The following is a 57,671-nucleotide window of genomic DNA, read 5'->3' as shown; positions in this document are numbered from 1 at the left end:
CCGCTGGCTCTAGTGAGTTTTACCTTGGCTACGCCATTACTCGTCAAACTGCACTTTGTTTAGATGCAGGACATTTTCACCCAACAGAAGTTATTTCAGACAAAATTTCTGCGGTGATGCCTTACGTTGAACGCTTACTTCTCCATGTGAGTCGCCCTGTTCGTTGGGATAGCGACCACGTTATTTTACTTGATGATGAAACTCAGGCGATCGCAAATGAAATCATCAGACATAACTTACAAAACCGTGTTCATATCGGTCTCGATTTCTTTGATGCTTCTATTAACCGTATCGCTGCTTGGGTTATTGGTACACGTAATATGAAAAAAGCATTGTTACGAGCCTTACTCGAACCAACGCCAATGTTACGACAATTAGAAATTGATGGTGATTTCACAGCTCGCCTAGCCTTATTGGAAGAACAAAAAGCACTGCCTTGGCAAGCGGTTTGGGACGAATATTGTGAACGCCAAAATGTTCCTGTTGGTGATAAGTGGTTACAAGAAGTTCGTCATTATGAAAATAGTGTTTTATCAAAAAGATAAGGTGATCACCATGCAAAAAATTCTCACATCTTGTTTTGTGCAAGGCATGATCAAAGCGACCAGTGATATGTGGTTAAAAGGCTGGGATGAACGTAATGGCGGGAATGTCAGCTTACGTTTAACACCTGAGGAAGTTTTACCTTATCAAGGAGACTTTTATTCAACACCACGTTATATCGAAGTCACAGAACCCGTTAAAGAATTAGCAAATCAATATTTTATCGTGACAGGATCAGGTAAGTTTTTTCGCAACGTAGCACTAGATCCCGAAGATACCTTGGGATTAGTAAAAATTGATGAAGAAGGTCAGGGTTATCACATTATTTGGGGATTGATTAATGGTGGCGTTCCTACTTCTGAATTTGCAGCCCATTTTCAGTCACATATTACACGCTTAAAAGTTACTCAAGGGCAAAATCGCGTCATTATGCATTGCCATGCGACAAACTTAATTGCCCTTAGCTACGTACTACCGCTCGATAGTGCCACGATCACACGTCAACTTTGGGAAATGAGCACCGAATGTTTAGTTGTATTCCCAGATGGTATTGGCGTTTTCCCTTGGATGGTACCCGGAACAGATGGCATTGGGCTTGAAACAGCACGACAAATGGAAAAACATGGGCTGGTTTTATGGCCATTCCATGGCATTTTTGGCTCAGGCCCGACCCTTGATGATGCATTTGGCTTAATTGATACCGCTGAAAAATCAGCTGAAATTCTGGTTAAAGTGCTCTCTATGGGGGGAAAAAAGCAGACTATCTCTACCGAAAATCTCATTGCATTAGCTAAACGTTTTAATGTTTCTCCAATGCGCGAAGCACTGAAATAACACCTATTTCTTTGTGACAGAGTCGTTCCTTTGTCACAAAGAAAAACACAATAATAATGGTATGAGGAAAAACTCATGGGTAGTGGAATTATATTAGGCATTTTCTGGCACTTTGTCGGTGCCGCCTCCGCTGCATGTTTTTATGCTCCACTGAAAAAAGTTAAAAGATGGTCATGGGAAACCATGTGGTCTGTGGCTGGAATATTTTCTTGGATAATTTTACCTTGGACAATCAGCTACTTATTGCTCCCTGATTTTTGGTCATATTACGCGTCTTTTGGTAGTGAAATCCTATTACCTGTCTTTTTATTCGGTGCAATGTGGGGAGTGGGAAATATTGGTTACGGTCTGACAATGCGCTATTTGGGAATGTCGATGGGAATTGGTATAGCCATTGGGATCACATTAATTGTTGGCACATTAATGACACCAATTATTCAAGGTAAATTCGGCGAGCTTGTTGCTTCAACGGGAGGAAAACTGACTTTAGCTGGAGTAGCTATTGCCCTAATTGGTGTGGCTATAGTCTCTTATGCGGGACTTTTAAAAGAGCGTGCAACTGGTGTTCAAGCTGAAGAGTTTGATCTGAAAAAAGGCTTATTGTTAGCTGTGATGTGCGGTATTTTTTCTGCTGGTATGTCATTTGCGATGAGCGCAGCAGTTCCTATGCATGAAGTTGCATCACAATTAGGCGTTTCATCTCTTTATGTGGCTTTACCAAGCTATGTAGTGATTATGGGTGGCGGTGCATTAATTAACTTAGGTTACTGTTTTAGCCGCTTAATGTGTAAAAAAGATCTTTCTTTCAAACTTGATATTTCTGTCCCTAAAGCGCTCCTGATTAGTAATATCTTATTTGCCATCTTAGGTGGTGGTATGTGGTATTTCCAATTCTTCTTTTATGCGTGGGGACATGCCAATATCCCAACAGAATACGGCTTTATGAGCTGGATGCTACACATGAGTTTCTATGTTTTATGTGGTGGTATCGTCGGTTTAATATTAAAAGAGTGGAAAGATACTGGAAGAAAACCTGTACGCATTTTATCGCTGGGTTGTTTAGTGATCATTCTTGCTGCCAATATTGTGGGTTTAGGCATGGCTGCATAAATCCATTATCAGGGTTAATGTACATTAGCCCTGATATTTCCTGATAAAAATCTTATCTTAATCAAGAGGTGAACCATGATAAGAAAAGCCTTTGTGATGCAAGTTAATGCTAATTCTCATCAAGAGTATCAACAACGACATAACCCGATTTGGCAAGAACTTGAAGCAACGTTAAAAGCCCATGGTGCCCATAATTATTCCATCTTTCTTGATAAAAAAAGAAACCTACTTTTTGGTTATGTGCAAATTGAGTCAGAAGTGCAATGGAATGCTGTCGCTAATACAGAAATTTGCCAAAAATGGTGGAAATACATGTCAGATGTTATGCCATCCAATCCAGATAACAGCCCTATCAGTGATAATTTACACGAAGTATTCTTTCTTAAGTAACCTGTTCATTTTTGGGTGATATTTGAATAATATCGCCCATCTAATTTATTTCTTGTTATGAAAATTTTGCCGGTAATCTCTCGCAGTAATATTCATTTTTTTATGAAAGACAGATGAAAAATAATTACTATCTTCATAACCGCATTGTGCAGCAATATCACTAATTAATAAATCCGTTGTTCTTAATAACGTTGCAGCATGACATAAACGCAATTGTTGTAAATAACCGGTGACTGTCATTCCCGTATTTGATTTAAATAATCGGTATAATGAACGAGAGGCAACATGATGTTCCTGTGCAAATTCATTTAAAGAAAATGGCATTGATATGCTTTGATTTAGTCTTGTAATTAAAATATCAATCAAATGTACAGAACTTACCGGTGAATTATTGGGCTGATAGCGATAACGAGAAATCAGTAAGATAAATTGCAAGAAAAGTGATTCACATAAGTGAATTGAAATACTATCCGGCTTACGACACTCTTTATCTATTTGTTCGATAATAGGAATAAATTGAGACAAACAAGAAGGTGGCAATTTCCATTGGCGCATTTCTTTTATTTCTGTTACTAAAGGAAGATATTTTGATATTTCTTTATTAAACAGTAGCTTTTCAGGTTTATACAATATATTAACTAATTTTAACTGATTAACTGAATAATAACCGTGCCTATCATTCGCATTAATATAAAAAAAGTCACCACAAGTAATAGGGTAATCGTCCCCATTCCATGTGTGAATGCCATTTCCGGAGAAAACTATAACTAATTCATTAAAATCATGATCATGAATAACAAAACTCTCTTGCGATTTTCTTTTTTCTATTGTGATCGTATTCTCATCACAAATAAAATAATTATTACTTTTTAGGGATAAAATAGTGTTATTCATGAGCACTCCCAAATACTTAAAAAAACATCATTGCTAGATAGCATTTTATGTGCAATAACGTAACGCTCTGGGTGTGACATTGTACTCATTTTTAAAACAGGTAGAGAAATAGGCGCTATCATTAAAACCACAATTCAAGGCAATATCAGTAATACGTTCATCCGAAAAACGAATTTTATAATAAGCATCTGATAGCCTTAATTTCATTAGATAATTTTGAGGGGATAGCCCTAAATGATTTTTAATATGCCGATGGAGTGTTCGTAATGAAATATCGTACTTCTCAGCAAGAACAGCCCAATCAACAACTTCTAGATAATTCATATTTAACCAGCGTAATACTTGCATCATTTTTTGCTCATTACTTCCATCCGTTATAGTATTATATTTTCCTTCTTGTAACGTCACTAACAATTGAAAAAATAGACTTTCTTCTTCAGCAATGTCATTTCCTGTCACTTTACTTAATTTATCTATTATTTTTTGTGATTTTATAAAATTAGTTTTATTTAATAGCCAATGTGAACCTTTATCTTTATTATTTACAGGAAGAAATTGATTAATATTATTTAAATATTTAAACTCTGATATAGAGCGATATAGAACATTCGTTAAATTCAAACCTGAAACATTATCAAATAAATGGTAATCCTCAGATTTAATATAACAAACCGTTCCTGGACATAATGTATAAGGTCGGCCATTAAGGACATGTAATCCAATACCTTGCGTAACAATAAATATTTCACTGAAATCATGAGTATGTTCAGGAAATATCGGTTGTGGCATCCTAGGCTCTACAGCTATAGGTTGATTTGGTGCTGAAAAATAATCTTCACTGTATAATTTCATTTAGCCCCCTTAGCATAATTATTATTTACTTTCTCAAATAATTCTTTTATTAAGAAATACTTTTGAAAAATACGGTTGAAAAATAAAAATATAAAATAAAGTGGACTGCTAGGTAAAATAATAAGAACAACTAATTCTAAGCAGTAAAAATAAAAATCACCTTTAACATTCAGACAAGAAGCTTTTATTTTTGGCAAAAAATCAAAGAATAGCCTCATAAATTAATAAATTTGTGAAGTCACAGGCAATTAATAATGTATTAAATCTTATTTTCTCACTTAATTATTGCTCGATTTAACCGATATTCCCTCACCTATATAGATGAGGGAAATGATAACAATGTGGCTTAAACGATTAAATAATCAGAATAAGATAATATTCAAGATAAAATTAACCGTTATTTTTTATTTCCTAAAAACTGCCCAAATTCTTCAATACTCGGATAAGAAGATTGTGTGCCTTTTCCTGCAACACTTAAACCTGAAAACATCACCGCTTTATTTAATGCTTCTTCAATATTATTAGTGTGAACATAATAATGGGAAAAACAACCAATAAAAGCATCACCTGCTCCACTGGTATCTATCGCATCAACTTCAATAGCAGGAATGTATTTTTCAATGTCACCATTCATCCATAATGCGCCCTTTTCACCTAATGTGACAATGACATTCTTAAAGCCTTTTTGTAGTAAAGAACAAGCGGCTTCGCGAATTTCATCCATTGTGGTGATTGGCATACCTGTCAAAATTTCAAGCTCTGTTTCATTCGGAACAAAAAAATCACAACGGGCAGCAATATCAAGATCTAATGCTTTTGAAGCGGGTGCAGGGTTAAATAACACAGGAATATGGTGTTTGTTACCAAACTCAATGGCGTGATAGACCGTTTCAAGTGGGATTTCTAATTGCAGTACAATTATTTTGCATTTTTTCAGACTATCGGTCGCTCTATCAATATCTTCTGGCGACAAATGCTGATTAGCACCTTTAACAATTAAAATGCTATTTGACGATTGGGAAGTCACAAAAATAGGTGCAACACCACTTGTTGTACCTGGTACTTTTTCAACATAACGTGTATTGATGCCATAAGATCCTAAATTCATGATGGTGTTATCCGCGAAAATATCATCGCCGACTTTTGTTAACATCATCACTTTTGAATTTAATTTAGCAGCAGCAACCGCTTGATTTGCTCCTTTACCACCACAACCAATTTTAAATGCTGGCGCCTCAAGGGTTTCACCCTCTTTTGGCATCCTATCTATATAGGTGATCAAATCCACCATATTTGAACCAATCACTGCGATATCCATAGCGCCTCTTACTCTTATGTAAAATTTATAAATGTGAAAATAGTGACATTTTGATAGATGTATAACAGTATCATGTTATTTAAATATCATTTGTGATTGTTATCCCGTTAAAACAGCACTAATATGTTGCCAAACTAACATGAGTGATAAATAACAATCTTCTTATTAAGGAATATACAATGCGTCCATTAGCTAATTATATCGATCATACCCTTCTTGCTGCAGATACAACTGAAGCACAAATCAAGAAATTGTGTGCTGAAGCAGCTGAACACGGTTTCTTCTCTGTTTGTATTAACACTTCTTACATCCCTTTAGCAAGAACTTGCCTTGAAGGGAGCGATGTAAAAGTATGTTGTGTTATTGACTTCCCATTTGGTGCTGGTTTAACTGCAACAAAAGCATTTGAAGCCGCTGAAGCTATCCGCCAAGGCGCACAAGAAGTCGATATGGTTATAAACATCGGTATGTTAAAAAGCGGTCGTTTAGACTTCGTCAAACAAGATATTGAAGCTGTAAAAGCGGCTTGTGGTAACACAACACTGAAAGTTATTTTAGAAACTTGCTTATTAACTGACGACGAAGTACGTTTAGTTTGTGAAATGTGTCGTGAGATCCGCGTTGATTTTGTGAAAACATCAACAGGATACAGTACAATGGGCGCCACAGAACATCATGTTGCATTAATGCGTAAAACAGTAGGTGACGAAGTGGGCGTAAAAGCGTCTGGTGGTGTTCGCGATCGCCAAACAGCATTAAACATGATCAAAGCAGGTGCAACGCGTATCGGTGCTAGCGCAAGCGTCGCTATCGCAACAGATTCAGATGCGCCTGAATCAAACTACTAATTATTTAGCGTATATTTTCTTGGAGTACGCTATTCAATAACACAAGGATCCTTCGGTGATAGAGACCAAACAGCACGAACGTTTGCGCCGCCTCAGTGAATGTATAAAACGCTCAGGTCGCATACATCTTAAAGACGCCGCGAGGATCCTTGAAGTTTCTGAAATGACAATTAGGCGTGATCTTAGTTCTGACGCTGAAAATCCATTTCCAATGTCATTATTGGGTGGCTATATTGTTGCATTAGCCCAGCCTCATTTTGGATTAGTTTCAACATCATCCGATATTATTACACCGGATCAAACAGAAGAACTTCATATACCCAATCTTGCCGCCGGTATGGTCTCTGAAGGTGATGTCCTTTTTTTCGATAACGGACAATTAATTCCGACACTAATTGAACTTATTCCTGATAATCTGCATTTCACAGGGATCTGTTATTCTCATCGTGTATTTTTGGCATTAAGCCAGAAGAAAAATGCCACCGTATTACTCTGCGGAGGTGAATATCGCCCTAAAAGTGATTCATTCTACAATCCTACCCAACCTTCTTATCTTGATAGCATTAATCCTAAGAAAGCCTTTATTTCAGCTGAAGGTGTTCATCTCGATTTTGGCGTTACCTGCTATAACATCGACGATCTTTATATGAAGAAAAAAGCGATGGATAAATCTATTCGTAAAATTTTACTCACCAAATATCACTATTTTGATGAAACAGCGACAGGCAACATGGGCGATTTAGCTCAGTTTGATGTTGTTATCACTGATAGAAAATTAACAGATGATTACGAAGATTATTGCCGAAAAAGCTCAGTAAAAGTGATTTATTAATTAAAAGTAGAGAACTAACTAAAATAGATAATAAAGAAAAATCAACCTTAAATTAAATAAATTATATTTATTCTCTTTTATAAAAATAAAGAAAATTCACACCACTTTTTAATTGCTAATGCAAAAAAAAGTGGTTACTATGCCCGCGATTTATTATTTCTTATCCATTTCACTTAACTGCAAGGAGGTATCCCATGACAACTACAAATATGAATACTCTTTGCGGACAATCTCAGAAGTAATCTTTTTTCCTTCTTTTTGCTGTCCGCCAATCAATTTATTTTTTATCCTTTACATTATATGGATTGGTATATGGACAAGTGTGTTCATTATTTATCTGATAGCGTTTGTTATATCGCATCGGATAATACTTGGATTGAAAGCAAAGCAATCCAACAATTAGAAACAACGGCTCAACTTCCTGATATGACTTATGTCGCAGGTATGCCAGATCTACATCCTGGTCGTGGTTATCCTATCGGCGCAGCCTTTTTTTCTGTTAATCGTTTTTATCCTGCCTTAGTCGGAAATGATATCGGCTGTGGTATGACGCTCTTTCAAACGGAATTTAAAAACAGCAAACTTAACTTAGATAAAGCAGAAAAACAGTTGAGTGAAATGAGTGATATCGCACCTTCAGAATGGTTAGAAGCTCATCTACCAACTGAAATGCAAAACCACTCTTTTGCTGGCTCTTTAGGCTCTATTGGTGGTGGTAATCATTTTGCTGAATTCCAACAAATCGACCAAGTGATCAATGAAACGCTTTTTGCTGAAAGTGGTATCAATAAAAAACAGTTATTGCTATTAGTCCACAGTGGCTCAAGAGGTTTAGGACAATCTATCTTACGTGCCCATACAGAACAGTTTGGTCATAAAGGACTGGCTGCTAACACCGAAGATGCAAATGAATATTTGCAAGCTCACAATAAAGCACTTGATTATGCAAAGCTAAATCGCCGCCTTATTGGTGAAAGAATGATGCGCCAAATTCGTACTCAAGGTGAAGTTATTTCTGATGTTAATCATAATCTTGTAGAGCCTTGTGAGTTATATGGTCAACAAGGCTGGTTACATCGAAAAGGTGCAACACCAGCACATCACGATATGGTGGTTATTCCAGGATCACGCGGTGACTACAGTTATATTGTTAAGCCCATTGTGTCTGAATTAAGCCTTCATTCATTACCACATGGCGCAGGCAGAAAATGGATGCGTACAGAGTGTAAAGGGCGTTTATCACACCGTTTTACGCCCTTACAACTTTCACGAACTGCATTAGGTAGCCGTATTATTTGTGCCAACAAACAACTGATTTATGAAGAAGCACCACAATCTTATAAATCAATTGAAACCGTGATTGAAAGTATGGTCAGCATTGGATTAATCGAAGTTATTGCACGTTTAAAACCCGTGATCACCTATAAAACAAGTGGGGAGATGGCGTAATGTTATTACAATTCACCTCCGCACAAGGTCCTGAAGAGTGCTGTTTAGCCGTTGAAAAAGCCTTAAATTACTTTTTGAAATCAACGACAAAACAGCAAGTGAACGTTACTGTTCTTGAAAAAGAACCTTCACGTCATGGCTTAAAATCTGCGTTAGTTTCTCTTGAAGGTAGTGATGCACAAGCTATTGCACAACAGTGGGCAGGTTCAGTGCAATGGCAATGTACAAGCACGTTACGACCACGACATAAGCGTAAAAACTGGTTTATTGGTGTTGCTTGTTTTGAACAACCAGATGAAATTAGCGACACAGAAATTGTCTTTGAAACTATGCGTTCAAATGGCCCCGGTGGTCAGCATGTTAACAAAACAGAATCGGCGGTCAGAGCAACACATATTGCCACAGGTATTAGTGTAAAAGTGCAATCAGAACGTAGTCAGCACGCTAATAAAAAGCTCGCTAAGCAACTTATTGCATGGCATTTAGAAGCTTATATGATGAAGCAACACGCCTCATTAAATAGTCAACGCCATATTGCTCATCATCGAGTGATCAGAGGTGATGCTACACTCTGTTTTAGTGGTAATGACTTTGTGCTTATAAGCAAATAATGTTATTAATCTAACAAAAGCAAAGCCACGATTTTTTTATCGTGGCTTTTTTTAAGACAAAAAGACCCTACAATAAGATTTTTTAATTTAAAAAATCAATAAAGCGTATAGTGAATTTTAATAAATAAATCTTACAGTTAAGATATTTATTCTATTTAATTAATCTTATTTATTTTAATAACATCACACTTATTCAAATATAAACGTTATTAATACTGATTAATTAAATTTCTGCAGGTGTATTTCTCATTTTAACAGTGAACGTCACAACAGCAGAGGCGACTAATGCAATTATCATAAACATAAATGCACTATCATAACTGCCACCACTCGCTTTAATTAAGAAGCCCATAACGGGAGCAGAAACAACACCCGCCATTTGGCCACCGAAGTTAACAATTCCCGAAGCACGGCCCATGATTTTATTTGGGATAGTATCCATTAAAATACCCCAGAACATTGCCATGGCGAAGAACATAAATAATGCTGAAATACACTGATATACAACAGCCATATCCGCACTTTCAACGGTATAAGTCATATATAAGAAGCCTGCTGCAATCACTGCGGTAACCATATATAACCATTTACGCTGTGATTTACATTTATCAGAAACATAACCACCTAATAATGTCCCACCAGCACCAAATAAGAATGGAATAGCTGCCATTACCCCGGTTTTAGCCAAAGAGAATTCACGAACAGTAATTAAATAGCTTGGTAACCAAGTTGAAAATCCCCAAAAGGTAATATCAAACAGAAACCAAATCGCTGCCATTTGCCATAATACGGGCATTTTTAACACATCTTTAAAAGGTACGGCTTCAACAGGTTTATCCGTTAATGTACCATCTGCCGCTAATTCATCGAGATCTTGCTGAGTAATACTTGGGTGATCTTTGGGATTATCACGAGTAAAGAAGTAGATACCTGCGGCAATTAATAAGCCCGGAATACCTAAGACAATAAAGACCATGTGCCAGCCAAAAGCGCCGATAATGCTGGCTGCAACAATGACGGCTAATGCTGGCCCTAAAGTATTTACTGTTGATTGAATTGCAGTAGCACGACCACGCTCTTTAGATGGGAAATAAGTTGAGATCATTTTCCAAGAAGCGGATGGGAAACAGCCTTCACCAATACCAAATAAGAATCGCACTGCTAACATTAACGGTAATGTAAACACCATCCCCGTTAAACTGGTAAATACTGACCACCAAGCGATACCAATTGCCATAATTTTACGCGCACCAAAACGGTCAGCTAAGAAACCACCCGGTATTTGGAATGCAGCATAACCGACAAAGAATGCACTGATGATTAAGCCTTGTTGAGTGGTATCAAGATTAAGATCACGCCCAATAAAAGGTAACGAAACGCTCATCACCATTCTATCTAAGAATGAAAGTAACCATGCTAACCAAATCAAAGATAAAACGGTGTAACGAGCTTTCCATGTTTTCTTCTGTTGAAGATCTGGAATAATATTTGAACTCATTTTCCTGTTCCTCAGGTAAGGGGAAACCATCACGGTTGAAGAACAACCGTGATAAACAGAGATAAGATTTAACGTTTAAGAGCGCTATTGTGTTGTTATGCTCTTAAAACATGACCGCTACAGGCGTAACTTTCGACTCCATTAATTAAAGCAATACGCCCATTGACCATCACCAGATCAATCCCTTCTGGGTATTGGTTTGGTTCAACAAACGTGCCTTTATCAATAATGGTTTCAGGATCAAACATCACAATGTCTGCCGCATACCCTTCTTTAATTAAACCTCTGTCGGTTAATCGAAGGACTTCCGCTGGTTTACCGGTCATTTTGCGGATAGCTTGTTCCCAAGTAAGGCATTTTTCTTCTCTGACGTATTTCCCTAAAACACGAGGGAAAGCACCAAATACACGGGGATGAGGTTTCCCTGCGCCCATTAATCCATCAGTACAGACGTTTTGTTCAGGACGACATAAGAATTTGATAACGTGCTCTTCTGTACCGTAAAAATCCACCATTCCTACCGCATTTTCTTCTTCATATAGCAGGTCAAAGGTTGCGTTATAGGGATCTTTACCTCTCAATTTGCCTAGCTCGACAAGGCTAAGCCCAACAGCATCTTGGTTTTTTTCTGTTTTAGAGCTAGTGACATAAATATTTTCTAATCCTGCGAAATCAATAAAGTTATCCCAACCCGGAATGCCTTTTTCGATATCTTCAATCATCTTTTTACGCAGTTCAGGAGAAGCTAAGCGTTCTAATAATTTCTCTGTACCTCCTGCGTGAACCCAAGGCGGTAAAATCACCCCAAGCATGGTACTGCCTGCCACATACGGATATTGGTCAAAAGAGATACGAATACCCTCTTTTTGGGCTTGCTCTAACATACCGAGCATTTCATCGATTAATCCCCAGTTTTTCTTACCACACACTTTCATATGAGAGATATGCAACCAAACACCCGATGCTTTAGCGATATCAATAAGCTCTTGAGTAGACTGAATAATATCGTCAGCTTCACTACGCTGGTGAACCACAAAAATACCATTGTGCTTCGCGGTAACCTTGCAAAGTTCGATCATTTCTGCGGTATCGCCAAAGGCGCAAGGCATATAAATCAATCCTGTTGATAAACCAAATGCCCCAGCTTTTAATTCACGCTCTAAGATCTCGCACATTTTGGCGACATCTTCACGAGTAGAGGGATTACCTTCTAATCCCATTGCTTCCATTCTGATATTGCCATGAGGCACAAGGTAAGCGAGATTAGTTGCTGAGCCTCTAGCTTCCAACATCCCTAAGTAACCTTCAGTATTTTTAAAATGCCAATCAATACTGTCAGAATCTCCATCTAATCCTGCAATATTCTTACGCCATGCAGAAATATACTGTTCTGGCAATGGTGCTAACGCGACACCATCTTGCCCTAACAATTCCGTGGTGATCCCTTGACGGATCTTTGCCGATAATGCGGGATTAAGTAGTGCAGAAAGATCAGAGTGAGTATGCGTATCAATAAAACCAGGGCAGACTATCTTTCCAGTAGCATCAATTATTTGATCATTTGTTTTTGCATCACACTGACCGATTTTTATTATTTTGCCTTCATTAACCACGACATCAGCTTGAAATGCACTTGCCCCTGTTCCATCAATAACAGTGGCATTTTTAAATATTGTTTTCATTCTGTTATTTCTCCAAAGAGCATCTGGCTATTTCGCCAGATACTCTTCTAGTAAGGATTTATTTTAGTAAGAATTAAAGGTGATAAAGGCTGTTCATAATGCTGTAGTAACCGCTTGCTGCACCTTTTAGTTGTTCAATTTCGATATACTCATCAATGGTGTGCGCCAAATTTTCGCGAGATGGACCAAAACCAATAGTTTTAATGCCGGCTTCACCCGCGTAATGACTGCCATTAGTACAGAAAGAGTATTGTGTAACAGTAGGTTTAAAGCCCGACTCATGTAGCCCTGTTAAAACGCTTTGTACATAAGGATCACTCTCTTCTAATACCCAACCTGGGAAGAAACGTTCACCTTCAATAATGGCACCGGTGTAACATTTTTCAGTACCATAGGCATAAGAGACTTTAGCTTTAAAATCAGCATCTTGATTAGCCAGTTCGTCAATTGCTTTTTGTAATGGTGCGAGTACTTGTTCTTTAGTTTCACCCACTAACAAACGGCGATCATAAGTGGCTCGACAATATTCGGGTACAACCGAAGCACCAGGATAAGGTGAGGATTTTATATCCGTCAGTTCTAAGATCCCTTTTCCTAATATCGGATGAACTGGTGGCGTTAAGGCTCTGATCTTCTCGATCAATTTTGCCATTTTATAAACAGAATTGATCCCCGCATCTGGATTAGCGGAGTGTGCTGGCTTACCGAAGGTTTCAACAACAATTTCGGCTCGACCTCGTTGGCCTATTTTCAGGTTTAATTCTGAGGCTTCACCAATCACCACGTAATCGGGTTTATAGCGCTCTGAAACCAGTCTTGCTGCCACACCTTCAAAGCATTCTTCATGCACAATACAAGAAACATAAATACGGCCAGCAAAATTTCGCTGATTATCTTGGCCATAAAAACCAATTGCCGAAATCATTGCAGCCACAGCACCTTTCATATCACTAGTACCACGACCATAAATCTTGCCGTCTTTTATTTCTGCACCATAAGGTTTTTCTTTCCAGTCATGCTCACTTACCGGTACAGTGTCGATATGACCATCAAAAATAAGGGTTTTCCCTGGATGTTGGCCTATAATCCCACCAATAATATTGCCGTATTTATCAATATGAATATCATCAAAATCATAGCTTTTCATCATCTCTTCTATGACTTTAACAACGTTACCTTCTTCACCTGAATAGCTTTTTTGTTGGATTAATAATTGGCAATTCTTAATAACTTCATCAAATCGGTTTGCTGATAACATACTTTTTCACTCCAAAAGACTTATTTGTTTTTTAAAATTGTTTGAAGCTAGGCAACTCACCATCCCACACGATATCGCGATAACGCTCAGGATCTGTGTCACCTTCAGTGCTGATCACAAGCACTCTTGCATTTTCATCTAATCCCAGCTCTTCTTTCACGCTTTGATAAACCGGTGATTGCATTAAAATAGAGAGCAACCCTGTTGTCACAGCGCCAGATTCACCAGAAATGATGTGCGGATCACCGGGTAAAGGGTTTCCTAAAATCCGCATTCCCCTAGTTGCGACGGCATCAGGGCAAGAGAAAAATGCCGCTGAATAATCGCGTAATAAATTCCAACCAATACTATTCGCTTCACCACAAGCAAGCCCCGCCATAACGGTTTGCAAATCTCCGCCAACAGGAATGGCATCCGCTTTTCCTGATACGGCAGATTGATATAAACAGTCGGCAATACGTGCTTCTGCCACAATCACTTTTGGGGCTTGTTTGCCATAAGCAGCGGTTACCATGCCTTGCACCATACCCGCAAAAGAGCCCACGCCGGCTTGCACAAAAATATGCGTCGGTGGTACTTCATGTAATTGCGCGAGAGATTCCAGCATTAAAGTGCCATAGCCTTGCATGATCCATAGAGGGATCTCTTCATAGCCATCCCATGCAGTATCTTGAACCACGATCCAGCCATATTTTTCAGCCATTTCCGCCGTCATTCTCACTGCATCGTCATAGTTCATATCAACGATTTCAGCGACTGCACCTTCTCGTAAAATGGCATCCAAACGTTCTTGTGATGATCCTTTTGGCATATAGACCACTGCTTTTTGCTTTAACTGTCTTGCCATCCAAGCAACGCCACGTCCATGATTCCCGTCAGTGGTTGTCGCAAAAGTTACGCCATTTAACTTTTTCCTGATCTCATCACTGATCATTACTTCATAAGGTAATTCACTTATGTCCATTTCGAGGAAATCAGCAATATGGCGCGCCATCGCGTAAGCACCACCTAACGCTTTAAACGCCTTTAAACCAAAACGGAAAGATTCATCTTTGAGATATAATTCACCAACCCCAAAAGTTTTAGCTAACTGGGGTAAATGAAATAACGGTGTAGGTGCGTATCCTGGAATAGTTCGGTGAAAATCTAACGCTTTAGCTAACTCGTCATAATGAAAAGGGGCAAGCTCCGCGGTTGGTTTTCGCGTAAATGAACTTTGGTTAATCAGGTACTGCAATTGCTCCTGCATGGAATTACCTCTTAATCACACTTTAAAATTCGCGATAACCCAATATCGCGATTAATCGGAATACATAGGGTTATTCCCTATATCGCAATATGTATGCCAACTCACTCAAAAAGCATCCAATAAAAACATAATTAATTGATTTTAAATATATTTATTGTTTTAGTGATTAAGGAGGAAAATTCTTGAGACAGAAAAGCTGTGATCTAGACGGTTTTATTTAGCTGATAAATTATCAATAATAAGAAACTGTGTGAGCTTTATACAAAATAAAAGCAACAAATTGATAAATAACAATTAAATAAACATCAAAAATAGATGATGATAATTTATTATCAATAATGATAATTTTAAGGTGAGAATGTGATGCACTCATTACTTAGTACACTGCAAGATGAAATCAGCAAATATACCGATGCCATTGCGGGGATCACTGGCACTGATGTTGAAATTATTGATAACAATTTAATTCGTATTGCAGGTACAGGGCGTTACCGTTATATGCTTAATCAAGATGTCTCCAATAATGGACATATTTATCGCCATGTGCTGCAAGTACAAAAGACTATTTTGATTGAAGATCCGAAAGAAAATAGCCTCTGTCAACTCTGTCAAAATCGCTTAACCTGCACTGAAGAGCTTGATCTTAATGCCCCCTATTTTTCTGAATAACCAAGTTATTGGTGTAATTGGAATTATCTGTTCTAACCGAGAACAGAAAATGTTTTTGATGAAGCAGAAACAAGCTTTTATCACCTTTATCGAACAGTTTTCAGAAATGATCTCAAGCCGTATTTTTGAATGCCTTGAAAGGCTTCGTGAACAAGAGCGATTTGGCACTTTTCGAAATTTAATTGATGTGATGGATAGAGGGGTAATTGCTATTGATAGCCAAGGTAAAATTTGGCACGCCAATCTTTCTGCTTTGCGTTTTTTTGATTGTGAGCTTATTGGTCAGTCTCTTGATATCGATATGACGGGCGATATCCTTTATGGTGATGAAGAAGCGTGGCTGATATTAAACCAGCAACGCTATCACGTTCTGTGTAAAAAAATCACCTTTTCATCGGTTGATAATGACCAACTTACCATGGTTATCTTTCATGATGCTCGTGATTATATGACGCAGGTAAATACCCTTTCCGTTGATGAAAACCCCCACTCTCCTTTAATTGGCAATTCACAAAACATGCTTCACTTAAAAAGTATGTTAAGTAAAGTTGCCGTAAGTCATGCTAGTGTGCTTATCACAGGAGAAAGTGGCTCAGGTAAAGAAGTGGTCGCTTATACTATTCATCAACAAAGCCTACGCACAAAGCAGCCCTTTATTACTATTAACTGTGCAGCCATTCCTGAACAACTCTTAGAAAGTGAGCTTTTTGGTTATGTACGTGGCGCCTTTAGTGGTGCTGATCCAAAAGGACGTATTGGTAAATTTGAATTAGCTCATGGTGGTAGCCTATTTCTTGATGAAATTGGTGATATGCCTTTACATTTACAAGCCAAACTTTTACGCGTACTTCAAGAAAAAAGCATTACCCGTGTTGGCTCTAATAATCTAATTAATATTGATGTGCGTATTATTGCCGCCACAAACAAAGATCTGCGTGAAATGGTAAATAAAGGCCAATTTCGTGAAGATCTATTTTATCGTCTCAATGTTGTTCCGATCCATACACCAGCATTACGTGATCACAGAGAAGATATTGCAGAGCTAGCACAATTCTTTGCTGATGATCTGGCTTTAACCTATCAAAGGCCCTCCACGAAGATCCCCAATGTTATTATTAACTACTTATATTCCTATGATTGGCCGGGTAATATTCGCGAGTTACGCAATGTGATTGAATATATGTATGTTATGCAAGGCGATACCGTCGATTTAAATCTCAGCCACCTTCCGCCTTACCTGTTAGAGACTTCTCATGGTGATATTTTAGAAAAAGAAAATTTTAGTCGTGTCTATACCAAGACTAATCCCCCCCACGAACATCAAACTCAATCTTTAAACACACAAGAACTTCTCAAAACTAAAAGCTTAACATCAGAGTATCAAACCATTATGAGCATATTAGAAAAAACGGGAACAACATTGGAAGGAAAAAAGAAAGCGGCAGAAATCTTAGGAATAAGCATTGCCACTTTATATAGGAAAATGAAAATACGATAAAAAGTATTTAAGATGAAATTTTAAATACTTTTAAATTTAATCAAAAGATTTAAATAAAAATGAAAGATTTAATAACAATTATTTCTACTAATTATTCTATCTAGATTATTAGAAACTCTTCTTTTAATGACTACCTTTTATAAAGTATTGTCATCATGATATTTTAATATTAATGCTATTTGTAACAAAATATATTTTCCATAAAGTAAATTTAAACTATCTCCCTTTCTTCCTTACATCACATAAAAAACCAACCATATGAAAAATAAGAATAAATAATTTTATTTTTATTATCTTATTAATGTTTTTTCTAAATTACATAAGAAAACTTTGTAACACTGTACATGAGACATAATTAAATAAACTACATAGAATCCACCTGTACAAAAATTGAAGTTATTTTCTACATCCAGATTTAGTATTAATTATAAAAAGCAAAGTAATAAGAGTTGATTGTGAATTTTATGATTAATACTAAAAGCTATTTTATCTAAGGTTATATTTCTATTAGAACCATCTTTTTGAATTGCTTATATCTACTGGTGCTTTTAGTTAACTTATGAGCAATAAGGACAAACTAATCTTAGAGTAAATAGCACTTAATATGACTAATTAAACACTATTTATATCAATCACTAGGGGTCAATAATGCCTATTTTAACAAAAAAACTACTTCCAATGGCTTTCGTTATCTCAGCAATAACGGCAAGTGCAACAGTTTCTGCTGAAGAGCAAACAGGACAAATTTCTTTTACTGGTTTAATTTACGCATCAACTTGCACCATTGATATAAATGGCACTGGTTCTGACGGTAACGTCAATATGGGGCGCTATGCTACCAGTGAATTTGACGATGCCGGTAGCGAAGTGGGCGGAACTGGCGGTAATGGTCAATTAGATATCTCTTTAATTAACTGTCCACCTCAAGGTAAAGTTAAATTAAAACTAGAGGGTAAAACAGATAGTAGTTCTAATCAAATTTTAGCATTAGATAATCCTAATGATCCTAACACCGCAAAAAATGTTGGTATTCATATTTATGATCATGATGATTTAGATGATCCTTACCATATTAATCTTACTGAAGAATATGAAATTAAAGATAATGGCGATCTTAAATCTAAAACATTATCTTTTATTGCCAAATATGTCAGCACTGATAATGACGTTGAAGCTGGTCGTGCTGATGCAACATTAAATTATACTTTGACTTATCAATAATAAATAAATGCAGGTTAATTATTATATTAGCCTGCCTCAATTAAAGAGGTACTTATCAATGATATTAAAAAAAACGCTGTTAGGACTAGGCTTAATATTTAGTTCAATCACATCTAGCTTTGCTGGATTTGGTTTAGAAACAACACGAGTTGTTTACAATGAAAGTAATAATAATGAAGGATTTGTTGCATTTAATAGCGATAAGAATACTAATTATTTATTACAATCTTGGGTCGAAGATCTTAATGGAAAACTTACACAAGATTTTGTTATTACACCACCATTAATTAAATTAATGGCTCAACAAAAAAACACATTACAAGTTACTAAAAATACCACCTTACCTAATGATATTGAATCTATGTATTGGATCAATGTTAAATTTGTCGCACCAAGTAATGAGAACTTAGAGAATGTACTTCGCTATTCTATGACTAATAGAATTAAATTAATCTACAGACCTCAATCTCTTAAAAATGCAAATATTGATAAAGAAATAAAAGCATTAAATTGGAATGTGAAAAATGAAAACCTCGTAGTATCCAATAAATCACCTTATTTTATTAATATTGGAAAGCTAATAATCGATGGTAAAGAGATTGAAAACACACCTAGTTTTCTTTTACCAAAATCAGAAACAACGATTAATGTAGGTAAAACACTTTCGAACAATAAGAAAATAGAATTATTTTATATCGATGATTTTGGAAAAAGCCTTCCAGTGGAATTCTCATTATAATAAGAGATATTATTCAATATGAAAAAGACAATGGATAATTATTTAAATAAATCGCCACTCAATTTATTTATTGTTGGCGTTTTATTCGCTTCTTTTAATACATCTGCAAACGATTATTATCCTGCTAATTTATTAAATATTGAAGGAAATACACAGCAAGTTACCAATGAAGATCTTAATGTCTTTAGAGAAAATAGTATTGCTCCCGATCGTTATACCGTAACACTTTTTGTGAATAAAAATCGCGTATTAACTCGTGATTTTGATTTTATTCTCATGGAAGATGAGAATGGTAATAAAATATTAGCACCTCGTCTTTCCGCTGAAGAATGGTATAACGCAGGTATTGATCTCCCTTATGATGTGATTAATAAAAACAAAAATAATGATTTTATTAATCTCAACGATATTAACAATGCCAGTGGCTATCTTGATTTAAATAGAAAAAAATATATTTTAACAATACCACAGTTATATGTTAACGAAGACAGATTAAAAGAAAATGAAATAAAAAATTGGGATTCAGGTATTCCTGCATTATTAGTTAACTATGCCTTATCTTCATTCAATAGCCGTACTCATGGTAATACAACAGACAGTTATTATGGCAATATTCAAACTCAAGTTAACTTAGGGCCTTGGCGCTTTAATAACTATTCAACCTGGACAAAGAATGAGAATGGCGATAAAAAATGGAATACGCTAAGTAATGTGATTTCTAGAGCAATCACCAGTATTAATAGTGAATTAATGATTGGTGATCTTTATTCTTCTTCACAACTGTTTGATTCAGTAAAATTTAGAGGTATTAAATTAGTTACTGATAGATTAATGACACCGACACAAAATAGAACTTATGCACCGAGTGTTTCTGGTATTGCCAATTCAGAATCTATAGTTACTATTACCCAAAATGGCCAAGTTATTTATAAACGCAGTGTACCTGCGGGGCCTTTTAATATCACTGATTATTATCCGATGAACAGTGGTGGAGATTTACATGTTAGCGTTACTGAAGCTGATGGTTCTGAGAAAAATTTCATAGTCCCCTTTTCTTCTATTGCCAATCTTGAACGAAAAGGCGAAATAAAATATAGCTTTTCGACTGGTAAATATGACGGTAACAATAGCGGTAATGGTGCTTATGTTGTCCAAACCGAAGCTTTCTATGGTTTAACCGATTACGTTACCCTTTATGGTGGTGTACTTATTGGTGAAAAATATCAATCTGTTGGTGTCGGTACAGGCGTAAATTTAGGTAGCTATGGTGCAATCACGACCGATTTACTCTACGCCCAATCTTCCACTAATCATGGCAATGATGCATTACATGGTAATGCCGTTAGAGTAAATTATTCTAAAAATATATCAGTTACAGATACAACGCTTTCGTTAGTCGGCTATCGTCATTTCGATGCCAACTTTCTTAATTTTACCCAAGCAATGGAACACAAGGACACAAAATATAATCCCAATAATGGATTAAAAAATGAATATACATTCTCCATTAATCAGCCTTTATTTTCTAATAGTGCTTCAATTAATTTAAACTCTGTTATTTATAAGTATGTCGATGGTAAAACTGTTCACTCTTATAATGCAGGTATTAATAGCTCTATAAATAAAGTTAACTATAGCGTTTATTACACTTATTATGATGGCAGTCGCTATAACGATAAAAATAAAAACAGTCATGATTTAAGTATGAATGTTAGTATTCCATTTTCATGGAATGAAAACTACATTTGGGCTAATTACGGTATTTCGACTAATAATGATAACCAAGTCTTACAAACTGCACGTCTAAGCGGAACCTATGGTGACAAAAACCAAGCCAATTGGGATGTTTACCAAGGATATGGCAATAAAGGTGTTAATTATAGTGGTGGTTTAAATGGCTCTTATAAAGCACAAAATGCTGTCGTTAATGCAGGATATTCATACACAGAAGATAAACAAAATATTAATTACGGCATTAGTGGAGCATTAGTCGCAACACAATATGGCGCGGTATTTACGCCCTCATTACAACAGACAAACGCATTAATATTGACCAAGGATACCTCTGGTGTAGAAGTGGTTAATGGCCAATCCATCAAAACAAACAATAGTGGATTAGCGGTTGTTTCCGGCATGTCTCCTTATCAAAAAAACAGCATTAGCGTGAATACTAATTCGATCCCGAGTAACACTGAAATTTCAAATAATATTATTAGTAATATTATTCCGACCAAGGGCGCATTAGTGTTAGCTGACTTTGATGCTAAAAAAGGATTTAAATTCCTACTGACATTACAAACACCGGATAAAAGTACCATTCCAATGGGCGCTAAAGCCGTGATTGATAATGATGATACACAATTAGTAGCAAGCTTCCATCAACTCTATTTTGTTGCCAATAAACCACAAGGCAACATTCAAGTTTCATGGACTATTCACGGTGAGCAGAAAACCTGTCACGCAACTTATGACATTAATAATAAAGCGCCAGTTAATGGTTTATATATTTTAGATACTGAGTGTAAATAAGGAAATAAAATGACTAATTTAAAAAATAAGATGAATAAATTATTATTTCTAATTTTTATTCTTAGTTTATCTTCTCTCTCATTTTACAGCCATGCGGCACCAGATTGTGTTAATAACGGCGGTATTAAACACGGCACAATGGATGCCAGAGGTGGCACAATTGAACTAAAAGGAATGGTCAAAAAAAATCAAGAGGTGGCGCGTTTTACATTTAAACGTGATGGCTCTGATGTTGCTGTTGCGGATTGCCCAGATGGTGCTGAGTTTTATGCTTATGCAACATATAGCGAGGCAAGTGGTGTAATGCCAACATATTATGGAGATATTGATGGTAGGCCCGCATATTATGTTGTACGCAATGGCCCTACAGTAGGCTTAGACGATTATGCTTATGTTCTAATCGAAAACCAATCTGGTCTTGCATTTAGAAGCCAACCTGGACAAGAAATCCCAGTTAATGCACCTAAACTTAATACCAGAGACGCCACAGTAATTGTTTACTCTACTAAAGATAATCCTAAATCACACCGTTTTACGACTCAATATATTGGCTCTATATTAATTAATCGGTTTAATTCAGGTGGTGGCACAACAGCGGTTGGTTTTAGTTATCGTCTATCGGTAAATATTATTAGTGCACCAACATCTTGTAGTGCAGAAAATACTAATCTTGAAATGAATTTGCCTAAAATGCCTATTACCGCATTTTCTGACATCGGTTTTCCTCGCGATAATCAGTATGTAGAAGATCATCTCAGAATAAACTGTACAGGTAACAGCTCTGCTAAAATTAAACTGATGGCACACAACACCACCAGTTATGATGGACAAAAAACGATTATCAAACCCGATAATGAAGGTGATAGGAATAATGCTAAAGGCATAGGCTTTGTAGTTTCATCCCCTTTAAATGATAATACGGTATTAATTAATAATCAGTTTGTAAAACTGGCTGATTTAACCAGTGGGATCAATAGTGTTCCATTAAAAGCTGAATATTATCGTTATGGTGATGAGATAAAACCCGGCAAACTTAGTGCCTCTGCAAACTTTGTATTAGAGTTTAATTAAAAAGTCTTTGATAATTAAATAACCCACTATCTTTAAACAAAAAAAAACGCTATTAAATTTAATAGCGTTTTTTAAATAAATAAGAAAGAATTAAGGATAAGCAGCTATTAATACGGCTGTACCACTATAATTACCTCCACTAGCATTTGTTCCTTTTAAAATACTTTCTATTTGGATCTGCTTATATTGTCCAACTCTAGAAGTAAATTTTTGTCCTCGATTACCTGTCTCAGCATCAATCATTTGAATTTTGCTATAGATAGTTCTATTTGTACCATCGACTTTTAAAGGTAAACGTTGTTGAGGATCACCATCTTTGGTATAAAATAGTTCAAATTCAACAGGGGTTGGAACAACGTGATCACAAGAGAAATTAATTGGTCTAACAACTCGGCTTTCATACTTTTCAGCATTTAATACACCGTGATTAATAACCAAGTTATAACCTACATCAGTTCGACATTCTGCTGGTGATATCAATGTAGCTCCAAGTAACCTCATTGGTGCCGATGTACTGCTAATTGGCATGGATTGAGGTAATACTCCTTTAGCTAGAGACAGGTCGGATAAATTTGTCCAAGCCCTAGTATAGGCAGCAAATTCAGAGCTTGGAATAACAGTCACACCATCAATATTTCTTTTTTTAATATAAATTGTTATATAAAACGGGAATTGATAGCGAAAAGAATCAATTTTTTTAGTTGTAGATTTATTAAACTCATTTCTACAGTGAACCGCCGTAGAATTAGTTTCACTACTCCAATTATTTAATATGGGTGCTTCTGGTTTAATTGTAGCAAAAGTATTATAGCTTAATTGAAATGTCGCTTGATTATTAATTAAAAATGGAGCTTGTGGTGAATAAGTAAATATTCTATGAAAAGGAGTCCAGCTTTTAGTTTTTGCCCCAGGAAACACTTTAGAGAAATCACCATGGCACTTTACCATTCCTGAAAATCGAACTTGAGAAGCACCTTTTTCTATTTTATAAGTATTACCCACTTGATAGAAAAAATCACCATTTGACGCAATAGTGGGTGTTTTTGAGATTTTAGCATTATTAGCAGTTAAATCGATTGTATACCCATCAGCACTAGAAGTTATTGTATCTGTATAAACAACCGCATCTGCCGCAATACTGTTAAATGGAATAGAAAAACTAGCACCTAAAACAGCACTCAAATATAATGTTTTATATTTTTTTAAAAAAAATAAATAATTTTTCATACTAGCCTCTAATTATAATCAACTAATAACGAAACATTAGCTGTAAAAGGTCCCATTTTAAGCTGTGTGCCAGATCGATTTGATACTAACTGAGTGCTTAGTGATATTTTCCCTGAATTACTGCTACTAAGAATTGGTGTAATACGTTCATAACGCTGAACATTAATTTTACGTTTACCACTGGTAATATCAGAAAATTCAATTCCTAATTGATCTGTTGTTGTGGCTAATACATCAACACCATTATAAGAAAAATAACCATTATCTTTAGGAGAAAGATATAAATTCATCATTTTATTTAAGTTACAATCTTTAATTAATACATCAAAGGTTTTTGGTGGTGTTTTTACTATTGCGTTAACATCCACATTTTGAAAATCAATAAATAGCTCTTTGGCTCCTTTAGCATCCGTCACTGTACATGCAGGATTAATTAGTGTCGCATTAACTGTAATATGGATTTCAGCCGATGAAATAGGTACATATAATAAGCCAATAGTTAGCGCTAGTATTATTTTTTTCATTATCGCCTCCTATTGATAATCAATATTAAATGTAATGGTCGATGAAAATGCACCTTCTTTTAAATCCCCTGTAACAGGTGGACGTGCATAAACCTTAAAATTCAATAAATTTTGCTCATTTTGACCTGTCACTAAAACACGAGCCATATCAATTTTTTCATTAAATTTAATGACTGTATCATTGTTATCCAGTAGACCTAATAAAACATTAGAGCCACCTTCTGTTTTTAAATAGCTAATACCTTTATCTGTTACAAGAGTATTACTATTTAATTTTATTGAAATTGTTTTATTTAAATCACTCACATAACAATCAACAATGGGTATAGAAAAATCGACAGGTTGAGAACGTCCATATTCATAAAGATATTTACTACTAATTTTATTAAGCTGAACCTCTAAGTTATAAGGCGATTCAGGGAGCTTACATCCTGTAGAAACTAGATTTCCCATAAAAGAAATATCTAATGAACCACCTGCATAGCTATAAGTGGAGAGGCTACATAATGGCAATAGTAGATAAATCAATTTATTCATAATATATCTCCATCAGATAGCTATGAGCACCTAATTCTCGCGCTTCAAATTGCAATGCATTTCTACCATTTTGTAATGAAAATTTATGCTTTGATAAAACACGATCATACTCAATAAAAGATAAATTAATCGGTGTCGGTGCCGTCATATTTTTAACAGTCTGTGGAGAAAAAGAATTACCCATACCACATTCAGATAAATTCGCTGTAATTAAAAAAGCGTCATAACTTAGAAATTTATTTTTTGGACGATAACTTTTTATTTTGTAGTCAATAAAATCACAAGGCGAACTGACAAGATTAGCAGTGACATAAATATAACCACTGCTTTTATTATTATATGCGCTTTCTATCGTCTCAGTAGAATTTAATAAAGGTTTTGTTTCAATAGTAATTATTTTGGCATAGGCATAACTCCCAGATAATAAAATTATCATAGATAAACAGCTATTTTTTAGATAACGAAATTTCTGGGAATTCATATTCTATTCCTTATGTTACATTTCTTTTGCTACTGTGCATTTAGCTTGTTCACACTTAAATTGCAGCGTCGGTTTTCCGCCGTAATCATTAATAATGGTCATATAGGGAACATTCGTTTTAGGTACAGCGAATTCATGATCTGATTTAGGAGGGATCATCACAACGCTAAAGGCACCTGTTTCAGATGCTTTTTGTGTTGAAGCCAATCCAATCACAGTTAAATAAAAAGGTGTCACGTTATTCACGGTATACCCTTTCGCTGACGGTGTTAATGTCACACTATGGAACCACATGCTGTCTGCTTGGGACAGAATTTCTGCCGGACGATAAAACAATTTTACTCGACTTTGTAATGCAATTTGTAAAACGTTCGCTTCTTCAGATTTAGGTGGAACTTCACGTAAGTTATAGTAAAAAACAGTCTCTCTATCTTTTGGTAATGATGCGATAGAAGGTGTCGTACTAATTTGTACGATACTTGATGATTTAGGATCTAGACGCTGGATCGGCGGCGTCGCAATTAATGGTCCTGTTGTTAATTTTTTCTCATTAGCATCATCAATCCATGTTTGTGCTAAATAAGGAAGCGTTGGATTATCATTACGAATAGTAATGTTAATCGATTTTTCAGTTCCAGGAAAAATCACTCTCGTTCTATCTAGTGTTACTGCACTTTGAGCAACACTAGAGATCCCCATTAATGAGATGAAAAGAGTGGAAATAACAGTTTTATTAAATTCTTTTTTCATTTACGGTTAACCTTATTAGCATCACTTACATGGCATTAATAGCATTTGTGTTTTTGGATCAATGGTTTCAGGTAAATTAATGGTGCAACGCTTTTCATTTCCCCAGAAGACGCCCAGTTCTTCATTTTCAGCAACACCAACTACCCAAGCTATACCTTCGTCTCCAACAATACCTAATTCCACATTATCTTTATTACGAATACTTGCCCCAAATGGTGGATGTTTACCATCACTCATCTTAACTGTGGCAAATAGCTTATAGCCTTTAATTACTTTCATTTGACGATAACCAATTGCACCTCTTGTTAAAGTGACATCTGTCATCGTATCAATAGCATCATAGTTATCCGGTAATGCACTCACATCAATCGCTGCTGATGAACTACGGAAACTAGTAACACTAGGTATAACAGCTAATCCAAATGCGTTAGTTTTTACTGATTCACCTTCAATCGGAACATCCGCTATTCCCGGAGTTTCAATAAGTAAGCGTGTATCCCCATAAGCAGGTTGATGAAGCACCAAACCATGAGATGTTCCTGTTAAACCACCTGAAAGTGTTCCGCTTAAACTCTTATATTGACTAGGTACATAACTTGCACTTGCTGCAAGGTTTGCAAGACTCATATCTTTACTGACATAACCACTAAATGAAGATTCTGAATCGACTTCTTTTCCATGTGTTAAGCCTGCATTCATACTGTAGCTTAAACCTTCATCATATCCACTATAGCCCACGTTATGGTTGTAGCGTCCTTTTCCATCTGTTTTTGTATATTGTTCAGAGAAAGTCAGGTTGCCACCTTGATCGAAAGGCACAGATACATACAAACTTAGCGTATCATCATTCACGCCTTCACGCTGAGAGCGAAAAGCTGAAAGTGTTAAGTTAATATCGCGGATCTTCACTTTAGATAAAGAGAATCGCGTATTTGCATAAATACCATATTGCGTTTGAGAGCGACTATTCCAGAAAGTATTATGTTGATAATTAAGTGATAATGAAAAATTATCAAAATATTTATTTAAATAAATTTGGTAACTTTCTTTTGGAGAATAAGCATCCTGCCCAGTTCTTCGCTCTTCCATAGCTTGACTTAAGGTACGATAGTCTTCATCCGTAAAACGATAACCAGCAAAGGTAATATTGGTTTTTACTTCATCAAATGATTTCGAGTAGTTCACACGATATGAACGACCTTGTTTATCACTCTCTGATAATTTGGCAAATGATTGGTTGATATCAAAAGAGAGCGCACCAAACATAGAAAGGTCACGCCCAACACCAACCGCAACAGATTGATAGTGTTGAGATAATTGGCTACCACCATATAAGCTCCATGCATTACTCACACCATAGGAAATTTCACCACCAATTGCAGTATCACCCGTTAATCTATGATCTTCATAACGTGATTTCCCCCCCACTAATTTATAGCGGATTTGCCCAGGGCGAGTTAAGTAAGGCAGTGTTGCAGTAGAAATAGTAAACTTACGTTCTTCACCATTATCTTCACGAATTGTGACATCTAGTTGCCCTTGGATAGAGCTATCCAAAGTCTGAATTCTAAATGGTCCAGGTGGAACCGTTGTTTCTAAAATAATACGATCTTGGCTTTTAACAATAATGGTCGCATTTGTTTTTGCTACACCAACAATTTCTGGCGCATAGCCCACCAACTTAGGTGGTAACATGCGATCGTCACTTTCTAAGGTGATACCAGTGTATTGCCAAGCATCAAATAATTGTGAATAAAAGTAGTTTTCACCGACAGTTAATGTCGCAGCCAACGCTTTAATAGAACGATAAGCATAGAAACGATTGAAATCAAAATTATGTGATTCATGTTTATCACTGCTATTTCCGCCGTTTTCTTTTTGGTAACTCATACTATAGTCACTACGAAAACGCCAAACGCCCATATTAAAACCACTGGTACCATTCATAGATGCATAAACAGATTTAGAACCTGAATTATATTTAGCACCGCTGAGTGATAACGTGTAATCAATAAATGCACCTACAATACCTTCTTCCCAACGCGAAGGAGGTACCCATGAAGGATCTGAATATTGTAACCACGTTTGTGGAACCGTTAATTTAAGCGCGAGTGCAGGCAAGTCAAATGTTAAATTTGTCCCGGTTAATGGGGATAGATCTAAACATTGGCCATCATGGTGTGTTAGAACTTTTTTTTCTGCTTCTTCTGTTAACCCTAATTTTTCAAGATTATTACTAGGTACACAGACAGTATTAAATATATTTTCTGAAGATGCTGTTTTTTCAATTGGATAAACAGAGACTTTTTGACTAGGACCGATCCTTTCACCATTACTAAAAATGGTAAGATGGTAATCCCCTGGCATAATATAACCAGCACTATTAAATTGGCTGATATCAATATTTGCAGCATCGGAAGCATCAAGAATATCTGTATTAAATTCGACAGAATAAGCATAGAAGCACGGTGACATTGTGAGTAATAAAACTACTTTTGCCATATTTTTTGAAATTAGCATATTCATTCACCGTGATAATGTGATCAAAAAAATAAATTTATTATCTATTTATAATCGATTGAAAAATACACAAATGCAGAGTGTTTTCCTGCTTCTATTATTTGATTAGTAAAAGCAAGTTCAATTTGATAATTTAATATAGGTTCTCTTTTTGCATCTTTAGTATGATATATAAGATGATCAATATAATAAGGCTTATTAGGGGTAATTATATTCTCATCTTCATCTAAAATATAAAAACCTAATCCATTAGAGCTTCCAGACATCGAAAATATAGAATCATTATTAGCTTCTAACCCATTAAATTGAATATTTAATGCTTTCTTATCTGTATCACTATATTGACTAACACAACTCGATAATCTTATATAAAATTTCTTTCTTAAATTTTCTCTCTTTACTTTATTATCAATAGCAGATAACGATATATCTCCAAATTGGATATATTGGTAACGATCTTCCATTTCAATAGAGCAAGGCGATGCTATAATTGAGCCAACTAATGATGCATTACCTTTGAGAACTTTGGGTTTTACCACGTCATCAAAAGCAAAAGAGACTGATGATACAAAAAATAGTACTCCCATCGTATTTAAAATAGTCAGATACTTATTTTTATTAAATTTCATCATCTCATTACCATTATTTAAATATGTATAGGGGAAAATCCCCTATACATATATTGGTGCATTATTCGTATGAAATACGGAAGTCAGCGATAGCAGAGAATTCGCCTTCTTTAACTTCTTTAGATGCATCAACAGCTTTAGCTAAAGCAGTAAATTCAAGTACGTTAGTACCTTGTTTGTTACGCATTTTAGCTAAGATATCAGAAGCTTCACCAAATTTGTAAGTATCGATAGCGATACCAACGTTGTTAGCTTTAGTTCTGTCAGTTGCTAACAGTGTATTTGTTGCATCTGCATATGAACGTCCGTCAAATTGGATTTTCATAGTTTTAACAGGTAACCACTCGCCATTTTCGTCTTTTTTGAATTTGTCGAAGTTACATTGTTCTAATTTAATAGTGAATGCTCTTTCTCTTTCATTACCTTGCTCTAAGAACACACGAGAAATTTCACCAAATTTAACTGTTTGATTTAAACTTTCGTCTGCGATGTTACATGGAGAATCAACAACTGAACCAACGAAGTTAACTACGCCATTATTATCAGCAATAGAACCGAATGATGCTAAAGATAATGCAACTGCAGCGCCAACGATGCTTAATTTCTTAAATGTCATTATGTATACCTCAAAAGTAAGTTAATATCTGACTAACGTCATTTTTTTAAAATAGTAGAGCTTATCTTTATTAGATTAAGATGTTTAAAAAACTTAATCTAATTACCTAGATATTATTAATGGAATAATTAATTTATATTTTTAATTACTCCACCAAATTTCGTTACGCACATACTATAACTTGAAATATTTATTTTCAATTTGTAAAAGAACTTAAGATTAAATAAATAATAGTAATGATTTTTAATGAAATATAGGAATAAAAGATCAAATAACATCAAAAAACGATTAATAAAAAGTGCAATAAACTAAAAAGCGAATTAGGATAATCTGTATATGAACGAAGGATTAATTTATTAATACTCGTATTAGGATTAAAAACGGCATTATTTACTAGAAATTAAGACTATTCTTGGTCATTGATATTCAATAAGAAACAGCAAAATTACACGTAAAACACGTAAAACACACACATATTTAATTTCACAAACATATTTGAAACAAATAGTAAACAAAATGCGCGGTGGATATATGTCAATAATTACATTTAATATCACCAACCCAGATAACGACTTAAATCAAAAAAATAATTTTAGAATTATTATCTAATAAACCTCATCATTAAGTCTTTATTCATCTATCTAAAATAGAACACCGACATAATTGTATGGTTATATTTTTACGTATGATTAAATTAAGTATAATTACCTAACCATTTGCAATCTCTTTTTTTCAGATAACAGAATGTTAATTGTTAAAAAAAGGTAGCAAAAACACATCTTATTCACAATTAACATTGATATACATAACTCAATTTAATATATTGAACCTCACTTAAATCAATCTATTTTTATTAAATGAAGTTCATTATCTTGATGTTATAAAAATAAACACCAAAAATAGAATATCTGATAAATACTTATTTTTAGAATAAGAACGTAATTGTTTTTTATACTTTGCATAAATAATATGATCTATATTTCCTTCATAACCATTTATTATCTTAATTCGATATGTATTAAACAATAATAGAAAAAAAGTAAATTTATTCTCTCTGATAAGCTTTTCATAATCACAGGTGGGTTTGTACTATTCACTAACTGAGTAGTGTGAATTGGCTAGCTATATTATAAGTAGAGTTATAATCAATTAAGCTTCACTGTGTTGTATTGCGCACAATAGCTGTCACGCATTGTTATAATTGTGTCACAATATCAAAACTTCCTGTCGTATCTATACCTTTAATGGATCTAGGATAATGTAAGTTTTCAGTTCAGCCCACTTCCGTTGCCCTAAAGACTTTTAAGGGCTCGACAGCTATCTCCTTCTGACCACTTTTTATTAGTCGCGAGGCCATCACAGAGAAGCTTGTCGAATGTATTAAATTCTTTTTCTGTTCTTCTTTAGCTTGATACAGTGAGTGATCTGTTTTAATAAAGCAGATCACTTTAATAATGGAATCTAATCCAATTATTTAGGTGCTAAATGAAAAAACAAACAAACAATATTTATACCACTGAGTTTAAGCAAGAGGCGGTCATATTAGTCACCGAGCAAGGTTATACCGAAGGAATTGGTAAATCATCCTGCTTTGATAAAAATTGAATATGGTATTGATGTTGCTGCCAACGGCATATTCTTGACTTGAGGAAAGCTGACAATGGTGTTAGTGCAATGGCAAGGCACCAAGGCAACCATCACGGATACACAGATGCGATTAGAAATGCTTTAGATAGAATAGATCTTAAACCATCTAAAGAAGTTATATCGCAACAAGTAGCTAACATACAAGATATAGCTAAAAAGGCATAATGGATGGGAATATAATTAGATCTAAAGATATGTATAACACAAAAATATTTGGTAAGGATGTTAGCCAAATAGGAAGGCAAAGAGTGTTTGATTGTTGGAGTAAAATATTAGGGTGATATCAATGCATGAAACAATAGATTTTTATATGGAGCCAATGCTTTTTTTAAAAAGCTCTAATTTTCTTTCTGGATCTTCTGATAAATTAGAAGGATATGAAATTATAGAAGATAAAGAAAATGCTATAAAACTCCTTTTTGATCAAAATGTTTCAAGTCCATATGCAATTTGGAGCGATTTTTTTTCTGATCTCATATCTGAATTTTACCTTCATGAAGATTATAAAAAGGCAGATAAAAATATTCTTGGCAGAACAAAGCTGTCAACTGAAGACTATGTAAAGGAAAATATTAGGAAAAGAAAATTATATCTCATGAGAAAGGAGCAAGGATTAGCTGATAATATCGAATATGATTCATTTTTAGAAGAAGTTAGTGATGAGTGTCATCATATGCTAAGTATGGCTAGTATTTATCGATATTTATTTTCTTTTAATGAGAGTTCTAAATTAGAAGAAATATTCTCCATATTTAAAAAAGGTTTTATGCCATGTGGTGTTACTAAGGATAAAAAAATAGTCGTTTTTAATCCAATGGTATTAAAACAATAGTTGGTATAGAAGCAATATCGACTGCCCGCAATTATATTTATATGGAAAATCAATATTTCCGTTATTCACCTCTTGTAACAACATTAACAGAGGCGGTAAAAAAGAGAAAAGCAGAAGGATATCATTTACCCCTGTATTTATTTGTGATGACAAATACCACGGCACTTGAAGAAATGAAAGTGGGGAGTTTTACGACTTACGATATGCTAAAAGAATTAAAGTACCCTGATTTGTCTCCTAATTTTTTTAAGAAAGACAAATTATCTGAAGATAAAAAAATGAAATGATAGAAAAAAAAATACCGGACTTAAATACGATTATTTGTACGTTAGTGTCGACTAATCCAGATATAACTCAAAAATCTCTTTGGCAACCGACTTATGTTCATAGCAAAGTATTAATGGTGGATGATGTTTTTCTGCCATTAGATCCGCAAGCAGACAATTGGTTTAAACAGGCGGTGCAATTAAGCGAACAGGATAATCCCAATTTTAATCAAATAGCGCAGCTTTTCGCCAAGCCGCTGAAAAAGACCATTACAAAGCGATAGGTAATTTGCAAGTTATGATAACTGAAGGGGATATTGATCCTTCCGTTGGTAAATATCGAACGGATGAAGTTATCGAGTTAGTCGAGCGCTTAATTCAAATGAATATTCCTTTTGATTATTACATTATGGAGACTTATTTAGAAAGAGGATATGGTGTAGAGCAGGATAAAGGAGCCGCATTTAGTATATGTTAAAAGCTGCCGTGATGGAGGATCCCGAAGGACAATATGTAATAGGGCAAAATTTTATAAATATTCGAGTGCCTGAATTATATCGCCTAGATTTAGGGCGTGCGATGTTGGATCGTGCATCTCGTCAAGGTTTTAGTAAAGCCTCTTTTCGTTTAGCGATGAACTATTTGGTTGTTGATGAAAATTACTCGCAAGCTTTATTTTATTATCAAGAGACAGTTAAACAAGGAGATTCTCAAAGTGCTTATAATTTATCAGGAGCATTTAAAACGAGTGATCCTAATAATAGCTTGGATTATTTAGGACAGAAAATCGACTTAGAACGGTCTCGTCGTTATGCTTTGATTAATGACGAAAGAGATGAATACCCCAACGCCAAATTTTCCGATATTGATAAAATTGTCCCTCTTCCTCCTGCTGAACTGCCCGAATGGGATGGTACTTTTGAATATCAAAAATAGACTCAAAATCAATAATAGGGTTTAGGCTAAATATAAAAAAGACGCTCTTAGCGTCTAATTTTTGGTGCGGAGGCCAGGCTCGATCTTAACATTCAATGCATTTTTTTATTTAATATAAATTTATAAATAATTTTTTGTATACTTAAATTTATACTCAGTAGTTTGGGGTTTGAAAACTAGATTAATTAACACCATCCCCCCTCTTACATAAGCTGTTGCCATAATAGCATCTTTATCATTTTCATTGGATATTATTAATAACGTCAATACTCTACTCTTATCTATTGTAACCCTTAGTAATTGTTAAAAATAACTTGTCAATACCTTAACGCTGGTCAACAATAATATTTAACTTAAGTTCAATTACGTTTATGGACAGATATGGCTATAGGATATTTTTTACGAGTTGGCGATAAAACAACCTGTGGCGGTCAGATTTTAACGGGTGATGATACCTTTCAATTTTATGGAAGGTCTGCTGCACGTCAAGGAGACATAGTAACCTGTGGCAAACACTCGGGAACATACAACATACTGGGTGGTGTTAGCAACGTATGGGGTAATGGTAGAATGATGGCTGGAACACTGGATAGCTTTAGCTCCTGTCCGTGTAAAGCAAGACTGATAAACTCCATCACTGATTGCTACAGTAAAGAAGATGAGCCGATGTCTCGCGCATATAATCTTGTAGTACAAGATAAACCTATAGCTCCGCACCAACACTTTAATAGTTCGCAATCTACATATAATGAGTATGCTATAGGAGTGTGTGATAGAGCTGATGAGCAGCTATCGGATGGAGTCTACGTTTGGACTGAAAGAGTAGAGGCAGGACACTCTTATATTTCAATTCACAAAGATAACCATATTCACGTTTTTACTTATGGTCGATTTGGGCGTACAGGTACTGCTGGCGTCGCTGGCGATGGTATTCTTATATATTTACAAGGTGAGGATGCTAGAAATTATTTTAGGCATGAGCTGTACAAAATGAATGCTCGTGTTTTTTCAATCAACGATGCAGATGTTGAAAAAACATATCAACATTTCTATTCATTATGGATAAATGGCACAAAACCAACATGGCTACCCCAAAATGCGGGGGAAGCGACAAAAAACTACGGTCATGTAATCGACGTCTATGACTTAAGTTCAAGCAATTGTACAACCCATACAGTCCATGGATTGAAGGCTGGGGGATCAAAAATATTCAATAGCAGTTATACCCCAACTAGAACCCAATATCCCATAGAAAGAGAAGAGTCTTTTGTTATCCCTTTATCGCTAGAAGATTACCTGGATAGTAAAAAACACGATTTTTCTTCACTGACTATTATTGAAATGACAGGTGTGTTTAAAGAAAAATATCCTAATATTAATAGCGGAAAACCCACTGAGAAAGGAGTTAAGCAATCTGGCTATGAAGCAGGAACCCAAAGCTTATCAACCGTAGGCTCGTCCGGTATTTCATCTGAGGGATCCGGAGGTATTTTTGGTAGCACTTTTGATGCAGAGACCCCTGATGAAAGCTAAAAGTATAGTAAAGTGGGCCTTAACGGTATTTATTATAATTACGAATTATTTAATTCTTTTTTTATTAAAGATGGGATATGCGGTTACTAAAAAATACCAACTTGATCAACCTTGGTCAGACCAACTAACGCCCCAAGGACTACAAGAAATTGCAGATATGTTAACTCAATCAAATGAATTGATTTCTACTTTTGCAATGCTGAGCTTTCCCACTAGTCTATTGCTAATAGTCATTATTCATAAGGTCTTAAAGTAGCATTTAAGTGCAACATATCACGCTACAGTATCCTGTTTTAGCCAAAGGTAAATACTATATAACGAATATTAGTATTTTTAATACCGTGAGCTAATCGGTAGAAATAAAAGGTAATATAAGTAAAGGGTTATAGCTCTGTTACCTCAGTCGTGTAATCAGGGCTTCGCTCAATATCTAACAACCACCAGCTTTTAGAAGTGTACACCGATGAACACTGGCGCACACTTATAGTTAAACTGTTCAAAATTAAATTTATTAACAATATCAAATAGTTGATTGCTATATTTATATAAAAATGAACAGTACAAACAGTTATATATAAAAGTATTTAAAACCTAATTACCTAAAACAGTAAATAACTACATTTAGGTGGTGGGGATGTTATTCCCTGCCTGTGGATTGGGCGTAGTCGTAAGGCGAGATAAATCTTTGCCTATTGGCATCTAGATTAATCAGCCCACCATTGCAACATAAGCCGGCGCTCATCTAAATGATGTGATGTGTGCAAATAAGCCACTTTAACGTTATTTCTTTCCAAATGGCTAAGCTGTCTCTCGATAACGTCATCTGCCCAAAGCCCAGCTCCCCCCATAGCGCATAATAGCTGTCACACGTTGTTGTAAACGTGCCACAACCTTAAGACGTCCAGACATCTCTACGGCTTTAATCGGTTCTAGGAGATCGCGAGTTTTTAGTTCAGCAATATTACGCTTACCAATAGCAACAAAGATATTGTCCTCAAGGCTTTTGAGGACTCGATAACTATGCCCTTCTGACCATCGCTGATTAGTTGCATGCCAATCGCGAGCAACCTTCTCGAATGTATTAAATTCTTTTTGTTGTTCTTCTTTCACTTCTTTACGTTTTTCACTAGGATCTACTCCGTTAGCGACAAGTTTTCTTGCCTCATCTCGTTTTTCACGGGCATTCGCTAGGGAGACATCAGGGTATACACCAAATGCTAGCATCTTTTCTTTACCGCCAAAGCGATAACGAAAGCGCCAATATTTAGAACCATTGGGGTGAACTAGAAGAAATAATTCTTTACCATCTATCAGCTTATATGCTTTATCTTCAGGTTTTGCAGAACGGATCTTAGTATCAGAAAGTGCCATTTTAACTATCTTCGCAGCCGAATAGCGGGTACAAAACTTTATCGAATCGGTATATACCCGCAAATGTACCCACATCATTAACTTGATGTCGGTTGAGTTGAGTATACGTTGGTAGAGTTAAAATGAGGGAAAAGCCTTGTAGAACTGGGATTTTAGATACAAAAAAGACGTCTTTTGACGTCCATTGATGTTCTTATGGTGCGAAGGCCGGACTCGCACATAATACTTAACCTCATGATCTAAATTAAAATATTAAAGTATAAATTTATTTATACCAACATATGTACCAACAAATGAAATTCTGTTCAATTTACTTTAAGCTATTCATTCAAGATAAGACACTAATGTTATCATTTATCAATTTCATCTTTAAGACGTGCCCATAATGGCTTTAACTGCTTTTTTATACTCTTCGAGTTCATTATTGTTGCAGCCCTATAACCATAGGATAAAAAATTACGCTTTCCTCTATAAGAATAAAGCCGATGTAGCTTACGCTTATATAGTATAGTTTGTTCTAATTCGCCATTTTTTGCTCTTATTTTATTTTTTCTATTCATAGTGCTTTTAGCTAATTTCACACCACCTTTCATTTTTTCTGAATATCTGGCAAGTGCAGCAGACCTTAAATAAATAGAATTTCCATCAAATAAAAAACCTAAGTATTGAAGTGGTTTAATCTTTCCATCTTCATATGAGCAGAGTTTTCCATTTTGATATTTGAAATCACGGATTTCTGTTTTTTCATTATTAATTTTAACAACCAAAGATCCTATTTCTTTAATTGCATACATTTCAACATTATTTCGTTCAGAGCTTGGAACAATAAATAACATATCATCGCAGTAGCGAAAATATATACCATTAATAGAATCAACATAATTTTTCATTTTTTCATCAAATGAAAGCATATAGATATTTGAAAGCAAAGCACTAATTGGAGATCCTTGTGGTATACCTGCTTTACCATTCGGATTTGATTGAATAAAACCTTTCTTTCTTACTATTGTTCTAAAATCTTGAGATGAGCATACTCGACATCTTCCATTAGCTTTTGGTGTATATGGAGATATACTGAACTCCTGAAATAATAATCCTCTATCTACTTTTGCGAACTTGGTTAATGATTTAAATACATTATAATGATCATTAGGAAGGAACTTTTCTTCTAATAAATTACACCATTCTTGTTTAAGAATTTCATGATCTAAGGTATCAAAGAATTTTGAGAAGTCTAACGCAACAGCAGTGCATTCACCTTTAGATCTAATATAATTAAATGCATCATTAGAAAAATGGATATTACTTTTTCCATCAAGTTTTCTAAAAGCAAGTATCGATTTATCTAACCCTTTTTTAACTAACTTTTCTTCATATAATTCAGATAACTTTTCTGAATAATATGCATAAATATGGCTATCAATGTGGGATGAATAAGCAACTTCTCGTTGCTTCGGTTTTCTATACAAACATCCGGTAGCTAAATCTCTATCCAATTTATTAAGACTAAATTCGTATGATATAAAAGGGAAAAAAGCATGTGATGCTACAATTTTTTTGTTAGTTACTATGCTGCTAGCTTTTTTAGCACTAATTGCTTCATCAAAATGAAGATAATTTCTTTTTTTGTACCATGATGGTAGTTCTGATTTTTTCATCATAACTCTAGCAAAACCCAAGAGAAGTGGATATGCGGCCATTCCGTAGTTTTCTCTTGGGCTTTAACTAACTGGCCTAACCAATCATCTGGCTCTTAAAGAGCACTCACCGCGTACTATTAGAAATGATTTATAATATAATCTGCGAGGAGAATTATATGATTATGATAACCTTATTAATCTTACGCTTCATGACGATGTGCGTGTTCTTCCGACGGAAGAACAAATACATTGACAATCTGTTATAAACCTTTATGACTACACATAAAGCCCTGTAATGATACGTTCAGACAGAATAAAGTGCAATATCATAACAAGACCATAAATTATAATGATTTCAAAAAGTAAAAGGATTCCATATTTAATAGTATACACTACTATTAAATATGGATTTTTCTTTATAAATTGGTATTTTAGTAGGCTATTTTACGATAAATTACTACTTACTTTTATGTACCGACATCTTCGCCAACTCAGGATTATTGGCCTCAAAGATGGATAACGGTAATTCGACCTTACGCCCGTTCTGATCTTCTACCGCTTTAACCACTTCAAACTCAGCAACAACCTCACACGGAATTTCCAATCCTGCAAAGGCGGCACGCGTTGCGCTAGAATCGCCAAAAGGTTCCACTTCCAGTACCGTATCCCCTAATACTTTTCCTTGCCCATCTTTCATTCGCAGCGTTAGCTCAAGCGCACCAAACTCCGCGTGGTCTAGAACCATATGGTTACCCCCATTATCAAGAGTAAATGAGTAACCACAGTAACCTTGGTTAATAAAGTTTGAGCTCGTATGTGTGATGCTCGCATAACGCTGTTGTTCTTCAGCCAAGCTAAATGTACTGACTGCCAATAAACTCATCGCAAATAGGCTTTTTATCTTATTCATTACGTTACCTTTTGTTATCTTGTATCGTCTTCGCTACCGCAAGCAACGGTAGCGAGAATGTCATTTATTGTTGGTTGGTTTGCAATCCACCTTTAGTACGGTCTTTTTCTTTCCAGCGCGGTCGATTCTTGCCTGAGAACTCTTTTTGCATACTCCAATACCCAATGGGGTAACGAGCTACAATCGTCCCGCCAACACCAATATCGACCGAGGAGTACTGGCCATTATTAATGGTTCCTTTTTGGACGTAGGCATTAGGGCTACAAGTGCCCGTATCGCGTTGTTGCCAGTTTCCGTCAGTTCTTGCCACGATATAAAAATCACCAAATGCGCAACCTGACGCGGATTTATGATTTAGTACAGCAACATAATGCTTGGTTGAGCCCACAATCCTACAGGTACTGTTTTGGCTTCCACACACTTGCCATAAGGTTTTACCGCCATCACCTTTATATTCCCAAATGGTATTTTTAGGAGGCTGGCTGGTGGCAGAGACGGGGGATGTCATCAACCACAGTGAGGCCAATACAGTTACAACTACATATTTTTTCATTATAAATTCCTATCAACATAAATAGAAACGTCAGATTGACGCTTGATGAACACCGTCTAATGGGTGCTTGGTTTTCCCTGATATGGCGTATTCGATGGTTATCGGGTGAATGGTGAATAAGGTATCCACAACAAAAATTGCTGATCATGTTTAATGTTATGGCTAGCGGTTTAATCGCACTGAAACCCAGTGACGAATTCGTCGGTGAAGATAAAAGGCAATACTAGTGGCGATAAGCAAATCAACCAGCAATATCGTGGTGGCGATACCTTCAGTAAAACCGTATAGCCAAACGGATGACATGATAATCAGTAGGCTATAGAGAGCTAATCCGATGATGATAGAAGAGATAATGGCAACTAACTTGGGGTTGAAATGGATTTTATAATCAATCTCCTTAAAGGCACTTAAAACCCACAAGCCTAATTGCGCCAAGAGTTGTGGGATAACCAAAGCCAAGAGATATAAAACGAAGTACATCAATGTGATCCCATACGGGTTCATGATGAGAGCGATAAGCTGGAAGTGTGTTAACAATACGCCAGTAATCCAAAGGCATAACAAAATACTGATAACGATAGCGATCCGTTCTAAACCCAGTTGTAAGTGTGAAACAGTGTTCATATTTTTAAGCTTCCTTATGTGATAATGAATTCACGGTGTAAGGGTAATTTTGAATAGGCATGATCCATTCGTGACCGCAATCGCGGCACATCCAGCCCGTGCCCCATGCAATGATGTCTTGCTCAGAAGAACAGTGAGGGCAATGTGTGGGATGCGATGCTGGTGGCGCTAGTAACGTCATGGTCGGCTCCTTTCTTTGTGTGATGGAAGAGAGGTAAGTACTTGTGATATCAATCGAAAATGCGGTAGTGCCGCGATAAAACTGTTTTGTTGTGACAGTTGCATCACTGCATATTTCGGTGTAAAGGAGGTATTAAGTGATTGAACTTGCTGGATATCCTCTAACAACAAGACATGTACTTGCTGGTGGTATTCCGCCAATAAGTACCACTGACCTTCACGGTAAATCAGTTGATAAGGTTGTAGTGGATTAAAACGACGCTCAGGCGTAAGTAGGCTAATAGATTGCTTACTGGTAATGGCATACACCAATTGATAGAAATGGTCGGCATGTAAAGCAGAAATCTTATGGGCGTGATGCCAAATCAAACAAGGTGCATGAGGCTGCTGAGTTAACAGCAATCCCAGTAAGCGACTGTCTAGCCCCGGGAACAACCGAGTCATTCCAATCTGTTTTACAAAGGTCAGAACATCTTTGTCTCGGTAAGCTTTTAGCGTATTGATGGGTAAACGATAACAACCTTGCCGACCTTCTACCCCCAGATAAGCCAAGCGTTCACGTAAATCCCGTTGTAACGTGCGTTCAGAAACGTTGAACTCTTGAGCTAAACACGAGAGCACAAGGCTTTCTCCTGCCATTAAGCGGGCAATCAGCGCAGAGAGTCGCACAGCCATGCGGTCATATTTTCGGTTAATCTGAAACATAACGTATTGCTCTCAATAACAGACGTTAGGAAATTAAGAAGTGAGGGAGTTTAACTTAGTGAATTGACAGGTTATGTCTGTTGGGAAAAATTCTCATTGGGCTTTTTAGTGAAAAATGACTATATCTAATTATTTGATAAATAACGTTATGCTTTTTATTTAAACGATAAGAAAGCAACGCGTAACGACATAACCTGTCAGGGTGGGAAAATTAGTTGGGCTGGCGAGGGGCGAGTTGGTTAAATAATGTATCCGCCATCACCCACAGGGCTTTATTGAGTTTGATATCGCCATCAATCCCATTCACTGAACGAGTGCGAGCGCGTTTGCCTTTTGCAGTGCGGCCTGATAATCCCCCTTTAATCAGGTTTTCTTGTAACCGTTGGTACACCGTCCAAAGGTCTTCTTTCTTATCTTCAAAGCGTCGAGGCTGTAGAACTTGCTCTCGTGTAACGGGCTGGAACTCTTCACCAAAGCGGTAGGTCAAAGCCGCTTCAGCAAAGGCGTGTTGGGCGGTTGGCGGTAACAATAACGACTGCATGCTTTCGCGCTTTTCAGCCACTTGCTCAAAGGTATCGAGTACCTCATACGCCCCTTCAATTACTTTGCCCACCACATCCCCTTTATGGGGCACACGTACTTCCCCTAATACATCGCCACACACCAAACCGTTCGCACACACAGCTCTGAATAATCCCGGCAACATTTGATAACTGCTTGAACCATCGTGGCTATTGAGCAAAATAATTTCAGGAACTTGTACGCCCGTGATCTGGTCATGGCGACGCAGCCGTAACATATGCTTAGTGTGCTCTCGACGGCTAACATCACGTACCCGGGTCTGGCAGGCAAAGAATGGATAGAAGCCTTCTTTTTGCAGGCTATCAAGTAAGGTAATGGTCGGAATGTAAGTGTACCGTTCACTGCGCGAATTGTGTTTTTCTTCAGAAAACACACTGGGCACCGTGCGAAATAATTCTTCAATGGTGAGTGGACGGTCACGACGAATATTGTTAACAGAGCCAAAACGCGAAGCTAATAAACTCATGATAGGCTCCTGATTAATCAATTAAATGGAAAATGGCAGCGGATTCGGGATGTTGTGACGCGTGGTCACGTAGCTGATAAAAGCGGTCACACATCACTTCGCTTTCTGTTTGGAATGACCAGATGCTGTACAGGATAAGGCATACTGCAATGCCTGCGGCTTCTTGGCTCACTGTGGCCTCATTGCCGTTGTGCATGTTGAATAGGGTTAAAGTGTCTGCGTTTATATCGGGGTAGATAAAGGCACCGCCATTGTTGAGCGTGCCATATTCCCAGTAACCGCCATGATATTCATCGCAGAATTGGCCCATCGTGGTGAAGATCACTACTTCAAAGGTGTCCCAGCCTTTCACTGCACCAAAATGGTTGAACCAAAAATCAAGGCGTTGTTCACCAGGGACTAATTCCATTGTGATAGTAGATTCAGTTGTATTACTCATAAGTTGATACTCCAATAAAAAGAAATAAAAAAGCGCCAATCCCGTTAAGGACTGGCGCTTGATGTCATCAATGTTGTGTTAATTTAAGAAGTTAAAAGAAAAAACTCCACAGGGATTTAGCGACGGAGACGATGCTGTTTTTGACTGTACTGACCGTATGTTTTATCAATGAGGGTAATGGAATGATATCGATTATGGTATCGACGATATCACTGACACATTGCCCAAAATCGTTACGTGCAGAGTTTTCCACGGATTGCGTCCGGTAAGTGCTGTTCAGTTGCCTAGCGACCCCGCTACTGGCTTGCGCCGGTAACGCCTGTATTAATTGCTCAGCTAACTCAGTGAGTTGATAGTTTTCGACAGCAGAAACCGCCATCACCGGATGATGCGGTTTAAAGGCTGCTATCACGGCTTGTTGCTTCAATTCTAAGTTAGCCACTTGTTCAAGGGATGGCTGGTGGTTGTGTTCATCCCACTGGCGACAGGGCTCTATTTTGTCAGCTTGGTTTAATACGAATAGAAAGCGGTTTGGATGATAATCACATTGCTCCGTAAGAAAGCGATAACACTGTTCATCTGAAGACCATGCGCGGTCATCCGCTTTGAGTACCCAGATGATTAAATCCAGTTCGGGTAATAAGTTACGATAGAGCTGGTGGTACTCTCTATCTCGATCAAGACTTTCCCCTACGCCGGGTAAATCAATAAAGGTGAGTGTGTGGTTGTTCATCGTCATACTGAAGCGTTGGGCTTGTCGCGTACAACCTGAAACATCATTCACAGGTGATAGTGATGATTGGAAGAGTGCATTGATCAGATTGGATTTTCCAGCTCCTGTTTTACCCATCAGGCCGATGATGGGAGAGTAGTTGATGAGTTTATTCAAATGGGATAAAAACACATTCTTAGCCCCTTTAGGGAGGAAAAGAAAATGATTTTCGAGTTTATTCATCGTTGCAACCTTAATATATGTTAAGTTCGCATAGATGATATATATTTGAAATTTATTTCATTTTTTCATATTCATCAATAATGAAGCTGTTTAGCCACTCTGAGGCTGAGACACCATAACTAAGTGCTAGTTCTGTCAGTTTCGCTCTTGCTTCCACAGAAAATATAATTTCATCCGATGAAATTTTTGGTTTACCTGAACCTTTTAATTGATTGGTTTTCCTATGCTTTCGTTCATTTCTAGCTTGAAGTAATTTTTTATAGCGCTTATCTTTTTCATCTTGAGGTGATTGCCATAAATAAAAACCAGTCACAATGTAAAGATAAAGCTCTTCATTATCCTGATATTCAGTTTTAGTCAATGCTTTACTTTTGACCAGATAGTTATAGACCCACTTACACATTTTTATATCAGATGGTTTTAACCAATCAAAGTACTTGTAATGACAGGTTTCCTTAATTAAGTCATTTCTTAAGTAGTCAAGCATACTATATATATCAGTAACATAATCTGTGTATTGAAAAGCATTAAGCCTAGCTACAACAAAGTTAATATATTCAATAGATTCTACATATCGCCCTTCATGACTCTTCGGTACAAAAATAAATTTCTTATCAAAAAAACCGTTCGTTACTGTTTTTATAACACTACTAAAATCGTCCTTAACTGTGAGGTCTTGCAAATAATAACGTGTTTTATACAGATAAAAACTAGCGTATCTACTGTTACTCAATACATGCCATATTAGGTAACAAAAAACTTTATTCTTCCTCATGTAACCATAAATTTCTTTCTCTAAATATGAATAATTTATTGTCATGGAAACCTCATTTTTATATCGATTAAAACATGATTATTGCTTAATTTTAAAATTATAAAAAACTATTTAAACTACCAATAAATAACTAATTAAAACACATTTTATTCATGATTTAATCGTGATATTCATATCCTGTCATTCCTTACTTTTAAGGGGTTACGAATAGATTATTAGGCTTATACGAATACAATAGTGCTGTATTTATTGATAAGCATACTAAAAAAATAATTCTAATGTTGTGAAAGTGACGCTGTTATTCATTTCGCGTTAGAAAATTAATATCAGAGTACTTCTTGATGAGATGAATCATCTGAGCCTCTGACTAGCAGGACTTCTGTGTGTAAAAACGGTGCTGGTATAGTTATATATTTAATAGAGTAAGAATGGCATTTTATAGGTCTAAAGATCACTCAAGCAATCTTGACTAACTTATCTATTTTTTACATCCATCGAACTAGATATGACTTAAAAAACCTTAAGGAATAAATCATGTCTAGTTATACCTACAATGAGGACTATCTTCGTAAGATAGATCGTGTTATCCGCAAATCACTCCTCACTTATAATCGTGTTACAGCTATTCGCGTCGATTTACGCTTCCCATCATCGACAACTCATTACCATGAGGATTCAACAGTCATAACTCGTTTCATTGAATCCCTAAAAGCCAAAATAGATGCTGACCTAAAACGCAAAAATAAAGTTTGGGATCGTAATTATTTATGCCCCTTATCTTATGTTTGGGTCAGAGAGTTTGGTGAGATCAGTTGCCGGAAACATTATCACTTATTGCTACTAGTCAATAAGGACGTCTATTGGAGCTTAGGTGATTATACTAGAACGGAAGGAACGCTTCATTCGTTACTGCAACAAGCATGGTGTAGTGCTATTGGTCTGAACTATCCTGCGGAGCGTTATTTAGTTCATATCCCAGACAATGCAGTTACTTGGCTAGATAACAATAATGCCAACAATGAAAGTACGATATTTGAATTAAACCAGCGCTGTCGTTACTTAGCAAAAGAGCATACGAAATATTATGGTGATGGTGAGCGTTCTTTTGGATGCAGCCGTTAATCTACTAATAAAAAACATGAGGGGGATATCTTTTGGAAGAGAGATATCCCTAAGCATTCATCGATATCCCTTCTGCCTTTTAACTTTAAAGACAGGAGTTCAATAATGAGCACTCAAGCGATTCCTTTATTAGATGACCAATTCGTTGATATGAAATTTATAACCCGTTTAACTGGGCTAACTGACAAATGGTTTTATAAATTGATCCAAGATGGTGAGTTTTCTAAACCAATAAAACTGGGGCGTAGCTCTCGCTGGTTAAAGAGCGAAGTTGAGCTATGGCTACAAGCACGTATTGCCGAATCTAGAGCTTAATCCACCACACCGTCCCATCATTCCGTACCAATAGCATTAACTTTTAAATCACTCCGGAAATTCAACAATGAAAAAGCATCATACCCGCCATGAGTCATTACTATAACATTACCAACACTAGCTGGATGGCTTTACTAAACTCGCGGTTTGTCAGGGAATATGTCATTCCTCACTTTGGTATTCCCTTACTATTTTACTCAAAACCTCGACTGACGCTTAATTTTACAATTTTCTTACATTTCATAAGGTGCTTTACCAGTATGAGTTGAGTGGAGAAAATGATAGTAGAGGAAAAGCTTAGATGTACATACCATAGTTTAGTTGAGCAAAAAATATAGAACTATAACTTTCACCAAAGCCAAAATAAGGAATAACCTGCAAGCGAAACAAGCTTATGCTTATATATGGCGTTACAATAAATCAACTTAGAACGTTAAAATGATGTGTTTAACCAAATGACTTTTTACGTTAAAATACTGGGTTTATATCAGTATTAGGATTAACATGATGGAAAAATTAAATCCTCAAGTAGCAGGGTTATTTGTAGGCTGTGGTGGACTCGATTTTGGGTTTAAAAATGCTGGTTTTAACCTTATTTGGGCTAATGAATTATCATCTGATGCTGCTCGATCTTATTCTGAGCTAGTTGGTCATCCCGTTATAGTTGGAGACATATGGGAACATTTACAAACTATACCTAATGCTGAAATACTAATAGGAGGCCCTCCTTGCCAAGCATTTTCTTTAGTTGGTAAAAGACTAGAGGATGATCCTCGTGCAAAATTAGTTTTTGCTTTTGCCCAAGCTGTTGAAAACGTTAAGCCTGAAGTGTTTGTTATGGAAAATGTACCAGGCTTGATGGCCTCTTCAATAAATGGTATTAAACTACATGAGGTTTTATCGGCTAGGTTTAGAGCACTAGGATATAATGTTGAAATTTTAAAATTAATTGCGACAGATTTTTTCGTACCACAAAAAAGAAAACGTGTATTTATGATTGGGCATCGCTTTCAAAATAAAACATTTAAACTCATTACATCAAAAGATTTTGCTCAACACTTAGGTCAGCCAGACTTAATAAAACCGATATGCGTTAGTGATGCTCTGGGTGATTTACCTTCACCGCTACCAAAAGGCAGTAAAGAAAAAATAGAATATGCAACTCCCCCGATTACATCTTATGCTAAATTAATGAGACAAAGCAATGGTGGAACCGTTTCTCATCAAGTAATGCCAACAATGTCCGTTTTAGACCGAGAGTTTGTTAAACATATCCCAGCTGGTGGTAATTACATGGATATTCCTGATGAAATATCAACAAAGCGTATTATGTCATTTAAAGCTAGTGGCGGTAGAACAACTACCTATGGCCGGCTTCACCCCGATTTTCCTGCTTATACAATAAATACATATTTTAACCGCCCAAATGTAGGGGCAAATTATCACTACAATGAAGAACGCCTCATTACAGTCAGAGAAGCATTGCGATTGCAATCTTTTCCAGATAATTTTTCGCCATACTATACCAATCAAAGAAGTTTACATACACAGGTTGGTAACGCAGTACCCCCTCTTATGGCACAAGCTATAGCATATTCAATAAAACAACTTTTTTTATGAAATTAAATTTAGAACTAGATGAATCATTGGGTCAAGTCTGGACACCAGATGAAATTGCTTATGAAATGGTCAGAGATGCATTTAGTTTAATTCCAAATGCTAAAAAAATTCTTGATCCATCCTGCGGACCTGCGACCTTTTCAAAGGCAATTAGTAGACTTAAACATCAGGAAATTGAACTAACATGCTATGATGTTGATCCACGAATGCAATCTATTACAAAAGAAATCAACCATAGTCTGAATATTAATAGTAAAACCTATAATCAAGATTATTTATTAGATTTTTCATTAGAAAATAATTTTGATTTAGTAATAATGAACCCGCCATATATCAGACAGGAAAGAATAAAATCAGAAGTTAAAACTAAATATAATGAATACTTAAATTCTAAATTTGGTGTAGTTATTGATAAAAAGTCAAATTTATTTGCCCTATTTCTTTTAAAAGGTATACTTGATTTAGCATCTGGAGGGGTTTTATGTGCTATCGTTTTTGATGCGGTGAAAAATTCAGGTTATGGTAAAAAAACATTATCATTATTAAGACAACATGCTGAATTAATTTCAAGTAAATCAGTAAAAACACCTTTCGAAAATGTTATAATTGATGCTCAAATTTTATTCTATAGAAAAAGAGAGCAACAATCTTTAGCAATAGAAAAGTATGAAAATCAAGCCCCTAGTGATAGTAAATTAAAAACTCTAGAGCAGCTACTTGTTACTCGTAGAGGAACGTCATTACCTAAAAGAGCACCTTTTTTTGCTGAGCAAGCAGATCCATTTTTTAGTTTTTCCTCACCATTTTTTATTAAGCAATCTCGATTAGATGGATTGGTAATAAAACCAGATCATCGCATATATTTATCAACTTCTGCGCTAGAAAGAAACGTCGATTTTCAAATCTGGATGAAGAAAAGACTGGAAAAATATAATATTAATGAACGTAAAAAATTAATCAAGCCAGTTATTGGAAAAATTGCATTCAATTACTATATCCGAAATGCGCCAAGGCACTTGTGGAATGCTCAGAATATAGCTTTATCTGATAATTTTTATGTATCTGAGCCTAAAAATAACTTTCCACCTGAAGCGGCTTGGCTATTATTAAATAGTGAGCAATACTTAAATAGATTGATTTCTGCTTCAAGAAACCAAGGTATGGGATTGCTTAAATTACAATTGTATGAATATAAAAATGTTTTATTACCAAATTGGAACTTACTTAATAATATCAATATAATAAAAATTTCTAATGAGGCGAATCAATTAATCCAAAATAATGCAACATACGAAGTAATAAAAAATACAGCGACAAGTTTAGTCAAAAAATTAATGGATATATAGCACTATGATACCTAAACTCCCCTCATATTCAGATCAAGAAAATTCAGTTTTTCATCCTGCATTTGAATATGCTTTAAATGAAGCATTGAAGATTAGACAGGCTAAACATATAGAAATTAGAAAACAATATCAATCACCTACTGGTCCTATAGATATTATTCTTTTTAATACTCAAACACAAAAAGTCATTCTGCCCATTGAGATTAAAAGGACTCAATCAAATGTACGAGGTGGAGGAAGACGCCAGGCACGTGATTATTGGCAAAATTTAGGAACAAAGTGTGAAACTCCATTTTATTGCGTTTCAAATCTTGAACTGCTTGAATTATTTAGATATGACGAGTCAAGACCCAAAACATCAGCACAGCAAATTAAATTAGAAAATCCTATAAACGGAAGTTTAGCCTCCTCATTAGAAGAGGAAAAATTTTATTCAAAGCTAATCAATAGCATAAGTGAAATATTGGATATTGTTCTTGATAAAAAAGAATATATCTATATTACCGGATTACCTGAATTACAAAATAATCTTGAAATAGCTGTAAATGATTATCATCAATGGCATAAAATACTTATCCCTGCCTGTTTTGAATATATTCGAGGCGCAGCTACTAAAATTGAAAACTTAAACAAATACAAATTAAAACCAGCAAAATTTTATTCAAAAAATCCTCATCGATTAATTGATATTGGAAAAAAAATAGATTTTGAACATATATTTAAAGACCCAGCCCCAGAAGCAAATAATAGCATCATTTTTTCAAAAATAATATTAACTGAAGCCTATCATGCAGGTAAAGAATTAGGGGCTGGTGATGAAATAGCTGAACTAATTAATGAAATTCTTACCGATTATATACCGAAAAAACAAGGTATTGTAGAAACTGACACTGAATTAGCAAGGCTTTTGTCTATAATTGCTAAAGTAACACTAGGAAGAGAACTTAAAGAAGATGAGACAATTATTGATCCTGCAAGTGGAAGTGGCCGTTTATTAACCGCACTATACCAAACTTCATTTACTAATATTTCACCAAAACAAATTAAGGCAATAGAGAAAGAACCTTTATTTTCTGAATCTCTAAGCCTCAGACTGGGGTTAGTCTTTGGTGCAAACATATCTCAATTAAACTCTCCTAGTGTTATTATCCAAGGTATAGAAGAAGTTGAAAAGTCTTTTTTCGATAATGTGAAAATTGTTGTCATGAACCCTCCATTTATATCTGGAGTTCAATCAATAAAAACAAAAAAAATCTTTTCAAATCGAATTCATAAAATAAGCGGAGAAAAATCAAAATTAAATATTGGCCAAGTAGCTTTAGAAATTCTATTTCTTGAATTAGTTTGTAATTTAGTTCCTGATGGAACCATTATTTCTTTGATTTATCCATCTAATCATTTATATCGCTCCTCCAAAGAAATGACTGCTTTTCGAAATTATTTATTAGACCAGTTTGGGTTAAGTTATATTGTAACATACCCAAGAAAAGGTTTATTCTCTAGTGTAATAAAGGGAACTGTTATCCTTTCTGGAATTAAAGGAAAGAAAATTGAAGATATAAAACTTATTGAAGTATTAAATACAGTAAATGATATTCAATTTGACAAATTTTATAATTCTATTTCCGTTAATCCTATACTTTCAAAAAAAACTAGAAAATCTTCAATTTCTGAAGATATAAGCTTAAAAATAGTTTCAAGAAGTGATTTAAAAATTTCTAGTGATGTGGGATGGCAAGAAATTATGGGAACTGGTTCTGGATTAAAAGCCAAAGATTTCATAAATAGACACATAAATAAAGAGCAAAACTCCAACTTATTTATAATAAAAAGAGGAAATTTTGGAAATAGTGGAAATAACCCATTAACAGTTATCTCTAAAGATCATCAAAAATACCAATATCCTACTGTACTATCAAAAATTCCACTAGATTGGTTTATTTCTTTATTAAATAATACTGATAACATGCCTCGTGTTGTAACAAAAAATTCATCTACTCATGATTCTTTTATTCCGACAGATAAAGCATATATCCCAAACACGCAAGAATCAGATTTACTTGATCTTATTATTACAGAATATCTACATAATTTTTCACATGCCCAAGGAGCTCAGAAAAAAGCACTCCCTAATAAAGATCATATAATTAATAGCCTAAAAAATAATGGAAGGATAAAATATTCTAATTTAATTTTATTACCTAGAGCTTCACGAGTGAAAGGACAAGTTGCAATTGTCGAAAATGATCCGATACTTATTTCAACAAATGTCCTATTAATTGAATCTAAAAACATCAATCACGCAAAACTTATGGGATCATGGCTTCTATCTGTTTTCGGCCAATTGCAGTTGGAATTATATGGAATATCTCAAGAAGGAATGAGAAAACTTGAAGTTAATACACTAAATAAAATAAAGTTTCCTAATTTTGAACAAATTGAAGATAGCAAAGCAAAAGAATTAATTACATTGTTTTATTCTGAAGATAGTATAGATTTTAGAAATATACAGCAAAGACAACTTGATAGAGCATGGTCAGAGGTTCTTTCTCCAGACAAAGCAATAGCTTTAACAAATGAAGTTTTTGATATTTTTCAAGAGCTTGTAGATAATCGTATTGGTCTTGGATAAAAAGAAAAATAACTCAAAGGCCAATATAATAAATATTATATTGTTCATGGGTAGTGCAATAATATATATGCACTACCCTTAAACTCATATACCGATTAAATCATAGCCTCATATTAATTTTTTATTATAGAGAGCCCATTAAACCCAAACGCCCCCACATGCCCGCCCCTATTCGCATCCAAATAATCTGCCCACCACTGCACCATCAGCCGCCTTTCCTCAATATGTTCTGCCTTATGAATATAAGCAGCTCTTACTGAGTTGCGTTCTTGGTGGCTCATCTGCCTTTCTACCGCATCCTTCGACCATAGGGCTGACTCAATCAACGAGCTACATGCCATCGTTCTGAAACCATGCCCACATACTTCTGTCTTAGTATCATAGCCCATCACACGTAAGGCGTTGTTTACCGTATTTTCACTCATGGGTTTTCTAGGATTATGATCGCCGATAAAGATCAGTTCGTGATTACCACTAAATTGATAGATCTGTTTTAAGATCTCAATGGCTTGCTTGCTTAAAGGAACTAAATGGGTAGTACGCATTTTTGATCCGCGATGTGAGTGCTTAACCCCTTCTATCGCTTCGCGTTCAGCGGGGATCGTCCACATGGCATTTTCAAAATCGATTTCATCCCAACGAGCGAAACGTAATTCACTGGAACGAATAAAGACTAATAAGGTGAGTTTGACCGCAAGTTTAGTTAAAGGTCTTCCCTTATAATCATCGATGCGTTGTAAGAACTCAGGTAGGCGTTTAAGTTCTAAAGCTGCTCTATGGATTCGTTTACCTGTCGCCACTGCACCTGCCATATCTTGTGCTGGGTTATAGTCAATTAAACCACTTTGTACCGCATAGCGCATAATGGCAGTCACACGTTGTTGTAGACGTGCCGCCACCTAAAGATATCCAGACATCTCTACGGCTTTAATCGGTTCTAGGAGATCGCGAGTTTTTAATTCAGCAATATTGCGTTTACCAATAGCGGCAAAGATATTGTCCTCAAGGCTTTTGAGAACTCGATGGCTATGGCCTTCTGACCACTTCTTATTCGTCGCATGCCAATCACGTGCAACCTTCTCGAATGTATTAAATTCCTTTTGTTGCTCTTCTTTTACTTCTTTGCGTTTTTCGCTTGGATCTACTCCGTTAGCGACAAGTTTTCTTGCTTCATCTCGTTTTTCACGGGCATTCGCTAGGGAGACATCAGGGTATACGCCAAATGCTAGCATCTTTTCTTTACCGCCAAAGCGATAACGAAAGCGCCAATATTTAGAACCATTGGGGTGAACTAGAAGAAATAATCCTTTACCATCTGTCAGCTTATACGCTTTATCTTCAGGTTTTGCAGAACGGATCTTAGTATCGGAAAGTGCCATTTTAACTATCCTCGCAGCCGAATTGCGGGTACAAAACTTTATCGAATCGATATATACCCGCAAATGTACCCACATCATTAACTTGATATCGGTTGAGTTGAGTATACGTTGGTAGAGTTAAAACGCGAGGAAAGCCTTATAGAACTGGGATTTCAGATACAAAAAAAGACGTCTGTTGACGTCCATTGATGTTCTTATGGTGCCGAAGGCCGGACTCGAACCGGCACACCCGAAGGCGGTTGATTTTGAATCAACTGCGTCTACCAATTTCGCCACTCCGGCACTGAAGTGTGTCTGGAAAACCCGCTCATTATACTTGCATGGTGAACCCTCGCAACAATTATTGTTAGTTTTCAGCTTGATTGGCGAAAAAAAGTGCATTTATGTTGTTGCATTACCATTAAAGTACAATTGTTATGTTGTTCAAAAACCACTGTTGTATAGGTTTAAGCCGCATTATATCAATCATCAAAATTCTTGAGGCAATTTTACCTAGTTTTTATTTATTTCTATTCTTTTTATATATTTCATCTTTTATTTTATTCTCATTTATTTAAGAAAGAATTAATAGTAAATATATTTACTCTCTATAGTAATATCTTTTTTCCATTAAAATAATTTTTAATTATTTTTATCTGACACAATCGATATATCATATTTTATATAACGGAAAATAAAAAAAGGATCAAAACTTGGGTTAGTGTTTTGATCCAACAGTACTGCTAATAGAGGGCTTAATTTTATTTTAATGACTATGAGTTATTTTTATAGCGTCATTGCCCTTTTCTTCCCTGGTGTGAGGAAGAAGGTAGTTATATTTTAATACGATAAATAAACTTCTTTATCGGTACTGCATTTTATTGATATAAAGGTACTTATTATTAAATTAACAAACTTACTTTTAAAACAAAGGTGTACATAATTACTATAACGAAAGTTCTACTATCTAATATAAAGGTACTTCTTTACTACTATAACGAAGGTACAGCTATCTAACATCAAGGTATTTACAACTAAATTAACAAACTTACTTTTAAAACAAAGGCATACATAACTACTATAACGAAAGTTCTACTATCTAATATAAAGGTACTTCTTTACTACTATAACGAAGGTACAGCTATCTAACATCAAGGTATTTACAACTAAATTAACAAACTTACTTTTAAAACAAAGGCATACATAACTACTATAACGAAAGTTCTACTATCTAATATAAAGGTACTTCTTTACTACTATAACGAAGGTACAGCTATCTAATATAAAGGTATTTACAACTAAATTAACAAACTTACTTTTAAAACAAAGGTGTACATAATTACTATAACGAAAGTTCTACTATCTAATATAAAGGTACTTCTTTACTACTATAACGAAGGTACAGCTATCTAATATCAAGGTATTTACAACTAAATTAACAAACTTACTTTTAAAACAAAGGTATTACTATTTAATATAATGGTGTTGAAAAATCACTACTAATATATAACTTATTTATTATTTAAGAGGCTATTTTATAATATGCCTTCTTATTACTTCGTTCTATTATTGCTGTGTTATCTTTGCTCTGTAACGCTTATATTCTCAGTCTCTCGACTTGATGAAACTATAATAAGTTTAATTTTATGTTCCCACAATCACTAAATTATTACAAAATATGACACACTCTTATATTGTCTTTATAAAACACTATTAATACCATCTAAAAATGATACATGTCGAGTTAAAACACCAATAAAATCAACCCATGAAAAATATAACACCATTCATTAACATTTTCTTGATATACACATTTTAACTTAATAATAAAGAAAAACTAATAATAGAGTAAAAATGTACGATAAACGAAGGAGATTGTAACTTAACGGTAATACTTATCTCATTTTTAGATAAGAAATAGCAGGGAATTATCTTTTTATGATGCAGTTTTTCTTCACTATCTTTATATCAGAGACAATTTGACACATTTAATGCCAACTTTCTGATAACTGGCACTTGCACTGATAGACATTCTTATTTCTGATAATATAATCAAAATTTGGTTTAAATCGGATTAGAAGGCGGTGTTATGGGCATTGTTGGCTGGATTATAACGGGTATATTTGTTGGTATTATCTTGGGTGCCGTATTAAAAATGATAAAGAAAAAATAGCGCGATAAGAAAGGCACCAATTTAAAACATAAGCCACTTATGTTGATCGCACTCCTTTCACCTCACTGACTTCTGTTGAAAGTAAAAATGAAAAAACATTTTCTAAAATATCTTATGATCCCAGTCGCTTTGCTGACATTGAATGCCTGTAGCCAGCATTCATCACTACCACCAGCAACGCAACCTTCTATGTTAAATCAGCAGAATAATAATGTACCTGAACTTACACAATGGCCTACAGCATTAAGCCCTAATGTGAGTAATGCGCGGGTGTTGTTTGATAAATATGCTTCTCAGATCTATCAAAAGAGTAACCCTCAAGGCATGGTTATTGTCATGATCAATAATTCTCAAACCTTGAATCATGCTTTTGGGACAACAACGCCTGAAAGTCGCAATGCACCATCAATGAATTCGCTTATTCGTATTGCTTCAATAACAAAGTTAATGACCAGTGAAGTCATGCTTAAACTACAAGATGATGGGAAATTATTAGTTACTGATCCATTACAGAAATACAATTACTATGGTGTTGATATCCCATTAGTGAGTGCTCAATCACCTATCCGCCTTTATCATTTAGCCAGTCATACCAGTGGTTTTCCACGAGAACAACCTGGTGGAAAATGGGGAAGACCTGTTTTTATTTGGCCAACTCATGGCGACCGTTGGAACTGGTTAAAAAAAGCAACATTAACATCACCTGCCGGTAATCAAGCTGCGTATTCAAATTTAGCGTATGACTTATTAGCAGATGCCTTAGTGAAAGCATCCGGTAAAAGTTATCCGCAACTCCTAAAACAATATGTTACTCAACCTGCAGGAATGACCAATACCACATTGACGCCAACATCTGCACAATGCCAACGATTATTAGTCGGATATAAACCAAGTCCATGTTCTGACACAATAGCAGCAGCAGGAAGTGGTGGTGTGTACTCAACACCTGCAGATATGCAACGTTGGATGCAAGGCTTTTTGACCTCTCATAATGCCATGCGAAAAGCAACGGCAAGTAAAGAGCAGTCTGTCTATTTTCCTCGTAATCGGCTCTCTTCAATAGAGGGAATGGATGTTGCAGGTCGTGCCGATGGTGTCGGTTTAGGTTGGGTTTATATGGCTCCAGCCAATGGAATTCCGGCTATCTACCAAAAAACTGGCGGTGGCGGTGGATTTAATACCTATATGGCAACAATACCTGAATTAAATATTGGTGTATTTGTTGTGATCACTCGTAAACCAAATGGCACTAAGTTTAGTGAAGTGACCCAAGGCACTAATGCTCTTGTTCGCGCACTAGCAAAAGATTTTTATCAGTGATCACATCCCCCGATAGAAACAAAAAGCGCCTTGTTAGGCGCTTTTTGTTTTTTCTGGCTACAGTGGATATTACCTAACGATTACGCCTCATCAATAACCATAGACTTAACGTTAGGAATAATATTCCTGGCACTAATGCTGCAATCACAGCAGGTATGCCATAAACCAGACTTAATCGTCCTGAAACTTCATTGACGATATAAAACAGGAAGCCAAAAGAGATACCCGTTAGAACTCTTAATCCCATTGGCACAGTACGCAATGGACCAAAGATAAATGACAATGCCATCAACATCATTACTGCAACAGAGACTGGCGCAAAGATTTTTTTCCAGAAATTCAGCTCATAGTTTGCTGATTCTTGTCCACTCTGTTTGAGGTATTTAACATATTGATAGAGCCCACTAATCGATAATGCATCAGGATCTAAGGCCACAACGCTCAATTTTTCTGGCGTTAATCGGGTTGGCCATTCAAGTGATACCTGTTTTTTACCTGTGATTTTTTGTGGATCGGTTAAATCTGACTGTTCGACTTGTTTTAACATCCACGTTTTTTTATCGACATCATAGGTTGCACTTGATGCATAACGCACAGTTTCTAGTTTTCTATCATTATTAAAATCATAGAGTGTGATGCCTTGCATCTCATTTTGGCTCTTTATTCGGTTGATATGAATAAATTGATTGCCATCTTTAGCCCACATACCACGGTTAGTGGAAACTAAAGAGTTACCCATGATTTTTTCAGCGCGATAGTTACGTGCATATTGTTCACCTTGTGGTGCCCCCCATTCGCCAATCAGGACTGTCAACAGTACTAATGGGATAGCGGTTTTCATCACAGAGCCTGCGATTTGCAAACGTGTAAAACCAGATGCCTGCATCACCACCAGCTCACTGCGTGTTGCCAATGCACCTAACCCTAATAATGCACCGAGTAACGCAGCCATGGGGAAGAAGATCTGCACATCTTTAAGGATATTTAAGATC

Annotated in this window: 53 protein-coding genes, 1 tRNA gene and 2 pseudogenes (2 of these 56 running past the window's edge); 27 read left to right on the top strand and 29 right to left on the bottom strand. The window is 35.7% G+C overall.

Translation table 11 applies throughout. The annotated features are described in order from the left end of the window. The 4 genes from GWI68_RS11575 to rhaM form a co-directional block, all read left to right on the top strand. Positions 1 to 545, top strand: partial view of an L-rhamnose isomerase gene (locus tag GWI68_RS11575; RefSeq protein WP_166540353.1) — the 3' end only. Its footprint begins 706 nt before the window's first position; only the last 545 of its 1,251 coding nucleotides appear in the window; its start codon lies off the left edge, out of view; it ends in the stop codon at positions 543 to 545. Positions 546 to 555: 10 nt separating this feature from the next. After that, positions 556 to 1,377 carry a rhamnulose-1-phosphate aldolase gene (rhaD, locus tag GWI68_RS11570; RefSeq protein ID WP_166540352.1) on the top strand — a complete coding sequence of 274 codons (822 nt, stop codon included), beginning with the start codon at positions 556 to 558 and terminating at the stop codon, positions 1,375 to 1,377. Positions 1,378 to 1,452: 75 nt separating this feature from the next. Then, entirely contained in the window at positions 1,453 to 2,487 is a 1,035-nt protein-coding gene (gene rhaT / locus GWI68_RS11565) for an L-rhamnose/proton symporter RhaT (protein ID WP_109408572.1), read from the top strand. A gap of 75 nt (positions 2,488 to 2,562) precedes the next feature. Then, positions 2,563 to 2,877, top strand: coding sequence for an L-rhamnose mutarotase (gene rhaM / locus GWI68_RS11560; RefSeq protein ID WP_109408571.1), 315 nt, complete (start codon positions 2,563 to 2,565; stop codon positions 2,875 to 2,877). A 45-nt stretch (positions 2,878 to 2,922) separates the two neighbouring features. Here rhaM and GWI68_RS11555 read toward each other — a convergent pair whose 3' ends face one another. The 3 genes from GWI68_RS11555 to rbsK all read right to left on the bottom strand — a co-directional run bounded on the left by GWI68_RS11555 (position 2,923) and on the right by rbsK (position 5,941). After that, entirely contained in the window at positions 2,923 to 3,771 is an 849-nt protein-coding gene (locus tag GWI68_RS11555) for a helix-turn-helix domain-containing protein (protein ID WP_109408570.1), read from the bottom strand. A 45-nt stretch (positions 3,772 to 3,816) separates the two neighbouring features. Beyond that, positions 3,817 to 4,623 (bottom strand): HTH-type transcriptional activator RhaS, encoded by an 807-nt coding sequence (gene rhaS, locus GWI68_RS11550; protein WP_109408569.1) that lies wholly within the window; start codon positions 4,621 to 4,623, stop codon positions 3,817 to 3,819. Positions 4,624 to 5,020: 397 nt separating this feature from the next. Continuing rightward, a complete protein-coding gene (gene rbsK / locus GWI68_RS11545; RefSeq protein ID WP_109408568.1) occupies positions 5,021 to 5,941 on the bottom strand; it encodes a ribokinase in 921 nt (306 codons plus the stop codon). A gap of 179 nt (positions 5,942 to 6,120) precedes the next feature. On the opposite strand from rbsK, the gene deoC reads away from it, so the two are divergent. The 4 genes from deoC (at position 6,121) to prfH (ending at position 9,681) form a co-directional block, all read left to right on the top strand. Beyond that, a complete protein-coding gene (gene deoC / locus GWI68_RS11540; RefSeq protein WP_072069516.1) occupies positions 6,121 to 6,789 on the top strand; it encodes a deoxyribose-phosphate aldolase in 669 nt (222 codons plus the stop codon). A 55-nt stretch (positions 6,790 to 6,844) separates the two neighbouring features. Further along, on the top strand, positions 6,845 to 7,621 hold the full coding sequence (locus GWI68_RS11535; RefSeq protein ID WP_109408567.1) for a DeoR family transcriptional regulator: 777 nt from the start codon (positions 6,845 to 6,847) through the stop codon (positions 7,619 to 7,621). Between the two features lie 312 nt (positions 7,622 to 7,933). After that, positions 7,934 to 9,070, top strand: coding sequence for an RNA ligase RtcB family protein (locus GWI68_RS11530; protein WP_166540351.1), 1,137 nt, complete (start codon positions 7,934 to 7,936; stop codon positions 9,068 to 9,070). Then, positions 9,070 to 9,681 carry a peptide chain release factor H gene (gene prfH / locus GWI68_RS11525; protein ID WP_166540350.1) on the top strand — a complete coding sequence of 204 codons (612 nt, stop codon included), beginning with the start codon at positions 9,070 to 9,072 and terminating at the stop codon, positions 9,679 to 9,681. Before GWI68_RS11530 ends, prfH begins: the two co-directional genes overlap by 1 nt. 223 nt (positions 9,682 to 9,904) lie before the next feature. Here prfH and GWI68_RS11520 read toward each other — a convergent pair whose 3' ends face one another. From GWI68_RS11520 to dpaL, 4 genes are all read right to left on the bottom strand, one after another. Next, the gene (locus GWI68_RS11520) at positions 9,905 to 11,179 is read right to left on the bottom strand and encodes an MFS transporter (protein ID WP_166540349.1); all 1,275 of its coding nucleotides are present in this window, start codon (positions 11,177 to 11,179) and stop codon (positions 9,905 to 9,907) included. A 95-nt stretch (positions 11,180 to 11,274) separates the two neighbouring features. After that, positions 11,275 to 12,861, bottom strand: a complete 1,587-nt coding sequence (locus GWI68_RS11515; protein WP_109408563.1) for a D-aminoacylase — start codon at positions 12,859 to 12,861, stop codon at positions 11,275 to 11,277. A 73-nt stretch (positions 12,862 to 12,934) separates the two neighbouring features. Then, positions 12,935 to 14,119 (bottom strand): YgeY family selenium metabolism-linked hydrolase, encoded by a 1,185-nt coding sequence (locus GWI68_RS11510; protein WP_166540348.1) that lies wholly within the window; start codon positions 14,117 to 14,119, stop codon positions 12,935 to 12,937. 31 nt (positions 14,120 to 14,150) lie between these two features. Next, entirely contained in the window at positions 14,151 to 15,368 is a 1,218-nt protein-coding gene (dpaL, locus tag GWI68_RS11505; RefSeq protein ID WP_166540347.1) for a diaminopropionate ammonia-lyase, read from the bottom strand. A gap of 360 nt (positions 15,369 to 15,728) precedes the next feature. Between dpaL and GWI68_RS11500 the strand changes: the two genes are divergently transcribed. The 6 genes from GWI68_RS11500 (at position 15,729) to GWI68_RS11475 (ending at position 23,095) form a co-directional block, all read left to right on the top strand. Then, positions 15,729 to 16,037 (top strand): hypothetical protein, encoded by a 309-nt coding sequence (locus GWI68_RS11500; protein ID WP_166540346.1) that lies wholly within the window; start codon positions 15,729 to 15,731, stop codon positions 16,035 to 16,037. Between the two features lie 58 nt (positions 16,038 to 16,095). Further along, the gene (locus tag GWI68_RS20575; protein ID WP_279543105.1) at positions 16,096 to 17,535 is read left to right on the top strand and encodes a sigma 54-interacting transcriptional regulator; all 1,440 of its coding nucleotides are present in this window, start codon (positions 16,096 to 16,098) and stop codon (positions 17,533 to 17,535) included. 648 nt (positions 17,536 to 18,183) lie between these two features. Beyond that, entirely contained in the window at positions 18,184 to 18,756 is a 573-nt protein-coding gene (locus GWI68_RS11490; RefSeq protein WP_166540345.1) for a fimbrial protein, read from the top strand. 58 nt (positions 18,757 to 18,814) lie between these two features. Next, positions 18,815 to 19,495 carry a molecular chaperone gene (locus GWI68_RS11485; protein ID WP_166540344.1) on the top strand — a complete coding sequence of 227 codons (681 nt, stop codon included), beginning with the start codon at positions 18,815 to 18,817 and terminating at the stop codon, positions 19,493 to 19,495. A gap of 18 nt (positions 19,496 to 19,513) precedes the next feature. Next, positions 19,514 to 22,024 (top strand): fimbria/pilus outer membrane usher protein, encoded by a 2,511-nt coding sequence (locus tag GWI68_RS11480; protein ID WP_243733353.1) that lies wholly within the window; start codon positions 19,514 to 19,516, stop codon positions 22,022 to 22,024. Positions 22,025 to 22,033: 9 nt separating this feature from the next. Next, positions 22,034 to 23,095, top strand: a complete 1,062-nt coding sequence (locus GWI68_RS11475; protein ID WP_227336327.1) for a fimbrial protein — start codon at positions 22,034 to 22,036, stop codon at positions 23,093 to 23,095. A 90-nt stretch (positions 23,096 to 23,185) separates the two neighbouring features. On the opposite strand, the gene GWI68_RS11470 is transcribed toward GWI68_RS11475, so the two are convergent. The 8 genes from GWI68_RS11470 to GWI68_RS11435 all read right to left on the bottom strand — a co-directional run bounded on the left by GWI68_RS11470 (position 23,186) and on the right by GWI68_RS11435 (position 30,379). Beyond that, positions 23,186 to 24,322 carry a hypothetical protein gene (locus GWI68_RS11470; protein ID WP_166540343.1) on the bottom strand — a complete coding sequence of 379 codons (1,137 nt, stop codon included), beginning with the start codon at positions 24,320 to 24,322 and terminating at the stop codon, positions 23,186 to 23,188. 8 nt (positions 24,323 to 24,330) lie between these two features. Continuing rightward, on the bottom strand, positions 24,331 to 24,846 hold the full coding sequence (locus tag GWI68_RS11465; protein WP_166540342.1) for a fimbrial protein: 516 nt from the start codon (positions 24,844 to 24,846) through the stop codon (positions 24,331 to 24,333). A gap of 9 nt (positions 24,847 to 24,855) precedes the next feature. Beyond that, positions 24,856 to 25,383: a fimbrial protein gene (locus GWI68_RS11460; RefSeq protein WP_166540341.1), complete on the bottom strand. Its 528-nt coding sequence runs from the start codon at positions 25,381 to 25,383 to the stop codon at positions 24,856 to 24,858. After that, positions 25,376 to 25,864, bottom strand: a complete 489-nt coding sequence (locus GWI68_RS11455) for a hypothetical protein (protein ID WP_109408553.1) — start codon at positions 25,862 to 25,864, stop codon at positions 25,376 to 25,378. The genes GWI68_RS11460 and GWI68_RS11455 overlap by 8 nt, the downstream gene beginning before the upstream one ends. 15 nt (positions 25,865 to 25,879) lie before the next feature. Further along, entirely contained in the window at positions 25,880 to 26,614 is a 735-nt protein-coding gene (locus GWI68_RS11450; RefSeq protein WP_166540340.1) for a fimbria/pilus periplasmic chaperone, read from the bottom strand. 21 nt (positions 26,615 to 26,635) lie between these two features. Next, positions 26,636 to 29,134 carry a fimbria/pilus outer membrane usher protein gene (locus GWI68_RS11445; protein WP_166540339.1) on the bottom strand — a complete coding sequence of 833 codons (2,499 nt, stop codon included), beginning with the start codon at positions 29,132 to 29,134 and terminating at the stop codon, positions 26,636 to 26,638. A gap of 44 nt (positions 29,135 to 29,178) precedes the next feature. Continuing rightward, the gene (locus tag GWI68_RS11440; RefSeq protein WP_166540338.1) at positions 29,179 to 29,763 is read right to left on the bottom strand and encodes a fimbrial protein; all 585 of its coding nucleotides are present in this window, start codon (positions 29,761 to 29,763) and stop codon (positions 29,179 to 29,181) included. 61 nt (positions 29,764 to 29,824) lie between these two features. Continuing rightward, the gene (locus GWI68_RS11435) at positions 29,825 to 30,379 is read right to left on the bottom strand and encodes a fimbrial protein (protein WP_166540337.1); all 555 of its coding nucleotides are present in this window, start codon (positions 30,377 to 30,379) and stop codon (positions 29,825 to 29,827) included. 1,674 nt (positions 30,380 to 32,053) lie between these two features. Here GWI68_RS11435 and GWI68_RS20340 point away from each other — a divergent pair. The 7 genes from GWI68_RS20340 to GWI68_RS20335 all read left to right on the top strand — a co-directional run bounded on the left by GWI68_RS20340 (position 32,054) and on the right by GWI68_RS20335 (position 35,593). Continuing rightward, positions 32,054 to 32,191: an AHH domain-containing protein gene (locus tag GWI68_RS20340; protein ID WP_243733351.1), complete on the top strand. Its 138-nt coding sequence runs from the start codon at positions 32,054 to 32,056 to the stop codon at positions 32,189 to 32,191. Positions 32,192 to 32,312: 121 nt separating this feature from the next. Further along, the gene (locus tag GWI68_RS11425; RefSeq protein ID WP_166540336.1) at positions 32,313 to 32,858 is read left to right on the top strand and encodes a hypothetical protein; all 546 of its coding nucleotides are present in this window, start codon (positions 32,313 to 32,315) and stop codon (positions 32,856 to 32,858) included. A gap of 41 nt (positions 32,859 to 32,899) precedes the next feature. Continuing rightward, positions 32,900 to 33,145 (top strand): hypothetical protein, encoded by a 246-nt coding sequence (locus GWI68_RS11420; RefSeq protein WP_166540335.1) that lies wholly within the window; start codon positions 32,900 to 32,902, stop codon positions 33,143 to 33,145. Continuing rightward, positions 33,142 to 33,408 carry a hypothetical protein gene (locus tag GWI68_RS11415; RefSeq protein WP_166540334.1) on the top strand — a complete coding sequence of 89 codons (267 nt, stop codon included), beginning with the start codon at positions 33,142 to 33,144 and terminating at the stop codon, positions 33,406 to 33,408. Before GWI68_RS11420 ends, GWI68_RS11415 begins: the two co-directional genes overlap by 4 nt. 14 nt (positions 33,409 to 33,422) lie before the next feature. Next, positions 33,423 to 33,602: a hypothetical protein gene (locus tag GWI68_RS11410; RefSeq protein ID WP_166540333.1), complete on the top strand. Its 180-nt coding sequence runs from the start codon at positions 33,423 to 33,425 to the stop codon at positions 33,600 to 33,602. Then, complete coding sequence (locus tag GWI68_RS11405; RefSeq protein ID WP_166540332.1) at positions 33,596 to 34,060, top strand: DUF6396 domain-containing protein; 465 nt, start codon at positions 33,596 to 33,598, stop codon at positions 34,058 to 34,060. The genes GWI68_RS11410 and GWI68_RS11405 overlap by 7 nt, the downstream gene beginning before the upstream one ends. A gap of 381 nt (positions 34,061 to 34,441) precedes the next feature. Beyond that, positions 34,442 to 35,593: a PAAR domain-containing protein gene (locus tag GWI68_RS20335; RefSeq protein WP_243733349.1), complete on the top strand. Its 1,152-nt coding sequence runs from the start codon at positions 34,442 to 34,444 to the stop codon at positions 35,591 to 35,593. A gap of 637 nt (positions 35,594 to 36,230) precedes the next feature. Here the strand turns inward: GWI68_RS20335 and GWI68_RS11395 are convergent. From GWI68_RS11395 to GWI68_RS11345, 11 genes and pseudogenes are all read right to left on the bottom strand, one after another. Then, positions 36,231 to 36,964 (bottom strand): annotated as a pseudogene (locus tag GWI68_RS11395) (integrase arm-type DNA-binding domain-containing protein). Between the two features lie 350 nt (positions 36,965 to 37,314). Further along, positions 37,315 to 38,664: an antiviral reverse transcriptase Drt2 gene (drt2, locus tag GWI68_RS11390; protein WP_243733348.1), complete on the bottom strand. Its 1,350-nt coding sequence runs from the start codon at positions 38,662 to 38,664 to the stop codon at positions 37,315 to 37,317. 397 nt (positions 38,665 to 39,061) lie between these two features. Further along, positions 39,062 to 39,514 carry an IrmA family protein gene (locus tag GWI68_RS11385; RefSeq protein ID WP_166540331.1) on the bottom strand — a complete coding sequence of 151 codons (453 nt, stop codon included), beginning with the start codon at positions 39,512 to 39,514 and terminating at the stop codon, positions 39,062 to 39,064. A gap of 64 nt (positions 39,515 to 39,578) precedes the next feature. Continuing rightward, positions 39,579 to 40,067: a hypothetical protein gene (locus GWI68_RS11380; RefSeq protein WP_166540330.1), complete on the bottom strand. Its 489-nt coding sequence runs from the start codon at positions 40,065 to 40,067 to the stop codon at positions 39,579 to 39,581. A 162-nt stretch (positions 40,068 to 40,229) separates the two neighbouring features. Then, positions 40,230 to 40,691, bottom strand: a complete 462-nt coding sequence (locus GWI68_RS11375) for a hypothetical protein (RefSeq protein WP_166540329.1) — start codon at positions 40,689 to 40,691, stop codon at positions 40,230 to 40,232. Positions 40,692 to 40,695: 4 nt separating this feature from the next. Then, on the bottom strand, positions 40,696 to 40,872 hold the full coding sequence (locus GWI68_RS11370) for a hypothetical protein (RefSeq protein WP_166540328.1): 177 nt from the start codon (positions 40,870 to 40,872) through the stop codon (positions 40,696 to 40,698). Further along, entirely contained in the window at positions 40,869 to 41,576 is a 708-nt protein-coding gene (locus GWI68_RS11365; RefSeq protein WP_166540327.1) for a WYL domain-containing protein, read from the bottom strand. Before GWI68_RS11365 ends, GWI68_RS11370 begins: the two co-directional genes overlap by 4 nt. Positions 41,577 to 41,787: 211 nt before the next feature. Beyond that, positions 41,788 to 42,624, bottom strand: a complete 837-nt coding sequence (locus GWI68_RS11360) for a DUF932 domain-containing protein (RefSeq protein ID WP_166540326.1) — start codon at positions 42,622 to 42,624, stop codon at positions 41,788 to 41,790. A 13-nt stretch (positions 42,625 to 42,637) separates the two neighbouring features. After that, positions 42,638 to 43,063, bottom strand: coding sequence for an antirestriction protein (locus tag GWI68_RS11355; RefSeq protein WP_166540372.1), 426 nt, complete (start codon positions 43,061 to 43,063; stop codon positions 42,638 to 42,640). Between the two features lie 91 nt (positions 43,064 to 43,154). Beyond that, positions 43,155 to 44,018: a GTPase gene (locus GWI68_RS11350; protein WP_166540325.1), complete on the bottom strand. Its 864-nt coding sequence runs from the start codon at positions 44,016 to 44,018 to the stop codon at positions 43,155 to 43,157. 52 nt (positions 44,019 to 44,070) lie between these two features. Further along, positions 44,071 to 44,838, bottom strand: a complete 768-nt coding sequence (locus GWI68_RS11345; RefSeq protein WP_166540324.1) for a hypothetical protein — start codon at positions 44,836 to 44,838, stop codon at positions 44,071 to 44,073. Positions 44,839 to 45,327: 489 nt separating this feature from the next. Here GWI68_RS11345 and GWI68_RS11340 point away from each other — a divergent pair, with 489 nt between their 5' ends. The 5 genes from GWI68_RS11340 (at position 45,328) to GWI68_RS11320 (ending at position 51,828) form a co-directional block, all read left to right on the top strand. Beyond that, entirely contained in the window at positions 45,328 to 45,915 is a 588-nt protein-coding gene (locus GWI68_RS11340; RefSeq protein ID WP_166540323.1) for an inovirus Gp2 family protein, read from the top strand. A 105-nt stretch (positions 45,916 to 46,020) separates the two neighbouring features. Beyond that, on the top strand, positions 46,021 to 46,230 hold the full coding sequence (locus GWI68_RS11335; protein WP_166540322.1) for an AlpA family phage regulatory protein: 210 nt from the start codon (positions 46,021 to 46,023) through the stop codon (positions 46,228 to 46,230). A 507-nt stretch (positions 46,231 to 46,737) separates the two neighbouring features. Then, a complete protein-coding gene (locus GWI68_RS11330) occupies positions 46,738 to 47,850 on the top strand; it encodes a DNA cytosine methyltransferase (RefSeq protein WP_166540321.1) in 1,113 nt (370 codons plus the stop codon). Further along, positions 47,847 to 49,196, top strand: a complete 1,350-nt coding sequence (locus tag GWI68_RS11325) for an N-6 DNA methylase (protein ID WP_166540320.1) — start codon at positions 47,847 to 47,849, stop codon at positions 49,194 to 49,196. Before GWI68_RS11330 ends, GWI68_RS11325 begins: the two co-directional genes overlap by 4 nt. A 4-nt stretch (positions 49,197 to 49,200) precedes the next feature. Then, positions 49,201 to 51,828: a BpuSI family type II restriction endonuclease gene (locus tag GWI68_RS11320; RefSeq protein WP_166540319.1), complete on the top strand. Its 2,628-nt coding sequence runs from the start codon at positions 49,201 to 49,203 to the stop codon at positions 51,826 to 51,828. A 113-nt stretch (positions 51,829 to 51,941) separates the two neighbouring features. On the opposite strand, the pseudogene GWI68_RS11315 reads toward GWI68_RS11320, so the two are convergent. Continuing rightward, positions 51,942 to 53,207, bottom strand: a pseudogene (locus tag GWI68_RS11315) (integrase arm-type DNA-binding domain-containing protein). A gap of 197 nt (positions 53,208 to 53,404) precedes the next feature. Further along, a tRNA-Leu gene (locus tag GWI68_RS11310) sits at positions 53,405 to 53,489 on the bottom strand. A 1,957-nt stretch (positions 53,490 to 55,446) separates the two neighbouring features. Between GWI68_RS11310 and ampH the strand changes: the two genes are divergently transcribed. Next, on the top strand, positions 55,447 to 56,679 hold the full coding sequence (gene ampH, locus GWI68_RS11305; RefSeq protein ID WP_166540318.1) for a D-alanyl-D-alanine-carboxypeptidase/endopeptidase AmpH: 1,233 nt from the start codon (positions 55,447 to 55,449) through the stop codon (positions 56,677 to 56,679). A gap of 73 nt (positions 56,680 to 56,752) precedes the next feature. Here the strand turns inward: ampH and lptG are convergent, their stop codons facing one another. Then, on the bottom strand, positions 56,753 to 57,671 hold the 3' portion of the coding sequence (gene lptG / locus GWI68_RS11300) for an LPS export ABC transporter permease LptG (RefSeq protein WP_109408533.1). Its footprint extends 161 nt past the window's final position; 919 of the gene's 1,080 nt are visible here — the last part of the coding sequence; the start codon falls outside the window, past its right edge — the gene reads right to left on this strand; it ends in the stop codon at positions 56,753 to 56,755.

The organism is Proteus sp. G2669 (assembly GCF_009915245.1).
Taxonomy (GTDB): domain Bacteria; phylum Pseudomonadota; class Gammaproteobacteria; order Enterobacterales; family Enterobacteriaceae; genus Proteus.
The sequence above is the reverse complement of the archived record's forward strand: the minus strand, read 5'-3'. Positions and strand labels throughout refer to the sequence as shown.

What these genes read in the sequence shown, in the direction of transcription:
- GWI68_RS11365 (WP_166540327.1), bottom strand. Translation starts at nt 41,576, where the DNA reads ATGTTTCAGATTAACCGAAAATATGACCGCATGGCTGTGCGACTCTCT.
- GWI68_RS11450 (WP_166540340.1), bottom strand. Translation starts at nt 26,614, where the DNA reads ATGAAAAAAGAATTTAATAAAACTGTTATTTCCACTCTTTTCATCTCA.
- GWI68_RS11520 (WP_166540349.1), bottom strand. Translation starts at nt 11,179, where the DNA reads ATGAGTTCAAATATTATTCCAGATCTTCAACAGAAGAAAACATGGAAA.
- rhaM (WP_109408571.1), top strand. Translation starts at nt 2,563, where the DNA reads ATGATAAGAAAAGCCTTTGTGATGCAAGTTAATGCTAATTCTCATCAA.
- dpaL (WP_166540347.1), bottom strand. Translation starts at nt 15,368, where the DNA reads ATGCAGGAGCAATTGCAGTACCTGATTAACCAAAGTTCATTTACGCGA.
- ampH (WP_166540318.1), top strand. Translation starts at nt 55,447, where the DNA reads ATGAAAAAACATTTTCTAAAATATCTTATGATCCCAGTCGCTTTGCTG.
- GWI68_RS11425 (WP_166540336.1), top strand. Translation starts at nt 32,313, where the DNA reads ATGCATGAAACAATAGATTTTTATATGGAGCCAATGCTTTTTTTAAAA.
- GWI68_RS11530 (WP_166540351.1), top strand. Translation starts at nt 7,934, where the DNA reads ATGGACAAGTGTGTTCATTATTTATCTGATAGCGTTTGTTATATCGCA.
- GWI68_RS11465 (WP_166540342.1), bottom strand. Translation starts at nt 24,846, where the DNA reads ATGAAAAAAATAATACTAGCGCTAACTATTGGCTTATTATATGTACCT.
- GWI68_RS11370 (WP_166540328.1), bottom strand. Translation starts at nt 40,872, where the DNA reads ATGACGTTACTAGCGCCACCAGCATCGCATCCCACACATTGCCCTCAC.
- GWI68_RS11455 (WP_109408553.1), bottom strand. Translation starts at nt 25,864, where the DNA reads ATGAATTCCCAGAAATTTCGTTATCTAAAAAATAGCTGTTTATCTATG.
- GWI68_RS11410 (WP_166540333.1), top strand. Translation starts at nt 33,423, where the DNA reads ATGATAACTGAAGGGGATATTGATCCTTCCGTTGGTAAATATCGAACG.
- GWI68_RS11320 (WP_166540319.1), top strand. Translation starts at nt 49,201, where the DNA reads ATGATACCTAAACTCCCCTCATATTCAGATCAAGAAAATTCAGTTTTT.
- GWI68_RS11355 (WP_166540372.1), bottom strand. Translation starts at nt 43,063, where the DNA reads ATGAGTAATACAACTGAATCTACTATCACAATGGAATTAGTCCCTGGT.
- GWI68_RS11325 (WP_166540320.1), top strand. Translation starts at nt 47,847, where the DNA reads ATGAAATTAAATTTAGAACTAGATGAATCATTGGGTCAAGTCTGGACA.
- GWI68_RS11475 (WP_227336327.1), top strand. Translation starts at nt 22,034, where the DNA reads ATGACTAATTTAAAAAATAAGATGAATAAATTATTATTTCTAATTTTT.
- GWI68_RS20575 (WP_279543105.1), top strand. Translation starts at nt 16,096, where the DNA reads ATGAAGCAGAAACAAGCTTTTATCACCTTTATCGAACAGTTTTCAGAA.
- GWI68_RS11480 (WP_243733353.1), top strand. Translation starts at nt 19,514, where the DNA reads ATGAAAAAGACAATGGATAATTATTTAAATAAATCGCCACTCAATTTA.
- GWI68_RS11405 (WP_166540332.1), top strand. Translation starts at nt 33,596, where the DNA reads ATGTTAAAAGCTGCCGTGATGGAGGATCCCGAAGGACAATATGTAATA.
- GWI68_RS11350 (WP_166540325.1), bottom strand. Translation starts at nt 44,018, where the DNA reads ATGAATAAACTCGAAAATCATTTTCTTTTCCTCCCTAAAGGGGCTAAG.
- drt2 (WP_243733348.1), bottom strand. Translation starts at nt 38,664, where the DNA reads ATGGCCGCATATCCACTTCTCTTGGGTTTTGCTAGAGTTATGATGAAA.
- GWI68_RS11415 (WP_166540334.1), top strand. Translation starts at nt 33,142, where the DNA reads ATGATAGAAAAAAAAATACCGGACTTAAATACGATTATTTGTACGTTA.
- GWI68_RS11330 (WP_166540321.1), top strand. Translation starts at nt 46,738, where the DNA reads ATGGAAAAATTAAATCCTCAAGTAGCAGGGTTATTTGTAGGCTGTGGT.
- GWI68_RS11445 (WP_166540339.1), bottom strand. Translation starts at nt 29,134, where the DNA reads ATGCTAATTTCAAAAAATATGGCAAAAGTAGTTTTATTACTCACAATG.
- GWI68_RS20335 (WP_243733349.1), top strand. Translation starts at nt 34,442, where the DNA reads ATGGCTATAGGATATTTTTTACGAGTTGGCGATAAAACAACCTGTGGC.
- GWI68_RS11420 (WP_166540335.1), top strand. Translation starts at nt 32,900, where the DNA reads ATGGAAAATCAATATTTCCGTTATTCACCTCTTGTAACAACATTAACA.
- rhaT (WP_109408572.1), top strand. Translation starts at nt 1,453, where the DNA reads ATGGGTAGTGGAATTATATTAGGCATTTTCTGGCACTTTGTCGGTGCC.
- deoC (WP_072069516.1), top strand. Translation starts at nt 6,121, where the DNA reads ATGCGTCCATTAGCTAATTATATCGATCATACCCTTCTTGCTGCAGAT.
- GWI68_RS11555 (WP_109408570.1), bottom strand. Translation starts at nt 3,771, where the DNA reads ATGAATAACACTATTTTATCCCTAAAAAGTAATAATTATTTTATTTGT.
- GWI68_RS20340 (WP_243733351.1), top strand. Translation starts at nt 32,054, where the DNA reads ATGGCAAGGCACCAAGGCAACCATCACGGATACACAGATGCGATTAGA.
- GWI68_RS11490 (WP_166540345.1), top strand. Translation starts at nt 18,184, where the DNA reads ATGCCTATTTTAACAAAAAAACTACTTCCAATGGCTTTCGTTATCTCA.
- GWI68_RS11435 (WP_166540337.1), bottom strand. Translation starts at nt 30,379, where the DNA reads ATGACATTTAAGAAATTAAGCATCGTTGGCGCTGCAGTTGCATTATCT.
- GWI68_RS11470 (WP_166540343.1), bottom strand. Translation starts at nt 24,322, where the DNA reads ATGAAAAATTATTTATTTTTTTTAAAAAAATATAAAACATTATATTTG.
- GWI68_RS11335 (WP_166540322.1), top strand. Translation starts at nt 46,021, where the DNA reads ATGAGCACTCAAGCGATTCCTTTATTAGATGACCAATTCGTTGATATG.
- rhaS (WP_109408569.1), bottom strand. Translation starts at nt 4,623, where the DNA reads ATGAAATTATACAGTGAAGATTATTTTTCAGCACCAAATCAACCTATA.
- GWI68_RS11360 (WP_166540326.1), bottom strand. Translation starts at nt 42,624, where the DNA reads ATGAGTTTATTAGCTTCGCGTTTTGGCTCTGTTAACAATATTCGTCGT.
- GWI68_RS11485 (WP_166540344.1), top strand. Translation starts at nt 18,815, where the DNA reads ATGATATTAAAAAAAACGCTGTTAGGACTAGGCTTAATATTTAGTTCA.
- GWI68_RS11380 (WP_166540330.1), bottom strand. Translation starts at nt 40,067, where the DNA reads ATGAAAAAATATGTAGTTGTAACTGTATTGGCCTCACTGTGGTTGATG.
- GWI68_RS11340 (WP_166540323.1), top strand. Translation starts at nt 45,328, where the DNA reads ATGTCTAGTTATACCTACAATGAGGACTATCTTCGTAAGATAGATCGT.
- GWI68_RS11515 (WP_109408563.1), bottom strand. Translation starts at nt 12,861, where the DNA reads ATGAAAACAATATTTAAAAATGCCACTGTTATTGATGGAACAGGGGCA.
- GWI68_RS11345 (WP_166540324.1), bottom strand. Translation starts at nt 44,838, where the DNA reads ATGACAATAAATTATTCATATTTAGAGAAAGAAATTTATGGTTACATG.
- prfH (WP_166540350.1), top strand. Translation starts at nt 9,070, where the DNA reads ATGTTATTACAATTCACCTCCGCACAAGGTCCTGAAGAGTGCTGTTTA.
- GWI68_RS11385 (WP_166540331.1), bottom strand. Translation starts at nt 39,514, where the DNA reads ATGAATAAGATAAAAAGCCTATTTGCGATGAGTTTATTGGCAGTCAGT.
- rbsK (WP_109408568.1), bottom strand. Translation starts at nt 5,941, where the DNA reads ATGGATATCGCAGTGATTGGTTCAAATATGGTGGATTTGATCACCTAT.
- GWI68_RS11460 (WP_166540341.1), bottom strand. Translation starts at nt 25,383, where the DNA reads ATGAATAAATTGATTTATCTACTATTGCCATTATGTAGCCTCTCCACT.
- GWI68_RS11375 (WP_166540329.1), bottom strand. Translation starts at nt 40,691, where the DNA reads ATGAACACTGTTTCACACTTACAACTGGGTTTAGAACGGATCGCTATC.
- GWI68_RS11440 (WP_166540338.1), bottom strand. Translation starts at nt 29,763, where the DNA reads ATGAAATTTAATAAAAATAAGTATCTGACTATTTTAAATACGATGGGA.
- rhaD (WP_166540352.1), top strand. Translation starts at nt 556, where the DNA reads ATGCAAAAAATTCTCACATCTTGTTTTGTGCAAGGCATGATCAAAGCG.
- GWI68_RS11510 (WP_166540348.1), bottom strand. Translation starts at nt 14,119, where the DNA reads ATGTTATCAGCAAACCGATTTGATGAAGTTATTAAGAATTGCCAATTA.